The organism is Capnocytophaga sp. G1920, from assembly GCF_051417515.1.
Genome location: NZ_JBPRKH010000023.1, coordinates 1 through 47,713, shown reverse-complemented (window position 1 = coordinate 47,713; position 47,713 = coordinate 1). Strand labels below are relative to the sequence as shown.

The following is a 47,713-nucleotide window of genomic DNA, read 5'->3' as shown; positions in this document are numbered from 1 at the left end:
AATAAAATGTAAAAGTCTATGACACTGATAGAAATGTTATCTAGTATAGAGGATACTAGAAAAAGACGCGGTATCCGCCATAAAATGCCTAACTTCCTGATTATGTGCCTAACAGCAATAATGTCAGGTTATACTGGTTATCGAGAAATAGGCCGTTTCCTCAAAGAAAACCAATGGGAGTTTAAAAAGTATCTAACTTTCTGTAAAGTACCTACATATGGCTCTATTAGAAGGATATTTATGGAAATTGATTTTGATGATTTTGCCCAAAAATTCAATCAGTGGACTGCCCAATTTTTACCAATGTGTCAAGGTGAAACACTTGCTGTTGATGGAAAGGCTATTGCAGGAACTATTAAAGACACTCAAAATAACTATCAGAATTTTGTTTCATTGATAAGTGTTTTTGCTTCACAAAGAGGCATTGTATTAGCTTGTGATAAATTAGAGAACAAAAAAGAATCTGAAATTTATACCGTTCAAAGACTCTTACAAGCCTTAGACATTCAAGGTGAAATAATCACTTTAGATGCCTTACATTGTCAAAAAAACTCTTGAAACTATTATAAAGTCAAAAAATGACTACATAGTACAAGTAAAAGGTAATCAAAAAAAGCTTTTTGAGCAAATAAAAGCAAATGTTGCTACAAAAAAGTATTTAATGCACACTTACCAAGAGTGTTCTTTGCTAAGAGGTCGTGATGAATTGCGTATTACCAAAGTTTATAAAAATTTAGAGGGTATTTCTCCTGAATGGTTTGGTATAAAGCGAATTATAGAAACAACACGTTATGTCAAAACAAAGAAAGGTCAGACAATAGAGATAGTTTACCATATTAGCAGTGTAGCTAAGAATAAGGCTGATTTCTTTGCTAATCACATACGTTCTCATTGGGGTATAGAAAATCGTTTGCACTGGGTGAAAGATGTACAAATGAAAGAGGACAAGAGTAAGACTAAATCAGGTAATGCTCCTGAGAATCTTTCAATAATGAGAAATATATCAATTAACCTATTTCGTCTTAATGGAAAAGACTCTATCAAGTCAGCTATGGAATGGAGTATCATTAATTTCAAAGAACTTATGAATTTAATATATTATAAATCAAACATTTGTAACTCTATGTAACAGCCCTGCTCAGTGAGGGGGAATGTGGTGACGAATGACGGAGGTAATGTGAGGTTATAACGGCGACGGGACAGTCGTAGCACGGCTGGTAAATTAATTAACAAATTTATGTGAGGCATACAGGCGTTTTATTAATAGTAGATTAGCAGATGAGAAGTGACAAAAATAATATAAATAGCGTATAATTCTTTCGTAGATAGCATATTTTTCTTACTTTTGCACCAAAATCTTAAAAACAGATATAGAATGACAGACACTCAACTCACTCCCGAACAATATGAACTTTTCAAAAATGCTGAAAAGCGCCTCAAACAGAAACGATTGTTATATCTTCACTTTTTTGCCTTCGTGTTAGGCTCTATCTTTTTTGTAGTTGCCAATAAGGTATTAGACTACGGAGCAACCTATAATTGGTATTTATGGGCGATACTCTTATGGCTTTTCATCTGGCTGTGGCACGCTATGAATGTATTTGTATTGCATCGCTTCTTAGGAAAGGAATGGCAAGAAAAACAACGCGAACAACTGATAGCTGCCCAACAGAAGAAACTCATAAAGATGGAAGCCGCAGTAGAAAAAGAGCTTGCTACACAAAAGGAACAAGCAAAACGTGAATTGGCAGCTGAACAGGCTGAGAAAGATAACGAGCAAACCAATACGTCGTCTACAAACTTTTAACTGTTCACTTTTCACTATTCACTAAATATGATAACTCTTATAGCTGCTGTTGCCGAGAATAACGCTATTGGCAAAGGTGACCAACTGTTATGGCATTTGCCTGAAGATTTTAAGCATTTCAAACGCCTCACGACGGAACACTGCATTATAATGGGGCGGAAGACTTTCGAGACTTTCCCCAAGCCTTTGCCTAACCGTATACATATTGTTATTACGCACCAGAAAGGGTATTCAAAAGAGGGTGCTGTGGTGGTTTCTTCAGTTGAAGAGGCGATAGAAAAGGCTTTGGCAATAGACCCTAACCCTTACGTGATAGGCGGTGGAGAAATCTATGCGCAAGCCCTCCCCTTTGCCGATGTGATAGAACTCACACGGGTACATCACACTTTTGCCGAAGCTGATGTATTCTTTCCTGAGTTTAACCGTGAAGAATGGGAGTTAGTAGCCTCTGAGCGTTTTGAAAAAGACGAACGGCACGCTTATGGGTTTACTTTTGAAAGATACGTTGTAACACGGTCGTAGCACGACAGGTAGCCGTAATACGGCGGGCAGTTGTAGCACGATAGGCAATTTTATAGTGATTATAATATACCAATACTGGTTGTGAAATAGAAAATATTACGCGTAGAAGCGAGTTATAAATAGAATAAAGATGAAAAAATGGATTGGCTCCTTTGTCTTATGGCTAATGGGGTGGAAGATAGAATTGCAAGGTGATTTGAAAACCTTAAACCGCTGTGTGTTAGTAGTAGCACCACATACTACTAATTGGGAGTTTGTTTTGGGTATCTTGGCTTATTGGAAGATGGAAAAACCGATTAAACTCATTATAAAAGATGCGCATACTAAAGCGTGGTACGGCTGGTTAGTGCGCAAGTTAGGAGGGATTGGCATCGACCGTTCACAGCGAAATCACTTGATAGAACTTGTTACTGAACTCTTTAAGAAAGAAGACTTTAGCTTAGTAGTAACCCCCGAGGGCACGCGTTCTAAGGTGAACAAGTGGCGTATGGGCTTCTATCATATGGCTCTTTCTGCGCAAGTACCCATAGTTTTAGGTGCTGGTGACTTCAAGAAGAAAATGATATACATCGGGAAGACCATTAGCATAGAAGACTTACAAACGCTCCCACAAGAGCAAATAATGGAGGAAATACAGAACTTTTATAAGGATATTACTCCTAAATACCCCGAGCAGTGGAACCCTAAGATTTATTGATGTGAAAGCAGTCGTTATAAGGAATTGAATAATATAAAAAGTCAGCTATAATAGCTGACTTTTTATATTATTGTATCATTTCCCAAAGTTTGTCTTTCAGTTGCTGAATTCCTTTGCCCGATACCGACGAGATAAACAAGAAGGGCGTATCGCCTAATCCTGTGGCTACTTCTTGCCGAATGGCTTCGGTGAGCTCGTCGTCTAACATATCCGATTTTGAAATGGCTATGAGGCGGTCTTTGTCTAATAGTTCAGGGTTGTATTCTTTGAGTTCGTTTAACAAGATGTGGTATTCGGCTATGATATCCTTGCTGTCGGCGGGAATGAGGAATAGCAATACCGAGTTGCGCTCTATATGTCGCAAGAAGTAATGCCCTAAGCCTTTACCCTCGGCAGCTCCCTCTATAATCCCAGGTATATCGGCTACTACAAACGATTGGTAATCGCGGTTTTGCACAATACCCAAGTTGGGTTTGAGAGTTGTGAATGGATAATCGCCTATTTTTGGCTTAGCAGAAGTAATTACCGATAGCAATGTAGATTTGCCCGCATTGGGGAAGCCTACAAAACCTACATCGGCTAACACTTTTAACTCTAAAAGCAATTCGCGTTCTTCACCAGGGAGACCTGGTTGGGCGTAGCGCGGGGTTTGGTTGGTAGCTGTGCGGAAATGCCAGTTGCCTAACCCACCTTTGCCACCGCGCAAAGCGATGATTTCTTGTCCGTCTTCTGTAATTTCAAAGAGTACTTCTCCAGTTTCAGCATCTTTAACAATGGTTCCTAAGGGGACTTCCAAGGTGATATCTTTACCGTCGGCACCAAAACTACGGTTGGCTCCTCCGGCTTCTCCGTGTTCGGCACGGAAGTGTTGTTGGAACTTGAAGTGTATGAGCGTCCAAAGGTGCTTATTGCCACGCAAGATGATATGCCCTCCACGACCGCCATCGCCTCCATCAGGACCTCCTTTGGGTACGAACTTCTCGCGGTGTAGGTGCATAGAGCCTGCGCCTCCTTTGCCAGAGGCAGCGTATATCTTTACGTAGTCGGTGAAATTGCCTTCGGTCATTGGGGATTATTCAGCTTTAATTTTGTCAATGGTCTCAGAAAGGCGGGTAGTAATTTCTTCGATAGTACCTATACCATTAATCGTGTGATATTTACCTTGCGTTTGATAGAAAGTGATAAGAGGAGCTGTTTTTTCGTTATATTCAGTGAAACGGTTGCGTATTTTCTCTTCGTCTTGGTCATCAGTGCGACCGCTCACTTTACCGCGCTCTACCAATCGTTTGATGAGCACCTCGTCATCAGCTTCCAAAGCAAGAGTACCGTGAATGCGCATACCTTTACTTTCTAAGAAAGCATCAAGTGCCTCGGCTTGTGCAATAGTACGAGGGAAACCGTCGAAGATAAAGCCTTCGGCATTAGGGTTCTTTTCAACTTCCTCTTGTAGCATTTGTATAGTAACTTCATCGGGTACGAGGTCGCCTTTATCCATATACGATTGAGCGAGCTTGCCGAGTTTGGTTTCGTTCTTGATATTATGACGGAAAATATCACCGGTCGAGATGTGCACTAAGTTGTATTTGTCTTTCAAGAATGCAGCTTGGGTGCCTTTGCCAGCCCCTGGTTTGCCGAAAAGTACTAAATTTGTCATAGTTAATGAAGTGTTTAATTGATATACTTGGGGTAGGTTGCGCGCTATCTCATCGAAATCTAAGCCGTAGCCCACGATAAAGCGGTTAGGGATAGGTTTGCCTACATAGTCTATTTTGAGGCCTTTTTTGTAGGCATCGGGTTTGAAGAAGAGGGTAGCCACGCGGAAAGAGTTCACCTTTTTATCTTCGAAAATGCGGTAAATTTCTTCTAAAGTGTTGCCGGTATCAATAATGTCTTCCAAGATTACCACATCACGTCCTTCCACTGGGGTAGAAAGCCCTATGAGTTGGTGTATTTTTCCAGTAGACTGGGTACCTTTATAAGACGCCATTTTTACAAATGATATTTCACATTCGCCTTTGTAGTGCCTTAGGAAGTCGGCTGCAAACATAAAAGAACCGTTGAGTATGGCGATGAAAATAGGGCGTGATTCTTGCAAATCTTGATATACCTCACTTGCCATTCGTTCGGTAATTTGGTTGAGTTCCTCGGCAGATACGTAAGGCTCAAAAGTCTTATCGTGTAATTTTATCAGTTCCATTGTTTAGGTGTTATGTTTAGTCATTAGCTGTTAGAAATGTTTTAGAACTATATTCCAAGTTCATTTTTCATTTCTTTTTTTCTCTTTTTACTTTTTCAAATGATATCACATCTTCTAGTAGGTGTGCTTTAGGAATGGGGCTTCTCCAATTTGATTGATGTTATCCATTACAGTTGTTGGTTTGTCACTTAAAATAAAGTGCAAAAATAATCAATTTTAATGAATGAGCAAAATCTACTTCCCCTAAAGGGTCTTCGTCATATCTTCATCTACTACCAATATAAAATCAGCTTGACCATAAGCCTCTTTTGCTAATTTCGATAAGTCTACTTGTTCTGTCGTAGCAATAGTAATAACTTTTAGTTTTGGTTCTTCTCGCTTCAAAAACCAGTAAATTCCCTCATAAAAATCGCTGTGATATGTCCCGTTAAAATGCACAAAAACACTATTAGGCTTTCTGTTCTTTACAATAGCATCTGCCATCGTAGCATCTTTTACGGCTTGTGCTTTTATTATATTCTCCTTCCCTTTGTGATTGGGGAGCGACTCTGTCATCTTTTTATACTGTGATAAGTTCTCATCAAACACAATAGGTAGCGGGGCTATCCATCGCTTCTCAGCTTCTGGCAAGGTATCCAATGCTTTTAATCCTTTTTTGTTCACCAATCTCGCATACTTCCTCGGCACATTAGTAGCTATAAAAGGCAAATGATGTTCCTTCGCAAAATCCACCAAAGGCTTATAGTCGGTTTTGTAGTTCGTCCATAATCGTGCCAAAGTATCCAAAGCCTTTTCTGTAACTCCGCCTTTTAGATATTGGTTTACTATCTCTTGGTCATTGCGTTCTAACATCTCAGCTCCCAATATCAAGTTAACCTGAGGCTGTAATTCTTTCACCAATGCCAACTGCAACCAATGCGCAATCGGATTGTCGTGAAACTCTCCAAAAAGCACCACATCGCTCTCTTTGGCTTTTTTTACAACCTTCTCAAAACTGACTTTCTTTCCATTCTTATCAAATAACTGATATGCCTTCTTGTGTTGTGCATACAAAGATATTGTAAAAAACAAGACTATAATAAACGTCGCTTTCCTCATAATTTATACAAAAATAGATTGTCCTATATCTGTTAATATCAGCTCTTTGCCTTTTGCCTTAAAACTCCTCTTTGCTAAATCCTTATCATCTAACTTAATGAGGTTAAAAGTATCGTAATGATACCCCAACACCTTGTTGCATTTCACAAAGTCCGAAGCCATAATAGCATCTTCCACGTCCATTGTAAAGTTACCTCCAATGGGCAATATAGCTAAGTCCAACTTATAACGCACCGGTATGAGTTGCATATCAAAATACAAAGCCGTAGCCCCCGATACGTATACCGTCTTTTCCAAAGTTTTAATCACAAACCCACAAGCGCACCCGCCGGCAGTGCCATTTTCAAAGGTAGAAGAATGCAACGCTGGTACCATCTTCACCGACCCAAATGGGAAACTGTACAACCCTCCCAAGTCCATAGGGTGCGAATTTTCAATTCCCAAATTAAAAAAGTAATTAGAGATTTCAAAATTCGAAATGATTTGTGCTTTCGTGCGCTTAGCTATCTGCTCCACGTCCGATATATGGTCTTGTTGCGCCGAGGTTATCAAGATGTAATCAGCAGGAATCGTATTGATATCTATATGGCTTGCCAAAGGATTATTAGCAATAAATGGGTCTACAAGCAAATGTGTATCGCCTATTTTGATGCTCACACACGAGTGTCCGTAATAAGTTACCTCCATAGTTATTATGTTTTTTAGTGTATTTATTTAATATATATAACGTCCGTTACTATCTCCTTCTTTCGTTTAACTTTCCTTAAAATATATGTATCAAAATCCCCACAAAAAAGAGTACCGAAAGCAAAAAAGTACTCAGGGCTACTATCTTTAATTCTTTATCAAGCTGTTTGAGTTCCGTATTTCTTTTTACGGTGAGTAAATGTCCTATTAAAGGCAGAAAAGCAACTAAGTACAAAAGCTCCCAGCGCATTTGCAAACGCATCACCGAAAAGCCCAACATTGCCACCATCGCCAATATAACTAAATAATAATGATAATATTTAGCCATCGGAATTCCCATTTTCACTACCAATGTATGTTTGCCCGAACGCTTATCGTTCTCATAATCGCGCATATTGTTTAAGTTCAGCACTGCTACACTCAGCAAGCCAATAGCAATAGCGGGCAACCATATAACCTTATTCAAGCTCTCTGTGTATAAGAAATAACTGCCTACCACACTCACTAACCCAAAGAACACAAACACAAATAGGTCACCCCAACCCCGATATCCATAAGCCGATTGCCCCACAGTGTACTTGATAGCCGCTACCACACACAGCACTCCTAAAACAAAAAACACCGAGATATATAACAAATTTTCTCTTCCAAAAGCCGTATAAATAAGCACCGTAGCCGAAAGTAACGACAGTAAAGCAGTGATAAGTACAACCCTCTTCATCTGCCTACGCGTAACTCTCCCACTTTGCAAAGCTCTTGTAGGACCTATGCGGTGCTCATTGTCCGTGCCCTTTACCCCATCGCCATAATCATTGGCAAAGTTCGAAAGTACCTGAAACAAAATAGTGGTAAGCAGTGCCCAACCAAAAATCTCCCACCTAAAAGCGTAAGGGTCTTCGCGAAATGCCAAAGCACTCCCCGTGATAATCCCCGCAACCGATAAGGGTAAGGTGCGCAACCTCGCAGCTTTCAAAAGAGTTATGATATCCATAGAGCCTGCAAAATTACAAATACTAATGACAAATACAATAATATATTCTAATAATTCTTTTTGCTTTATACTTTTACTAAAAAATGATTTCAATATCCCTGCTCCAACTTTCAAAGCTCATAGAAGTTACTAAAAAAGATATTTATTCCGTTGTGAAGATAATTTTCAGAATGTTTTTCTGTAAAAATAGTGTTTATGTAGAAATGTACAGATGTAGCTATCGTCCAAGATTCGTCCAAGGTTTGTATAAGGTTTGTATAAGATACCTATAACAAGAACTTTTTTCTGTTTGGTTTCTCTATATTATAGCCTATCCGAATTTACACACCACACTTTGGCAAAGTTTTAAATTTTGCCAAAGTTGATTGTACTGATAACCAACTTCTTTTTCAGCATTCGTAGGGGAAAAGCTGGTGATAGCAGCGTATGTGAGGCTATTTGTCCCTCCAAAAAACAAGCCTTTTTATTGGTAATCTATTTTTGTTTGACTATAAAAACACTTGTATTAGCTTAATTCTATATCTTGATTTATCTTTTACCTTTTTAGCTCTTACTGCGTAAAATATATCAATTTCCTTCTATAAATGCTCAACAACTTCGATTTGGAGATAAACCCTACGTACTTACCGTCCTTCACTACGGGTAAGTTCCACGCACCAGTATGCTGAAACTTATCCATTACGGTGCTCATCTTGTCCTTGCCCATTTCTATAACAGCAGGTGGTTTTTGCATTAGTTCTACGGCAGGAATCTTGTCGTAATAGTTCGTTTCAAAAATCAAGTGCCGTATGTCGTCAAGCAGTATCACACCTTGTAGCGTACCTTTTTCGCGGTCAAGCACAGGGTAGATATTGCGGTTCGATTCGCGCACAGCATCGTACACCACCTCCCGAAGTTTCATATCGGTATATACGGGGGTGAAGTTGTGTTCCACCACTTGGTCAAAATCCATTAGGGTGAGTATCGATTGGTCTTTGTTCTGCGAGATGAGTTCTCCTTTTCTGCCTAATTCCATCGTATAAACAGAATATTTGTTAAAGTATTTCGCTACCGAAAACGATACCGCAGCAGTGAGCATCGCCGGTACTAACAGCGAATAACCTCCCGTTACCTCGGCGATGAGAAAAACAGCCGTAAGGGGTGCGTGCAATACCCCCGTCATCAGGGCAGTCATTCCCACCAAAGTGAAGTTCGGTAACTCTGCTTTATAGCCCAAAATAGGAAACTCGTTGATGATGCGCGCCAAGCAGTTCCCCATCACTCCCCCCATAAACAGCATAGGCGAGAAGATACCTCCTACCCCTCCCGCACCAAAAGTGAGCGAGGTGGCAATAACCTTTGCAAAGGTGAGGGTAGCCAAAAGTAGGATAATCACCCACGCATTCGATAAGTCCCAACCAAAAATATTACTACTCAGTGACAGTTCGGGGTGACCTTCTTTTAGGTGATTGATAATCTCGTGTCCTTCACCGTAAAGCGGTGGCATTATGTAGATAAGCAACCCCAAAAGAGCTCCGCCTACTACTATTTTTAGCCAAGGAGAAGTGAGTTTCTTAAAAGCAGCATTCATTTTCTCGTATACATAGGTAAAGTAAGCCGACATCAATCCGCCTACCACGCCTAAAAGAATATAAAAAGGAATACCTTGCAATGAAAAAGCTCGCGTGATGGTTATGGGTATCAATACTTCACTGCCAAAGAAGAAATACGAAGTGAATACCCCACAAAGGGAAGCGATAAACAGCGGTATAAGTGACGAGAGCGTCAAATCCAACCCAAAAACCTCAATAGCAAACAGTATCGCCGCAATAGGCACTTTAAAAATAGCTGCTAAAGCCGCCGCACAAGCACACGCCAAAAGCAACATCCGGTTAGATTGATTAATATGAAAAAACCTGCAAATATTGGAACTAATACCTGCCCCCGTTACCACCATCGGACCTTCTAACCCCACCGAACCTCCAAAACCAACGGTAATAGGTGCTGTGAGGATACTGCCATACGCCTGAAAACGCTTCATTATCCCTTTTTGGTGAGCTACTGCATAAAGAATCGAAGGAATTCCGTGATTCACATCGTGCCGTATCACGTATTTTTTTACCAAATACACAATGGCAAAGCCTAACATTGGGAGGATAAAGTAAAAACTATAAGTAATTGTCTGTGCGAGCTTGTCGTCCAACAACCACTGTATAAAATGCGTAAAACTGCGCATTGCCAAGGCTGCCAATCCCGTAGCAATACCTATTATTCCACTGAGAATAAGGATAAAACGCCTATCCGAAATATGCTTTACACGCCATATCAAAAGGCGTTTGAGAAGATGTTGCTGGTGATGGGTCGTCATTATGCTTTTCTTAAAAACGGTGCAAAAATACAAAACAAATCTCAATACACCAATTATTCTTCACCTTACCTTCTCCATAGGTTCAATTATTCTGCGTTTATTCTTCATCTGCCTATGTGGCTCGCACCGTCTTTTATCCCTCTTTCCTCCACTGATTCTTAATCTATTAGTCAGCGTAGAACCACTGTAGAACCACTGTAGAACCACTGTAGACCCACTGTAGAGCCACTGAAGCCCCACTCATCGTTCGCCTTATCTTCGCCTTTCCGTCGCCACATACTTTGCCAAAGTTGAAAATCACTCAAAAAACCTATCTTATCTTCACCATTAATCATTAACCACTAATCATTAATTCTCCTTTTTTGCTATTTCAAAAAAACTTTGTACTTTTGCACTTTACTAAAACAGAATAATTATGTCTTGGTTTAAAAGAACAGCAAAAGGAATACAAACCTCTACTGAGGAAAAGAAAGATATCCCCAAAGGATTATGGTTTAAATCACCCAGCGGTAACATCGTCGAACAGGACGAGTTAGCTTCCAATTTCTATGTAAGTCCCGACGATGGGTATCACGTGCGCATAGGTAGTAAAGAGTACTTCCAGATATTGTTTGATAACAACGAATTTCAAGAACTCGATGCCAATATGAGCTCTAAAGACCCTTTAGAATTTGTCGATACAAAACCCTATACCCAACGTTTGGAAGAAGCTACTCAAAAAACAAACTTAAAAGATGCCGTACGCACTGCCGTAGGAAGCTCTAAAGGTAAGTCTATTGTAATAGGCTGTATGGATTTCGCTTTCATCGGTGGTTCTATGGGGAGTGTAGTAGGTGAGAAGATTTGTCGTGCGATTGATTATGCTATCAAACACCGATTGCCTTTCTTGATGATTTCTAAATCAGGAGGCGCACGTATGATGGAAGCCGCTCTTTCACTAATGCAAATGGCTAAAACGTCTATTAAACTCGCTCAGTTAGACGAAGCCAAACTACCTTACATCTCGCTTTGTACCGACCCTACAACGGGAGGTATCACTGCATCGTTTGCGATGCTGGGCGACATCAACATAGCCGAACCAGGCGCTCTTATTGGTTTTGCAGGACCTCGTGTAGTGAAAGACACAACAGGGCAAGACCTCCCCGAAGATTTCCAAACAGCAGAGTTCTTACTCGAACACGGCTTCTTGGATTTTATCGTAAACCGCAAAGAGCTCAAAGACAAAGTGAATTTGTACATCGATTTGGTGATGAACCGCGCTGTGAGAGCTTAAAATATAGGCAACTCGCACCTTTGGCAAAGTTGAATCCTTAAAACCTAACAATGTGAACACACTTATATTAAATAAAAATATCGACTTTGAGCAGTATCAACAAATAGTTGATTACTTTGCTACCATAGGAATTGAGGTAACCAATCCTTACGAATATCCTTCTCTAATAACAAATGAGGATAAACAAGCTATTGCCTTAGCCCGTGAAGACGTCGAAAAAGGTAATTGGATAGACGGAAGAGAATTATTCGATAACATCAGAAAAAGATATGCGAGTAAGGTGGTCGGGTAAAGCTAAGACAGAGCTAGAAAACACTTTAGATTTCTGGAGTGAGAACAATAAATCTGACTCTTATTCTGAAAAGATAGCAATTGAAACTGAAAAAGTTCAGAAAGAAATAGAAGAAGACCCTTATTTTTTAGCTAAATACATAGAGGAAGATAATGTTTATCAGCGAATTTTCTTTAAAGGAAGATTTTTACTCTACTATGAAATTAAGGGAGATAGTGTAATAATTCTCAGATTCAGAAGTACTAAACAAAAACCCTTGTTTTAGTTCTTAGTATTGTAATAAAAACTAAAATAATATGAGTCAGTAGTTTCCTACTATTGCCTATACCCTAACGCCTATGGACTAAGTCCTATTGCCTAAATATGATTTCTTTCAAAGCACCGAGTAACATAGCCTTAGTAAAGTATTGGGGCAAGAAGGGAGAACAGCTCCCTGCAAACCCTTCTATCAGCTTTACACTCACGCATTGTTATACCGAAACTTCTATTGAATATGAACGTAGGAGTGAATCTTCTATTGCCTCAGGCGAACCCTTTTCATTCGATTTTAGCTTTGAAGGACAACCCAAACCTTCTTTTCACCCTAAAATCCATACTTTCTTCGAGCGGATTGTAGCTTACTTGCCTTTCTTAAAGGACTATCATTTTAGCATTGCCTCACATAATTCTTTCCCTCATAGCAGTGGCATTGCGTCTTCTGCAAGTGCAATGGCTGCCCTCTCAGTATGCTTAATGCAGATTTCTAAAGAGTTAGGAGAGATTTATACAGAAGAAGCTTTTTGGCAAAAAGCCTCTTTCTTGGCGCGCTTGGGTTCGGGTAGTGCCTGCCGAAGTGTGCAAGGCAGTATAGTAGTATGGGGCGAACACCCTGCCATTATAGGGAGTTCCGATGAATATGGTATACCCTATCCCCTCCCCGTTCACGAAGTTTTTCAAAATTATCAAGATACTATTTTGCTCATCGATAGAGGTCAGAAGCAAGTCAGCAGTACCGTAGGTCATAACCTAATGCACGGTCACCCTTTTGCTGAGGCGCGTTTTGCACAAGCCAATGAGAATATCAATAAACTTGTTAGAAGTTTTGCTTCCGGTGATGTAGAGCGTTTCATAGAAGTAGTGGAAAGTGAAGCTCTCACTCTGCACGCAATGATGCAAACCAGTATTCCATACTTTATTCTGATGCGCCCCAATACGTTAGAAGTGATTCAGCGCATATGGCAATACCGTAAAGAAACGAATATCCCGCTTTGTTTTACGCTCGATGCAGGGGCTAATGTACATCTGTTATACCCTAAAACTTCTACTACGGAAGTAAAATGGTTTATAGAAGAGGAATTAGCTCAATTTTGTGAAGGACGACAATATATTCACGACGAAGTAGCTACTTTTTAGCTCAATTTCTTCTTTGTTAGTTTTAGCCCTTTTTTTGATAATTCACATATTTGCTAATTGGCAAATTATTCCTACCTTTGCACAAATTTCTTAAACGAATGAACAAAACTGTTCTCATCACTGGTGCTACATCGGGCATAGGCAAAGAAACCGCCTTGCTACTTTCCTCCAAAGGCTTTTTGGTCTACGGAACAGCGCGCAATGTAGAAGGTAAAAACTTGCCTTTTCGTCTCTTGCCAATGGACGTGCGAAACGAAGCTTCTATCAAAGAAGCGGTACAGCAAATCCTCACCGAAGTAGGTCGCATCGATATACTCATCAATAATGCAGGTGTAGGTATTACGGGTGCCGTAGAAGAACTCCCTGCCGAGCAGTTGCACAACGTTTTCGCTACCAATCTCTATGGTGCTATAACTGTGATACAGCAAGTCCTCCCAGCAATGCGCTCTCAGGGAAGCGGACGTATCATCAACATTGCCTCTATTGCAGGCTATATGGGCTTGCCTTTTCGTGGGGCTTATTCAGCCAGCAAAGGCGCTCTCCTCCTGATGAGTGAAGCTCTACGTATGGAAGTTAAGTCTTTTGGTATAGAAGTCTGTACTATTTCCCCAGGCGATTATGCTACCGATATTGCTTCTCGTCGTTATCACACCCCTGTAAACGAAGGTTCTCCTTATGCCGAAGTCTATGAAAAACAACTCGATATAATGAACAAGCACGTCGATAGTGGTGGCGACCCCAAAGAAATGGCAGATAAAATACTGAAAGTCATCAATACCAAACACCCAAAAGTACATTACAAACAAGGTAGTTTCTTGCAGAAGTTCTCCATTGTCCTCAAACGACTCTTGCCGAGCAAATCCTACGAGAAAATGCTAATGAAACACTTTCAATTATAAATTAATAACATTATGAAATTTTTTATCGATACAGCGAATTTATCGCAAATTCAAGAAGCCCAAGATTTGGGTGTGTTAGACGGCGTAACCACTAATCCGTCGTTAATGGCAAAAGAAGGTATCACCGGCAAAGAGGCGATACTAAAACATTATACTGATATCTGCACTATCGTAGAAGGCGATGTTTCTGCCGAAGTAATCGCCACCGACTATGAGGGCATTGTGCGCGAAGGCGAAGAACTCGCCGCCCTTCACCCTCAAATCGTGGTAAAAGTACCGATGATAAAAGACGGTATCAAAGCCATTAAATATTTCACCGATAAGGGTATTCGTACCAACTGTACGTTGGTATTCTCAGCAGGTCAGGCGCTTTTGGCAGCCAAAGCAGGGGCTACTTACGTGTCGCCTTTCATCGGTAGACTCGACGATATCTCAACCGACGGTCTTTCGCTCATCGAGGACATACGTCTCATTTACGACAATTACAATTTCGAGACTCAAATCCTTGCTGCTTCTGTGCGCCATACAATGCACATCCTCGAATGTGCCAAAATAGGTGCCGATGTCATTACTGCACCGCTCAACGCCATCTTAGGGCTTCTCAAACACCCCCTTACCGACAGTGGCTTAGCACAGTTTTTAGCCGATTATAACAAAGGAAATAAATAATATGTCACACATTACACACCCCTATTTTGGTACACTCGATTCCAATGCAATAAAAGAAGACGTTGATGTAATTTGGGAGCAAGAAGTTACCTTTCAGGAGCTCAGTACTCCTGTCGAATTTCATCTTTGGGCTGCTAAAGATCAAGAAATCAGTATTGAAAGGTTAGATTTGTTTGAGCAATTCATCAAACATTTCCCCGAAAAAGACCAAGAAGCACGCCAGCAGTTAAAAGCTTACTTAGAAGAAGATAGTTACTATATGGACTTCCATATAGAAGAATTGGATTTAGAAGTAGGCAACGATATAAACTCCTTTGTTGCAGCGATGCAAACCCACCGCGTAGCTCTTTGGAATTGTTTAGACGAAGATATAGTAGTCGACTATATGATTGACCCCGAACAAAGCGACGAAATCCTTGCGGTACGTTTCAATATAGACGGCTCTTTTAATTCTATCGACTGGGAAAGCTAATTAGATTAACAACTATCTACAAATCAACTTAGCCAACGTTTCGAACTTTGGCTAAGTTTTTTATTTGCTCATTTGCTTATTAGTTTGTACTTTTGTCCCCTAACTACTATTCACCTAATATGAACTGGATAACTGTAAAAGAATACGAAGATATTACATATAAAAAATGTGACGGTGTAGCGCGTATCGCCTTCAACCGTCCCGAAGTGCGCAACGCTTTTCGCCCTAAAACTACTTCTGAACTCCTCGATGCCTTTAAAGATGCTTATGAAGATATCAACATAGGAGCCGTATTGCTCTCTGCCGAAGGACCTTCGCCTAAAGATGGCGTATGGAGTTTTTGTAGTGGTGGCGACCAAAAAGCACGTGGTCATCAGGGATATGTGGGTGACGATGGTTACCACCGCCTCAACATCCTCGAAGTGCAACGCCTCATCCGCTTTATGCCCAAAGTGGTGATTGCAGTAGTCCCCGGTTGGGCTGTTGGGGGCGGACACTCATTGCACGTAGTGTGTGATCTTACCCTCGCCAGCAAAGAACACGCTATTTTCAAACAAACCGATGCCGATGTAACGAGTTTTGATGCTGGTTATGGGTCGGCTTATCTCGCCAAAATGGTCGGACAGAAGAAAGCTCGCGAAATCTTCTTCTTGGGACGCAACTATTCTGCTCAAGAGGCTTTCGAGATGGGAATGGTAAATGCCGTAGTCCCTCACGACGAGCTCGAAGCTACCGCTTTTCAGTGGGCGCAAGAGATAATGGCTAAATCGCCTACCTCTATCAAAATGCTGAAATTCGCTATGAACCTCACCGATGACGGTATGGTTGGGCAACAAGTATTCGCTGGTGAAGCCACCCGTTTAGCATATATGACCGATGAAGCCAAAGAAGGACGCGATGCCTTTCTCGAAAAACGCAAACCTAACTTCGAAAAGAAATGGATTCCTTAACAATTTGCTAATTCTCATATTTGCTAATTCAAATATTATGACTGAAAAATTTATCTTAACAGAAGACGATCAAGGCAATAAAAATCCTATATTGCCAGAAGGAGTAAAAAACTACCTCATCGACATTGATGGTACGGTAGGCGAGGATATCCCCAATGAAGAACCCGAGCGAATGGCTACTGCCGAGGTATTTCCCGATGCCTTAGCACAAGTAAACAAATGGTATGACGAAGGTCACGTGATTTACTTTTTCACCTCACGTACCGAAGCACACCGTAAGGTTACTGAGCAATGGCTCAAAAAGCACGGCTTTAAGTATCACGGCATCATCTTTGGCAAACCCCGCGGAGGCAACTATCACTGGATAGACAATCACATCGTAAAAGCTACTCGCTATAAGGGCAAATTCACCGATTTTGTCCTCAAAGAAGAAACCGTAGAAGTATTTAACGATTAGTGCGAGCCGTCTTTCGCTGGCGCGAGCTTGTAGCTCGTGCCTATTCTGTCCAACTCGTCCTACAAATCTCTAATAACACCATAAAATGAAAGAAACTGTTAAAAACAAGATAAAAAAATGGTTACTTGAGATTGATCGTCAAGAAACCTTACCTAATGATATTGTTGCACTGAATTTCAACATCTCCGAACCTTACGAATTGGAGCTTATAGGCTCTTCTTGGTATGATGATGAAGACCCCGATTGGGCTTGCGAAGAAAATTTTGTGCCCGAAGACTGCTTTTTACCTTTAGATGAAATCTCTGGAGAGGTACATTGGGAACAAGCCCTCTCAATGATTACCGAAATCCTTAAAGAAATAGTAGCCGAGAACAGTATCAAACTTTTTAACGTACAACATATAGCCGTAGGTTTTGTAGATGGCGATTTAGAAATCGTAAAATAACCTACAGCATTTCGCTGGCGCGAGCTTGTAGCTCGTTCCAAATTACCAAATTACAGCCCGTGCGGCTCGCACCAAATTAGATTATTATGATTCCAACAATGGCAGAACTCTCAGCCCGCGGAGAAATCCCCGAAGTACTCTTCTGGGTAGGCTGTGCTGGTAGTTTTGACGACCGCGCCAAGCGCATTATCAAAGCCTTTGCTCACCTTTTGCAAAAAGCAGGGGTGCGTTTTGCCGTACTCGGCACCGAAGAGAGCTGTACCGGCGACCCTGCCAAGCGTGCAGGTAACGAATTTCTCTTCCAAATGCAAGCAATGACGAATATCAAAGTGCTGAACAGCTACCATATTACTAAGATAGTAACCGCTTGTCCGCACTGTTTCAACACTCTTAAAAACGAATACCCTGCCTTAGGCGGACACTATGAAGTCCTCCATCATACCGAATTGCTCAAAACTTTGGTGCAGGAAGGCCGACTTACCATTGAGGACGATGCTTTTAAAGGGAAACGCATCGTCTTTCACGACCCTTGTTATTTGGGCAGAGCCAACAAGGTGTACAATGCCCCGCGTGAACTCTTACAAAAACTCGATGCCGATTTGGTAGAGATGAAGAGTTGTAAGGCACGCGCTCTTTGTTGTGGAGCAGGAGGCGCTCAGATGTTCAAAGAAGCTGAAAAAGGCGATAAGGACATCAACGTATTGCGAACTGAACAAGCCCTTGAAGTGCGCCCCAATATCATCGCTACCGCTTGTCCGTTTTGTAACACTATGATGACCGATGGTATAAAGACAAAAAACAAAGAAACACAAGTAAAAGTATACGACATCGCAGAATTACTTGACAATAGTGAAAAATGAAGTTCCTTCTGCTCTATGAAATCCTTTACGTCCTACTGATAATCGCTATTTGTTTGCGCATCGTGTGGGACACCCGTTCGGTGAGTAAAGCCTTAGCGTACTTGCTCTTGGTTATCTTTGTGCCTATATTGGGAGCTATCTTTTACTTCTCATTTGGTATCAACTATCGCAAACATAAAATATACCACAAAAAACTTACTATTGACCAATCCTTTCGTCAGCGATTAGAACATATCTATCCGCAGATACGTGCCCATCTAAACTCGCTTGATACTGCCTTCATCACTCCCTATGAAAAGAGTTTACGCTTCCTCTCGAACATAGAAGAACGCCTGTCTATTATCCCTAACGAAGAGGTGAAGGTGATATGCAACGGCGAAAACCTCTTCCCTGAACTACTCGACGCCCTACGCGCAGCAAAGCACCATATTCATATAGAGTATTACATCTACGAGAATGACCACATAGGCAATGCCATTAAAAATATCCTTATTGAGAAAGTGCGGGCAGGGGTAGAAGTGCGCTTTATTTATGATGATTTCGGAAGTCAAGGTATTCGCAAGAATATAGTAAAAGAACTCTTAGCCAATGGTGTGCCTGCTTTCCCTTTTTACAAAATCAACTTTGTAAAACTCGCTAACCGTATGAACTACCGCAACCACCGCAAGATAGTGGTGGTGGACGGCTATACCGCTTTCGTGGGAGGCATCAACATCAGTGATAAGTATAACAACGATGAGCCTAATGCTCTCTATTGGCGGGATACTCACCTAAAAGTACGAGGTTACTCAGCTCACGTATTACAAGCGGTATTCTTACAAGATTGGAATTTTTGCAGTGAGGAAAACGTAGCTATCGATGCGCCTTACTTCCCCATAGTCACACAGCCCTACCCTACCGATTATTTTACACAAATCGTCTCTAGCGGTGCTGATTCTGACTTATCTAACATTCTCTTCGCTACCGTACAACTCATCTACGCTGCCAAGCGTGAAATCCTGATTACCACTCCTTATTTTATTCCCGACACTTCGCTACAAGAAGCCCTCATCATTGCGGCACTTAGTGGGGTAGAGGTGAAATTACTTGTACCAAAAGAAGGCGATTCGGTGTTTGTACATACTGCTAGCGAGTCGTTTTTTGAAGATTTGCTAAAAGCAGGAGTAGAAATCTACCGATACGAAAAAGGCTTTGTACACGCCAAGACTTTTGTGATAGACGGCGAAGTAGCCTCAGTAGGGACAGCTAACCTCGATGCACGCAGTTTCGACCTTAACTTTGAAGTGAATGCCTTAGTGTACAACAAAGAAGTTGCAGGTGATTTGCGCAGGATTTTCTATAAGGATCTGGAAGACGCAAGTTTGTTAAGGTTAGAAGCGTGGGAAAAGCGTAGTAAGTTCAAACAACTCATAGAACGTATCGTGCGGTTGTTTTCACCCTTCTTGTAAAACAAAAAAAGCTTCCTTATAGGAAGCCTTTTGTTGGTCTACTAGGACTCGAACCTAGAATAACAGAACCAAAATCTGCTGTGTTACCATTACACCATAGACCAATCACATTTCATTTTTGCGGTGCAAAGGTACTGCTATTTTTCTAATCTGCAAATTTTTTAATAGTTTTTTTACGAAAAATATATTAGAAACATATAAAATACTTTATAATTAAGCAGTTAATCACAATTCTCTTCTGATAGTATTCTATTTTTTAACAAGTAAAAGCTCTGAATCTTTTCCTTTCTTATCCCCTAATCTCAGTAACGCTCACTAAAAAGCCTCATTGCTGTGCAATGAGGCTTTTTTATAATATTTATCATTATTACCTATTAAAATAAAGTGTTAATATTAGAATTACTAATGAAGTAAAGAATCCTATAAGCCATTGTATAAAGATACGATTCATCTTAGCAAAACCGTCTTTCATTTCATTTTGTAAATCTGCTCTTAGCGCTACAATCTCAGTACGCAATTCGGCGATATCTTGTTTGTTTTCAGAGCGTAGCTCTGCAATATCTTGTTTGAGTTCTGAGCGTAACTCTGCAATATCTTGCTTGAGTTCTGAACGCAATTCGGCTATATCCATTCTTATTTCTGCTATTTCTTTATGAAATTCTGTTTTAGTTACTAAGTTATCAATATTTGCCTTTACACGTTCATCAGTAAATTTAGAAAGATAACTGGCTAACGCTGCAGCTCCTTCCTTACCTATTTTTTCACTTACGGTATCGTATAATTGTATGAGTTCAGTTGTCATAATTCTGTGTGTATTATTTTCGGGCAAAGATAATAATTTTTATCTACATAGCAAATACTAATTATCAATTCGCCACGTTTCTTCTACTTCCCAGTTGGCGCGGAGCTCTATAAGTTGTGGGAAATACCAGACTCGCTCGGGCTGGCGTTGTTCAAGGAAACTACCTGTGTCCCACTCTCGGTTAGCATTCTTGTCCTCTATCAGCCGTAAGCGGAACTTACTGGGGTTTACGTTCTCGAACACATATTGCTCTTGTGGTTTTTCAACATAAAGCTCTCTCACTACCTCGGTAGCTTTTTCGTTGGTGAGTTGCAAAATAACAGGGTATTGCAGGGTCTTCTCATCGGTGTTGAGGTGCAACTTAAAGATGGCTACTTCTTCGAGTTTTTTGGTGTGTAGGTTTACTTTTAGCGTATCGTTCGTATGTCCAAAAAAGTCGGTGAGCGCATTAGGGAGTGCTTCTATGCGGTAGGTCTCGTCGTTCTTTTTATCGAATAGCACATAGTATTCTAAGCGATTAGGGGCTAATTGCGTTTTAAACGGAACAGCTATCGCCGTAGAATCTTTGCCTGCGAACACTTTTAGCTTAGTGCTATCGGTCTTTACTATGGGAATATTACTCCTAAAACCAAAGTCTTTGTACATCGGCAAATCACCTGAAAAAAGGTTCTCTATCTGCAAACTGTCGTTCTTCATTTCCTTTATACGGACTTTAAACGTATCAATTTTTTTCTGTTTTGCTACTGTAAATACCAAAGAATCCTTCTGTTTAGGGCTATACCACAGGTTAAGCGTATCTTTCTTAGGGTCTTTGGAGACGATATACTTAAAATCTTTACTCACCGGTGATATGGGCTTGATGTTCACACTATCGGTTTTACCTTCGAAGCCAAACTGTATGTGGTTGCCCGCCACTTGTGTAGGACGGTGTGCTTTATAAGGAGGTACTTCTTTAAACAAGCGCAATTTGGGGTAGAACCCCTGTGGATTCCCCTTCAAATCGGCGACAGTGATAGGTTCTTCCATAAAGGCAATTTTGTCGTCTTTGGGATTGAACAGATAGTTCGCACTCTTCTCTTTCAGCGCAATGAGCTTGTATTTGCCTTCTTTAAGGTATTCGAGCACAAAGCTATCGAGGCTATCGAGCGTATTGGTGACGTAAGTAGGTTGCGTTTTGTACACGAGCGAATCGTTATACTGCTCATTATAAGGGTAGAGCATCACCGTTACAAAGTTATCGGGTTTAGGGGCAATGGCATCGGCAATATCACCTTCATACCAAAGCGAGTCAAGCGCATCGCCAGTGGAAAACACGTATTTAAAATCGGACAAAGGATTACCTTCGTTGTAATCCTGAATGCTATTGCCGAAGTTCAGCACGTAGGTAGTATTGGGTTTTAGGGTATCGATAATGTTTATTTCCAACCATTTCGAAGCTGAAGTAGGCGAAATAGTAGGGAAGGTTTTCATCGGGGGGGAGATGATAAGCTGTTTGCGCACGTCTTTGGTAACCACAAACTCATCGAACTGCAAACGTATTTTCTTGCCGTGGAACTTCATTGCTCCCGACCTTGGCACCGACTGCAAAAGGACAGGTGCGGTAGTATCTTTGGGACCTCCTGTGGGCGAACCACGACGGGCGCACTGCCACAGCAGTAAGGCGATGAATATAGTGAGCAATATGGGGAATCTATGTTTCATATAATAAGTTACAACGTAATTTTCGGCAAAAGTAGTAAATAATTAGTGAATTGGCAAATTCAGGAAATAGAGCATTGGCAAATCTATCCATTAATAAAAATGATAATACTTGTTAAATGCTTGCATTTTCTTCAGATTTAAGAGCTGAGTATCTTAAAACTTTTTAAAAACTATAAATATATAATAGTCAATATATTGTCTTTATTTTTATATTTTACTTTTTAGCTACTTTAACCGAAGGTAAGACGAACCTAAGGCGAATCTAAACCGAAGCTAAGGCGAAGGAAAGGCGTTAGAAAACTGAATATCAGATGGGTAAAAAAGGCTGAAATTTTTTGAACAAAATGCAGGTAAAAGTGGTTTTTTAACAAAAAAACCGCAAAGTATTTCATCTGCAAATTGTCTATTCTGTTAATTAGAAATTATTCTTACCTTGTTCCTCACAAGCTTTTCATTATTCAAACATTCAGTTTTACCTTTTAACTATGACGCTTTTGCCTTTAGAAAAACACTTTATTAAATATGTTTTTGATGAAACTGAACAAATAGCCAATCTCTGCTTATTAACGAGAAAAACCTCAAAAAGAAAGTGAGACTTGTAAGTAAAATTAGAGAGAAAATTATTTGTCGTTAGAAAAGTTCCACTAAAACCTGATAATTAAACCCTAACCTCTTTTCTTCAACATTCCTTTTAAAAAGCTGAACAACAAATAGAAGAATAACATTGGTACAATCAACTCACCAAATGATACCAAACTAATGGTAGCGTCCTTATTACATAAACTTTTAAGGAAATGATACAAGTTCTGTGGAAAGTTTAATATAGAATGTGGGTTTTTAAATAGTACGTAATACACAAACAGTACAATAAAACTATAGCTTACTAAACCGTAGACTAATAAGAGAAAATCTATTTTCGTCCACTGTACCTTTTTACCTTTGATCATTCTAAAAATATCACCTATTTTGCGGAAAGAGTGTTGCAAAAGGTTAGGTTTGTTAGTAATATCTGAGAGTATCCAATAGCCATCGCTTCTGAGAAATGGATTGAGGTTAAAAAAAGTATGTAAACAAACAATAATAGCAATGAGAGTCAGACTTATTTGTCCTAACAATAACCCTACTAATGAGAGCAAAGTACAGAAAATGATTTCAAAATACATTCCTGCACAATTTACTACCACCCGTTGCCATTTTTTGAGTCGCCATACATCAGTAACATCGGCAAAATAAACGGGAGTAAATAGGTAGAAACCACCGCCAATTCCTCCGTGTTCTGCTCCAAAATGGCTTGCTGCAGTAGCGTGCCCCAATTCGTGAAAAGTAACACTTATAGCCATTACCACCAAAAAGAAAATAACACTTTCTTGCACTTTAAAACTCTTATAGCCGTCTAAAAGTAAATAAAGCTCTGTACCTATCACCATTGCACAGACGAATAAGATAAGCCAAGCTATTTTCTTACGAAAAAGAAAATGTAGTGAAGGGGTGATTTTGGCAATAAAACGCTTGCTAAAAATGATAAAACTCAGTTTGAGATAGGAAGGTTTTTGATAAGGTTTTAGTTGTTCTTCTTCGCCTACTAAGAGTCCATACTTTGAGAGTTTGTCGTAAAAAAGAAAGTGCAGAGCGCTTACCGTAAGTTTCTTTTCAGATTGCTGGTTGTGTAGTTCACATATCTCTTGAAGAGAGCGCTCATTGTCTATGAGTGAAAGGAGGTTATAAGTGTCTTTATTGATTTTCAAATAATGCTTATGCAGAGTGTTACATAGAATAAACTCGTTATCACTGAGTTTATTGAAAGTAATAGAGGGATTAATATGTGGAATTTTGTTTTGCATTAGAAGCAAAGGGCTTTAAGAGCGTAAGCAGTAGTGAGTGTCTCGCTTTTATAAGGTTCGTACACTTTAGGTTTGATAAAGTTCATAGCTTCCCACCCTCCTGAGATATTTTGAGTAGCAAGCAATTGTTTTTGTAGGATTATAGCAGTTTCATCAGTGTTGAGCCCCACTGTTTTTAAAGTGAGTAAAGCCAATGCTATAGAAAGGGGTTCAGTAGGTATATGGGTTTTGATATAATTGACAGCACGCTGTATCTGTTTTGTATATTGCTCACCAAAGCATTGTAACAAGCGCACACAAACGTAGGTACCGTAATAATTGCCGTAATACCAACGACTCTCCCAATAACCTTCTTCTTTTTGTTGAGAGAATAAATAACTAATTCCTTTTTGGATAACAGACAAATAGGCTTTTGGGTCATAAAGATAGAGCGCATACAAGAAGTTAGCTACTACCTCCACATCGGGACCTGTCCCCCATTTGCTTTCGTTGAAATACTGTTGCTTTTGCTGTAGAGGTGTTAGGTTGTGCTTGGGGAGTATCCACGTTTCAATGCCCCCATTCGCACAACTTCTACTATTGATAGCCGTATCAATAGCTTTTTGACACTGCTTAGCAATCTCATCTTTTTTGCCAATATGAATAAAGAACTGCATTATTTGCGCCAAATCGTCAATATCAGGAGCTATTTCTTGTACGGTGGGGAAGTATTGCCAAGCACCTACTTCGGGATTGATACGCTCCATAAAGAAGTGGTATTCCTCCTCAAAGAAAGATGTAATGGGCAACTGGTATCTTTGAGCAATAGTGTACAAGCAATCGTCTAATAGTGCACGCTGAAAAGTATCGGAAGTATGTACCTGACAAGTATTTTCAAAGCCTTCGGCATTACCTAAGTACATAGTATGTTTCAGTTCAGCGTAATGCTGGCGGAAATCTTGCTCTATAAAATCCAAGCCTTTGTGTATGCTCTCTTCTTTTACTGCCGAAAAATTGAAAAAAGGGGCAATGTTTCGTTCTTTTTTAAGAGCAAGAGTAGTTTTTAGCACAGCCAAATAACCTTCGGTAGTTTCCAAATAGCTTTGGATAGTGCTAATCATCTGCTCAATAGTTTGCAACCACCCGCTGGGAATATTCAGCTCAGTTACTACAGCTTTTGCCTTTTCAAACTGCACAATAGCTTCTTTCAGCAAGTCTTGCCCCACGCCTTTTACAAACAAATATTTATGAAGAGTGTTAGGCTCGTGTTGTTCTCCTGTAAAATCTACCTTTTGTTGCAACTGATAGACCGCCCAATTGAATTGCCCACGGCGTACATCACGTGCAAAATCCTTTACATCGTCATAGAGCTGAAACCCTACTGAAAAATAGCGATGCGACAATAATAATTTTTCGTACACAACCTTGTTTTGAGTGTTGCTTTGTACCCAAAGGCTATCTATAGCTATTTTGCCAAAAGCCGACTTGTCATCTGCTAGGCTACTGTATTGTTCAAACGATACCTCAGAGGTAGTAAGCAGGCGCTTTTCGGTTTGTATAGCCTTAAAATACTCCGCTTTGCGCTGTTGCCATAGTTCCCAAAAAGACGATTTATAACCGTAAATACTTGTGAGAATTTTAATTGTTTCCTCTTGCAAGGCAAGCATTTCCACCAATGCTTTTGTATCGCCCTCATCTACTAAGGCGTCTAAACAAAGCACTGCATTGTAATAGGTATAACCGGCTTTGCAGAGCAAATGTAAGGTTTCAGCACTTACAGTAGGAAAATAAGCGTGAAACAACGCAGGGTAATGCTTGTAAAATTCTGGAGATTTCTCAGTAGTGGGCATTATGGTTATTGGTTTATAAAATCTTGTTCTTCTTTGGTAAGTAAAAACTTGGCTTCACCTTGTTTGTGAGGAGTAACGTATTCAAAGAAAGGTTTTTCTACGTCTATTCTGTCATTCTTTTTTATTTGTTCTTTTGTTACACCCGTACGCAAGAAAGATTGCTCTGTTTGAAGATTATCTCTTTTGTTATTATATTCAATACCTCCTTTAGCTTTTACATAAAGACTGCTAAACAATAGTTTGTTCTTATAATTACTGAAAGTAATATCTAAGGAAAAATTATCTGAGATAGATTTAAAGGGAATTTTGCTTTCCTTTGAAATACCTTCACTTACAGAATGTTTGGTATCATTAAAGATAATGCGTTTCACTGCATTAGTGTGATTATCAAAATAAATAACCGAATTAGTTAATTTAAGACTGAGCTCTTTTTTGATAACAATGTCTGCATTGAAAGTTACTTTGGTGTGATCAGCATTCTTCTCAACTTTTTTAATTTCAATATTCTCTCCATAATATTTTATGAAAGATAAATAGCTGTTAGGATAAAGAAATTGAAATAAATTTTTAGGGTCTAAAAAAGCTCCTTGCGTAGTTTCATTCTTATCATTCTTTATATGAGAATAATCAGTACTTTTGAGTGCAACAGCCAACTGTTTATCTAATGTTTCTTGTGGAATATATAGATATTGTTTAAACCACCAATCTAATTGCACTTGATAAAGCCGTGTAAGGGTGTCATTTCTTATAAACTTCTCTCGATAAGTACATTCTAATATTTTAGCATTAGTTTCATAGAACTTTTTATAATTATCTAATACGTATCCTACTTGTTTTTTTAAGTCAAAATTATAAATGACTACCTCATCAAGCACAATTTCTTCAGGAGTTAAATACAGAGTGCTAACAGAAGTGTCTTTATTTATAACTAATCTCTTTGTCGCATAACCTACACAACTTATAATTAAGCTATCTTGTAAGCTAAAATCTATTTTTGCCTTACCTTCTTCATTAGTAATTGTTCCTTTTTCAAGATTAGGTAAGTAAAGGTGTACATTACCAATAGGTTGTTTAGTTGTATTATCTAAAACACTTACAATTCTCTGTTGTGCAACAAGAAATTGACAAGAAACTAGTAGTAATATTGTTTTTAAGTATATTTTTAGTTTCATAGGATAATAAATTTAAAGATCAGAACAAACAGCGGGGCTTTCCCGCTGTTTGTTAAAGTTTCTTGTTAAAGGTTCCACTTGCCTCCTCCTTTAACATTCCAACCATCAGTTTCAGAATATCCACCAGAAATTTCTAGTGTGTCAGGAGCCCACCCCATTTCATAGCGTTTTTCAAGTTCCTCTACTTCAAACGCATTTACTAAAGCTTTTTCGTCAAGTTCACAAACTTGCTCTTTGTTGAATTTTGTTTCCATAACTATTTATATTTTAATACTGGAAAATCAAACCTTCTTTGGGTAAGGCATCGGTTACTTCCTTTTTACAGCGCAAAGATATAGAAAAAAAAAAAAAACGTGTCAATAGGTAAGTGCAATTTTAACAAAACTTTAACTATGCTAACATTATAAATCAATACGTTACAATCTTTGTACTACAATTCCTCCTTTAAACTGTTAATTTTCTTTGAGGTGATTGAGGTATTGAGAAGTGCTTTTTGCTTATTGAAGCTTTAAACAGTTAAAAATTAGAAATTACACGGTATTCTTTTTGGGTATTGGACAAGGTTATTGGTTTATAAAATCTTCTTCTTCTTTGGTAAGCATAAACTTGGCTTCACCTTGTTTGTGAGGGGTAACGTATTCGTGAAAAGATTTTTGAATATCTATTCTATCTTCTTTTTTAATATGTTTGTTCTGTACTCCTGTACGCAAAAAACTATGCTCCAAGAAGAGTTTGTCTCTTTTCCCTTTATATTCAATAGCTCCTATGAGTCTTACATAATAAGAACTAAACAGTAGTTTGCCTTTATAGTCAGTTAAAGTAAGTTCCAAGCGATAATTATCTGTAATAGACTTATAAGGCTTATTAGTTTTCTCAGAAACTTTATCCTTTATACCTTGATGTATGTCGTTAAAAATGACTTTTCTCACAGCATTGGTAATATTGTCAAACACCAATACCGATTTTTCAAGCTTTAGAATTAGTTTTTTATTGATTACAATATCAGCATTAAATGTTACTTTAGTAACATCTTTACTTTTCTCTACTTTTTTAATTTCAATATTTTCACCAAACTGATTTATAAATGACAAATAAGTATTCAGAAAAAGATACATAAACATTGGGGTTCTTTCTAAGTGAACAGAACGAGCCGCGACTTCATCTTCACTTAACATTTTAGAGTAGTCAGTATTTTTAAGGTGTATTTGTACATTTTTATTTAATGGTTCTTTAGGCTGATATACATAATTCTTACTCCACCAATCTAACTGCACTTGGTAGAGCCTTGTTAAGGTATCATTTCTTATAAATTTCTCTCGATAGGTACATTCTAATATCTTAGCCTTAGTATCATACAGCTTAAAGTAATTATCTAAAACATACTTCACTTTCTTCTTCAAATCAAAATTATACAGTACTACTTCATCAAGTTGTATTTCCTGAGGATTGAGATAAATCGTTGCTTTAGCAAAGGTTTTATCTGTAAAAATCTTTTTAGTTGCATAGCCTATATGGCTTAGGGTAAGGGTGTCGTTCTCCACCGCAATGCGCAGTTTGCCTTCCTCATTGGTAATAGTACCGTTGAGAGAGTGTGTGTAATAGGCTTCAACGTTGGGGATAGTTTGTTTTGTAGAGGCATCAAGCAGGGTAAGCTCAGCTACTTGGGCGGGTAAGGCAGTAGTTGTGAACAATAGGATAAAGAATAGTGTTTTCATATTGTTATGTTTTTACATTACTTTAAAAATTAGAGATTACACGATATTCTTTCTGGTTATGAGCTTTATTGATAAAGTTACGCATTTCATTGGTAAGAGGCAATTGGTTTTGAGTCTCCCAAAATTCTTTGTTATAAGGCACCTCTAATTTAAACAGTTCTTTTTTACCATTTACATTAGCTTTAAAAGTACTAAGGTCTGAAAAAGGGTGAGTAACAATGAGCTCGAAACTTACATCATATACTATTCTTTCTTCGCCTACATATCCTTCTACTTTTGCGTTAACTATGGCATTGGCTATAAAATACTTGCCTTTTTTAGCATCTTTCTCAAGCTTATTTTTACAATAATAATCAATAGTTCTATACTTTATAAAAGGCTTTTTAGTATAGGGTATTTTATGAATAGTTTTAGGGTTGGTTTTATAAATACGTTCTTTAATAGCATAATCATTAGTATTGATGATAAAATATCCTATTGATTTTTGATAATCATCTTCGCTTTTAGGTGTATATTCTATCTTCTGATGTTGTTCATCTACAGTTTTAGGTCGTGAAAAATGATAGTTTTCTTGATTTAAAAATAGAATATTGCTCCACCATTGAAAAACATCATTTAAGGAAGGGATATTAAAATCGTCTGCTCGCATACCTTTCTTTTCTATACCAAATTTACGCATATTTAGCAATTGAAAGGAGAAATTCTTCTTGGCTCCTAATAATTTATCGCGTTTGATACGCCCACTGAAATCCTCTATTTTTACGAGTTCTCCATTACGTTTGAGGATACAACGCAAAAAGAAATCTTCAACAAAAGGTTCCATAGGATAATTGGTAGTGGCGTGATTATAGGCTTCTTGTATAATGTTTTTGTTAGAAAGGGTTACTTCATCTAACTGAAAAGGTTTTGGGGTAAGGTACAAGGTGTCTTTTGTACGACTGAGGGCTTTGAAAGTAGTTTTGAGAGTTTCATAACCTAACATTTTTATAGTTACGCTGTCATTGGCAGAATAGAATACAAAGTGCCCGTCGTCATTGGTAACGGTATAGTCGCTGGCATTATGAATTGTAGCAGCCCGTAAAGGGGCTTTGGTATCTTTATCTGCAAGATACTTTGAGGTAGTGTGCTGTGCCACTACGCATTGACTACAAATCAAAGCTATACATACAACTGCTTTCATATGAATTATTTTATTATATTTTTGCGCCAAAGGTAGTAATAATTAGTAAATAATATACTCTTGCACGACAAGCTTTTGCTAAAGATTTTCCCGAGTTTCTCAAAACCCAAAATCATAAACTGCCTACCGTACTACGGTTGCCCGTGTGGCTGACACTGCCTATCGTACTACGATCTACGGCTTAAACAAGAAAAAAGCTCCTCTTATAGGAGCTTTTTCTGAAAGAACTTTCAAACACAAATACAATGTAAAATCTAACTAATATGTGAATTCTATTGTTTTTACTTCTTTACCGTTTTCCTTTACAGTAGCTTTAAGAGGATATTCAGTTTTAAAGTAACTATAAGTGGTTTCTTGCTCGTAACTACGTCCTGTTGCACCAGAATCCTTTACCGTTTTCTTGGTAATGTTATTTCTAGCGTATTGTTCATCTAAGAATACTTCGGGGTGAGTAGCTCTATAAGACAAATGCAAAAACCAAGGATTGGTTCTACCATCATACTGGTAGGTTGTTACCGAAGTCTTATTACCTGCCGTGTGAGTGTGTTCTCTTACCGTTTCGTTGTAGTTCAACACATAAGTATCTGTAGCAGTAGTGGTAGCGGTACTCTTCACTCCACTCGTTTCAGTGTATTCGCTTGTTACAGCCTTTATCTCATTGAGTACTTCACGATTGTAGACTACCACTGTATACTTAGTTACATTAGCCGATAACTTTTCACTTTTAGTATGTTTTTTTAACCTGCCACCATCATACTCATACTCATCTACGGTTGGTAAACTCTCTTTGCCTACCACAGTAGTTGTTTTCTTAAGCAAGCGTCCTCTTTCACTGCTATACTTATCATACACAACTTCCTCTTTTTTCACATTGCCTTCTGTGTAAACCGTTTTGATAGGAAAAGTCCCGTCATACGAAGTCTCGTACACTTTTTCTATAGTTCTACCGGTGCCATCTATCACTTTTATTGTGTGTTTGCGTACCAAGCCTAATGCGGTTTTCTCATATTCAAAAAGATTTTCAGTAGTTTGTGTTTGGGTACCTTGTGCAGGTAGGGTCGTCTCCACTATCTTATCTGCAAAATAGATAGGATCTGAAGGTGGTAAATCGTCGCCTTTATCACAAGCTGTGAATAAGCCAACTGTCGAAAGTAATAAAATAACTCTTTTCATTGTATATAATTATTTTGAAGATTATCTATGTTTGTAATGCTCGTACTTTCTAAAACCTGTGCGAGTCTTTCCAAGCCAAAGACTTATACGCTACTTTTAATATGTGTGCCGTGTTACACTCCTTATAAAATAACTATTGTGCTAAAACACTGCAAGACACACTTGTTTTCATCATATTTATACTAATTCTACTATCAAAAATCTTGCCATAAAGCACTTTTTCTCCTAAAAACAACCCCTTTTTAACATTTATTCGATATACCCCAAGCCTTCTTTCACCGTTTTTTAGTAATTCCTGCAATTTCTACCTCTTTTTACCTTTTAGTCACATACCCAACTGTGAGCCCTCACTGACTTTACCTTTCCTTTTACGCCTGTGCGACTCGCACCTTTTACTTAAGAATAGGCGCTTTCACCCCTTCTCCAAAGCAAATATCCCCCGTAAATACAACCGCTTCATCCCATAAACCTTCGTCGATAAACTGTTGTAGTGTATAAGCCCCCCCTTCCACAATCATACTTTGTAAATTCATTTCATACAGTTTAGCACAAATTTGTTCCAAAGGTTTATGCTTAAAATCTATCGTGAAAAAATCAGTGTGTATCATCTCCGGAACAGACGTCTCTTCAGTAAAAAACAAAGTAGTTGTACGGTCGTTCCATACCGCAAATTCCTTCGGACTACGTAACTTTGGGTCAATTATTATCCTCACAGGGTTGCGCCCATACCAGCTACGGCTGTCTAACGAAGGATTATCCGCCAATACCGTTCCTACTCCCACCACAATACCCTGTTCCTCAGTGCGCATTTGGTGTGCTGTCTGGCGCGCATAAACGTCGCTAATCCAGCGCGGAGCAACCTCCTCTTTATGCAGGGGAGCTATAAACCCATCACGCGTTTCAGCCCATTTCAGGATAATATAAGGGCGATGTTTTTTGTGAAAAGTAAAAAACCGCTTGTTCAGTTCCCTACATTCAGCCTCACACACCCCCACTGTCACCTCACACCCTGCATTGCGCAGTTTTTCAATCCCTTTGCCGTGCACTTTCGCAAAAGGGTCGGTAGTGCCAATCACTACCCGTCCTATCTTGTGAGCAATGATAAGGTCAGCACACGGAGGCGTTTTCCCAAAATGGCAACAGGGCTCTAAACTCACGTAAATCGTACTTTTCGGTAGCAGACTCTTATCCTTCACCGAGGTAATCGCCCGTACCTCAGCGTGTGCCTCACCCGCTTTCTGGTGCCACCCCTCCCCTATGATACGCCCTTCGTATACGATAACACTACCTACCATAGGGTTCGGATAGGTACTTCCTAAGCCATTATAAGCTAACTGAATGCACCTATGCATATACCACTCATCAATAGTTAATTCTGAGGTTGTCATAAGAAAAAAAATAACTTTTGGCGCAAAGATAATAAAATAACCGCTAAGTATAAAAACGATAAAATGTTTTATACAATTTTAACAATTCATAACCCTTTGAAAATGAACAATCTATATAGAATTTCTATACCAATCGTCCAAGATTCGTATAAGCTTCCTATAAGCTCTCTATAAGCTAACCCCACCCTCCTTACAGCCTTTTTTTACCAAAACTCCTCTCAACTCTCTTCCGAATCTCTTCGATATCTTCCGAACCCCTCAATCTTCCCCTATTTTCTAATTCTCTCATTTTCTAATTTGCTAATTTTCTCTGGCTGTCATCGCTTTTTCGTCTCGAACTTTGCCAAAGTTTAATTATGGTATTATTGGCATTATTGGCATTATTGGCATTTCCAGTATTAATGGCATTATGAGCGTTGTTATATTTATAACATCTCCAACTCCCTTTGTATAAAACCTCTTTTTATTTTTATAGAAGCAAAAATGCTCTTATTTTTGCACTTTAATTCAGGATATACAATAAATCAAAAGGTAAAAAGTGATGCACCCTGCACTTAACCAAAGTTTCAAACTTTGAGAATCTCAGAGCCTTTTCAAACAGATATCAAAAATAAATGAACTATGTCAGAAAATAAAAAATCCTTCGGTCAAACACTCAAAACTTTCTCACCCAACTTCTGGGTAGCAAGTTTTCTCCAACTGATGGAACGTTGGGGCTTCTACGGTATCTTTACCCTTCTCCCCTTGTATTTAGTAGCTTCAACTGACCAAGGCGGATTAGGTCTTTCGCATACCGAAAAAGGAAGTATTATAGGCAACGTAACCGCTATACAGTACTTTTTGCCACTCGTTTTTGGCGTGATAGCCGACCGTATAGGCTACAAACTCTCTTTAGTCATTTCTTGTACTATAATGGCGATAGGCTATTACCTAATGGGTGAAGTAAACACCTATTGGTCGATGTATATGATGTTCCTCTTTGCCGCCGTTGGAGGGGGTTTCTTCAAACCCGTTATCAACGGTACCGTTGCCCGCAATACCGATGAAAGCACCAGTACAATGGGCTTCGGTATCTTCTATATGATGGTGAACGTTGGGGGCTTCTTAGGTCCTGCAATGTCGTCTTACCTACGCACTACCCTCGGTTGGCGCATTATCTTTCTGCAAGCTGCGGTGGTAATGGTTATCAACCTGCTGGTAGTTTTATTCTTTTTCAAAGAACCTAAAATGGCACAACGCGACAGCAAACCTATCCTCACCGAAATCAAAGAATCCATAATGCATATTATAGAGGCACTCAAAGACCGTCGCCTTACCATATTGCTCATACTAATGGTCGGCTTTTGGACGATGTTTAACCAGCTGTTCTACACCCTGCCTAATTTTATCGAAGACTGGGTAGATTCCTCCAAAGTAAGTGCGTGGATTAACCATCATTTGCCTTTCTTAGGCACTATTCTCACCGAGAAAGGACAAGTAAAAGCCGAATGGTTCATCAATATCGATTCGTTTATGATTATCTTCTTTCAGGTAGTCGTATCCTATTTCGTAACCAAAATGACTCACGTAAGCGCAATGATTCGCGGTACGATTATCGGAACCATAGGGGTAACGCTTACTTTTATGTTCAATAATGTGTGGTTTACCATTATAGGCACTATGATTTTCTCCATAGGCGAAATGGCTGCTAGCCCTACGCTTTCAGCTTTTATCGCTCAAATCACCCCTAAGGGGAAGGAAGCCCTCTATCAAGGCACTTATTTCTTGCCTGTGGCGGTAGGTAATTATATTGCAGGGCTTATTTCTGGTGATTTATACGAAAAATGGTCTGATAAATATACTTTACTAAAAACCGAACTCACAAATAAAGCCATTACAATGCCCGAAAACCTCACTAAAAAGGAATATTTCGATTTGGCAAGTCAGAAGTTAGGTCTCAGTCAGTCTCAAATCACCGATTTGCTTTGGAATACTTATAACCCGAACAAAATGTGGTATCTTATTTGTGGAATAGGGGTCTTTGCTGCCCTATCACTATATGCCTATAACAAAATAATGGTAAGAAAAGAATCAATTTAATAAATCTAACTTTTTTCTTACTCTTACGTTAAACTCCGCTCTCGTTGCCTTTACCTCTCTGAGAAAGCCATCGAGAGCGGACTTTTTTTCGTCTTACCGTAGCCTTAGATTCGAATAACTGTCGAATAACCTCTTGATTTTTAGCCATATTTCACCTGCCATACCTTTTACCTTTTTCCTTATTTGTTAAATTGCTAATTACGCCGTACCTTTGCACCTTGAAATTAAAAGTTAAACTTAAAAACAAAACACTATGGATTTTTTAAAATTAGCACAAACCCGCTATACTACTAAACATTACAGCTCTCAGCGTGTGAGCGATGAGGATATCGCCAAACTCAAAGAGATATTACGCCTCGCTCCTTCATCTATCAATTCACAGCCTTGGCAATTCGTGTTCATAAGCGATGAGGCTACTAAGGAAGCATTCGCCAAAGCGTCGTTCATCAATGAAGAACGCGTGAAGCAAGCCAGCCATTTAGTGGTGTTTATGGCAAATAGTGCCTTGCCTTCATTTGAGAAAAAACTCGCTAAAGCTGCTACCGAAACAGGACTCAACTTCTATCATAAAGTGCAAAAACCCAAAGGTGATGTAGGACTCTATGCGTGGATAAACAACCAAGTGTACATCGCATTAGGATTTTTTCTCAGTGCGTGTGCTTCTATGGGCATCGATAGTACTCCTATGGAAGGTATTGTCAATACCGAATACGACAAGCTTCTGAATGAACCTCAATACACAACGCTCTTCGCGGTGGCGATAGGCTATCGCGACCCTGAGGACAGCAATCAGTTGCACTTGCGCCCAAAATCGCGCTTGCCGTTAGAAGAGGTAGTAAAGGATTTTAAATTATAATTAGAGTCGTAAACTTTGCCAAAGTTGAGGCTAACGCCTTTATTCATACTTCTTTGTTTGATTTGAATTGATTTGTAAGATTTCTAAGGCGACAGCCTTATCTCTAACACAAATATATGCAACAAAAACGCGACATACGCGCTCTTACTAAGGAGGAACTTCGCGCTTTCTTCGAGAGCAATAGCGATAAACCTTTCCGTGGCAACCAAGTATATGAATGGTTGTGGCAGAAAGGCGTGCATACTTTCGAGGAGATGACCTCACTGCCCAAAGCTACACGCGAGATGCTCAGCGAACATTTTAGCATCAACCATATCAAAGTAGATGTGATGCAGCGCAGTAACGATGGTACGATTAAAAACGCTGTGCGTTTGCACGACGGGTTATTAGTAGAGTCGGTGTTAATTCCTACCGATACTCGCACCACCGCTTGCGTATCCAGTCAGGTGGGGTGTAGTCTCAACTGTTCGTTTTGTGCCACTGCTCGCTTAAAACGTATGCGCAATCTCCTCCCCGATGAGATATTCGACCAAGTAAAGGTAATCGATGAGCAAAGTCGCGCTTTCTTTGGTCGTCCGCTCTCTAACATAGTATTTATGGGAATGGGCGAACCACTGATGAACTATAATAATGTATTGAAGGCAATCGACAAGATTACTTCGCCTGAGGGCTTAGGAATGTCGCCCAAACGCATTACGCTATCCACTTCGGGTATCCCCAAATTGATAAAAAAAATGGCTGATGATGAGGTAAAATTCAAATTAGCTGTATCTTTGCACTCGGCTATCAGTAGTGTACGCACGGGCATTATGCCTTTCAATGAGCAATTTCCACTGGAAGAACTACGCGAGGCTTTGGCATATTGGTATCAAAAAACCAAAAACCGTATTACTTATGAGTACGTAGTGTGGAAGGGTATCAACGACCAGAAGAAGGACGTAGAAGCACTGATAAAGTTCTGTAAGTTTGCCCCTTCTAAGGTAAACCTCATTGAGTACAACCCTATTGATGATGGGGATTTTCAACAAGCCGACCCTAAAGCGCTTGAACTTTACCAAACAATGCTTGAAGAGGCAGGTATCACCGTTACCGTTCGCCACTCCCGTGGTAAAGACATCGATGCCGCCTGCGGACAATTAGCAAATAAAAAGGCCTTAGGAATATTATCTTAAAACCTGTGGACTGAGGGCTAATGCCTATGGTCTGAAACCTATGAATGATATTAAAGACTTTAAAGATTTAATTGTTTGGCAAAAAGCAATGGATCTTGTAGTTGAAGTTTATAACTTAGTTAAGAAACTACCTAAAGAAGAACAATTTGCTTTAAGTGACCAAATGAGACGTGCTGTTATCTCTATTCCAAGTAATATTGCTGAAGGAAGAGGGAGATATTCAATTAAAGAATATGCTCATTTTTTATCTGTCGCCAAAGGTTCAAATGCTGAATTGGAAACACAATTATTGCTTTGTGTAAAAATTAATTATCTAAACAATTCAGATATTGAAAGAGCTTTTGGTTTAATAAAAGAAGTAGGAAAAATGCTTACTTCTTTACAAAAAAGTTTGACAATAAGTAATACGCAATAGTTATATTATCCTACCCCCCCCCTGTGGCCTAAGGCCTAATGCCTATGGCCTAAAAAAGAATGGAAGTATTTTTAATAAAAGCGGCTCAGCTGATTCTGAGTCTTTCAATTTTAGTAGTCCTACACGAATTAGGACATTTTATACCTGCTAAACTCTTCAAAACAAGAGTAGAAAAGTTTTTTCTTTTCTTCGATGTGAAGTTTGCCCTTTTTAAGAAGAAGATAGGCGAAACAGTATACGGCATTGGGTGGCTACCGTTGGGTGGCTACGTGAAGATTGCCGGTATGATTGATGAGAGTATGGACAAAGAGCAAATGGCGCAACCTCCACAACCGTGGGAGTTCCGTTCTAAACCTGCGTGGCAACGCCTTATCATTATGGTAGGTGGTGTAACGGTAAACCTGCTCTTGGGCTTCATTATCTACGCGATGATACTCTTCACTTGGGGGCAAGATCAGCTCAAACCCGAGGGTATTAAGGAAGGTTTTGCAGTAACCCGCACAATGCGTGCTTATGGGTTCCAGAACGGCGATATTGTAACCGCTATTAATGGCAAACCTTTAGAAAGCGTAGCCGATGTAAGTAAATATATCTTGTTGCGCAATACCAGTGAGCTTACCGTAAAAGGACAAGACGGAACTGTGCGTACTCTATCTCTCCCCGATTCTATTGGGAAGATGCTCTATTTACGAGGAGAAACGGCTCCTTTTAGTGTAAAAGTAAAACCTGTTATCGATACAGTAATAGTGGGAATGCCTGCCCAGAAATCAGGTTTACAAAAGGGCGATAAGCTGTTAAACATCAATGGGGAACCTATTTACTATTTCTCCGATGTAACGCCTGCTCTTGCAATGGCTCCTGAGAACACTCCTCTCACTTTTGCTATTGAGCGCAAAGGAACGCCAATGACTCTCAGCGTCCTGCCCGACAGCAATAAAAAAATAGGTATCAGCGGTATGCAAACCGAGGGAGAGGTACAATTTACCCATAAAACTTACAGTTTAGGAGAAGCCCTCAGTCACGGAATTGCATACGGTTACAATGTGCTACACGACTATGTAGCCCAGTTTAAATTTATCTTTACCAAGAAGGGAGCGAGTGAAGTAGGAGGCTTTGGCTCTATAGGAAAACTCTTCCCATCGTCTTGGAATTGGCTCGCTTTTTGGCATATCACAGCCTTCCTATCTATTGCCTTAGCCTTTATGAATATTTTACCTATCCCAGCCTTAGACGGCGGACACGTGGTATTTCTCCTCTACGAAATGGTAACGGGTAGAAAACCGAGTGAAAAAGTATTAGAACACGCCCAAATGGTAGGGTTTGCTATTTTAATAGCCCTTTTGCTATATGCTAATGGTAGCGACCTGTATAGAGCGATATTTAACAAGTAATTAGGTAAGACTTTGCCAAAGTTTCCTGCCCGTGTGGCTCGCACCTTTGGCAAAGTTGAAAAACTTATAGGCTAAATGAAACACATCTACTTCATCATATTATTCTTGAGTTTTGGAGCACTGCAAGCGCAGAGCCTTGAGAAAGTACGCGTTGCCTATACTACGGCTTCCGATAGCAAAGAGAATGCTGTAGCTTTTGTAGAGCTAATGGCTAATGCTCCTACTACCGATGTGGTGCTAAGTGCTTATAAAGGCGCGAGTAAGATGATATTAGCAAAATATGGAGGTAACCGTATTGCTCTGCTCAAAGAGGGCAAACCGCTGTTAGAAAACGCCCTCAAACAGCAACCTCAAAACGCTGAACTTCACCTGATACGCCTTAGTGTGCAAGAACACTTGCCCAAAGTAGTACCCTATCGCAACGACATCACTGCCGATAAGGATTTTATACTCGTACACTACGCTCAGCAAACTCGTGAACTACAAAAGTATATAGCAGGGTTTGTAAAGAAGTCGAAAGTGTTTAACGACGAAGAGAAAAAGAAAATGGGGCTATGAACTATTGCGTTTTAATTCCTACGTATAACAATGCTAAAACCCTCGCTCGTGTGATTGATGGGGTGTTGCGTTATACCTCTCATATTATTGTAGTGAATGATGGTGCAACCGATGCTACTCCCGATATACTCGCTTGTTACCCTGAACTCACTATTATTCATCTTCCTAAGAACAAAGGTAAAGGCAATGCCCTACGTATAGGGTTTGACAAAGCTCGCAATTTAAGCTACGACTATGCCCTTACCATCGACTCCGACGGACAACATTACCCCGAAGATATACCTGTATTTATAGCTACTATCGAAGCTGAAAGCGAACCTACTCTATTGGTAGGTAATAGGAATATGACCCAAGATGGCGTACCTAAGAAAAGTAGCTTCGGACATAAGTTTTCTAACTTCTGGTTTCACCTCGAAACGGGGGTCAATCTCCCCGATACACAATCGGGATATAGGTTATATCCTTTGCAGTACATTCCTAAGAAATATTACACCGAAAAGTTTGAGTTTGAGATAGAGATATTAGTGCGCAGTAGTTGGAATGGGGTACAACTGAAGAATGTACCTATACAAGTGTCGTACGACCCCGAAGAACGAGTTTCGCATTTTCGTCCTTTCCGCGATTTTATGCGTATCAGTGTGCTGAACAGTGTGCTGGTGCTCATTGCGCTTTTCTATATCAAACCGCGTAATTTCTTTAGAGATGCCAAAAAAAAGAGTCTCAAACGTTTTATTAAAGAAGATATATTAGAGAGCGACAGTAGCGATAGTGTGAAGGCAGGTTCGGTAGCATTAGGTGTATTCTTTGGCATTGCGCCTTTTTGGGGATTTCAAACCATACTTACTATTACTTTGGCTGTATTCTTCAATTTGAACAAAACTTTGGCTTTTATTTGCTCGAATGTGAGTATTCCCCCAATGATACCGGTGCTTATTTTCACTTCTCTTAAAATAGGTACTTTTTTTGTAGGGGGCACGATTCTTCCGCAAGGTGACCTCACCACAATGGAATACATCAAAAACAATTTGTTGCAATACTTAGTAGGGAGTTTTACTTTGGCAATTACTGCTTCATTTGTTTTAGGAATGCTTACCTATGGTTTATTAAAAATAAAAAGTAAAAAAGCTTAGATTATTAGACTTCCCTTTTTAATTCTCTCACTACTTCGAGTTCTCTTATTATTTCTTCTGAGGAATCTAACGTTACTAATCGCTGGCGATGTTCTTTAAAATTAGGAATCCCCTTGAAATAATTAGCATAATGCCTGCGCATTTCCAACACTCCTTGTCGTTCACCTTTCCATTCTACCGACCATAACAGATGGTTTTTAGCAGCTTCTACACGATCGGATATAGTAGGGGAGGGGAGAAGCTTTCCCGTTACAAAATAATGCTTTATTTCATTAAATATCCACGGATAACCAATGGCTGCACGACCTATCATTATACCGTCTACCCCGTAAGTATTGCGGTATTCTAAGGCTTTTTCAGGACTATCGATATCGCCATTACCGAAAATAGGAATATGGATACGAGGATTGTTCTTCACTTTGGCAATGTAGCTCCAATCGGAGTGACCTTTGTACATCTGGCTACGGGTACGGGCGTGAATGGTAAGCGCGCTGATACCTACATCTTGCAGACGTTCAACTACTTCTTCTATATTGATACTTTGCTCGTCCCAACCTAAACGCGTTTTTACAGTTACAGGTAGATGGGTACTATTTACGACTGCTTTGGTAAGGCGCACCATCAAATCGATATCTTTCAAAACCCCCGCTCCTGCGCCTTTGCTTACAACCTTCTTTACAGGACAACCAAAGTTGATGTCTACTAAATCGGGGTTTACAGTGGCAACGATTTTAGCTGAGAGCGCCATTGCTTCTTCATCACCCCCAAAAATTTGTATGCCTACGGGGCGTTCATAATCGAAAATATCTAACTTTTGACGGCTTTTAATGGCGTCGCGTATGAGTCCTTCGGAGGAGATAAACTCACTGTAAAGCATATCAGCTCCGTGCATTTTACAGAGGCGACGAAAGGGAGGATCGCTTACATCTTCCATAGGTGCAAGCAATAAAGGGAAATCTCCTAAATCTATGTTTCCTATTTTAGGCAATTTTTTTAATGATTAATTGTTAATGATTAATGGTTAGCGATTAATAATGAAGAAACCTCTTTCTGCCCTCTCTGTGAGGGGAATTAGAGATGCAAAAGCGATACTTCGGGCGAAATCTTACATATTGTTAAATGAATAAATATCCTATTCCCACCCCTACAAAATATTGAGGTTCTGCTTGCCAAAGGGTACGCCCTCCGCTGAGGTCTATTTGAAAATTAGGTTTTAGGAGGTAGGCAAATCCTGCATTGATATTGTGCTCAGGAGCACGCATTCCATTATAGGAAGCGTAATACTCAACAAAGCTCCATAGCTTGTTGTTGGGAGCATAATTGACCTGAGCAGTAACATCTAAATTCTTAAATTGTTCAGAGCTACGAGCACTATAAGCTAATGAAAGCTGGTCGGTAAGAGAGCTTTCGAAAGCTAAACAAGCGTCGAAAGTATAAGTCTTAGCGTCTGTTTTGCTGTATTGCCCATAACCGATGAGTCCCACTGAGGGGATATAGCGCTGTTCCGATTCGTATAAACGCTGTTTTATGCTGAAGGTAGTACTGCTAAAATCGGGGGTACGGAGGTCGAAATCGGCTTCTAAGCGGAGTTCGGTGTTTGTGATGAGTCCGTAGCGTAACATTAGGTTATCACTGCTTTCTTCTTTGCTGAAAACTAAACCATTTTCTATCTGAAACTGACCTTTGGGCAGGGTATATACCCCTTCACTTTGGTCGGGGCGATCGGTGTTGAGGTTTCCATCGTTTTGAGCAACTGCTAATGAGGTGCAACATAAGGCTATTGTAGCCAATAGTAAATTGAGTTTATTCATCTATCTTTTCGTATAAAAAGTTATTAAAAGGAAAGCGAGTGATGTGTATCTCCTTTACCTTTTCGTACACCACCTCACGGAATTCTTCGAGATTATTTTTATTGAGTGCCGAAATGAAGAGTACATCGCGCCCCATTCGTTGCATCCAAGTTTGTTTCCATTCATCAAGAGTGAAGTGTTTTTTAGTGCGCTCGGTAGCCAAATCGTCTTCGGCTATTTCTTCATTGGTATACGCATCAATCTTGTTGAATACCATAATGGTGGGCTTATCGGCGCTGTGAATTTCGGCTAATATTTGGTTTACTGATTGGATATGCTCCTCGAAGTTGGGGTGTGAAATATCGACTACGTGCAAGAGCAAATCGGCTTCACGTACCTCGTCGAGGGTACTTTTAAACGACTCGATGAGCTGGGTAGGCAGTTTGCGAATGAACCCTACGGTATCGCTGAGCAAGAACGGTAGGTTCTCAATCACAACCTTGCGCACGGTGGTATCGAGGGTGGCAAATAGCTTGTTTTCGGCAAAGACTTCGCTTTTGCTTATCACGTTCATTAGGGTTGATTTGCCTACATTGGTATAGCCGATGAGCGCCACACGCACTAATGCTCCGCGATTACTGCGTTGAGTTGCCATTTGCTTATCGATAGCGGTGAGTTTCTTTTTGAGCAGGGCAATACGGTCGCGCACGATACGGCGGTCGGTTTCGATTTCGGTTTCACCAGGACCACGCATACCGATACCGCCTCGCTGACGTTCGAGGTGCGTCCATAATCCCGTAAGGCGCGGTAAGAGGTATTCGTATTGTGCCAATTCGACTTGTGTACGCGAATAGCTGGTTTGTGCACGCTGAGCAAAGATATCGAGAATAAGCCCTGTGCGGTCTAATATCTTTGCTTTGAGAATACGCTCGATATTCTTCTGTTGAGCAGGGGTGAGTTCATCGTCGAAGATGACAGTACCTACCTCATTTTCTTCAACAAATTGCTGTACTTCTTCCATCTTACCGGTGCCGATGAAGGTTTTAGGGTTAGGCACATCAAGCTTTTGGGTGAAGCGTTTGAGCACTTCACCCCCAGCTGTGTAAGTAAGAAATTCGAGTTCGTCTAAATATTCCTTAGATTTTTCTTCGGTTTGTGTTTGATTGATAATTCCTACAAGTACTACTTTCTCGTAGGTAAGATTGATTTGTTCTAACATTCGTTAATCCCATTTGTGGCGAGTGGAAATAGCGTGTTTGCCACTTCCGGTAAAGAACAAAGCTAAAGCACCGAAAAGGAATAGTCCAGGGAGTTCAGGAGCCCAACCACCGTGAGCCGTAACTGCGGTAATTTGACCTCCATACGCCAAAAAGAGCGTACTAATTCCGCCGAGTACCATTATAAGAGCAGCTAAACGGGTTCGGAAGCCTAATACAATCATTATAGGAGCGATGATTTCGCTAAGATATACCCCATAGGCAATGAAGGTGGGAAGACCTTTGGCTACTAAGGTACTTTGAACATATCCAAAGGCATCGGCGTGTAGTAATTTGTTGATGCCGTGAGGAAGCATAAGCAAGCCTATGGTAAGGCGGAGGACGAGGAGTCCAAAATCTTTGTTTTTCATTTTATAAAAGGGTTTTTAAGTTTACGGGGGCAAAGATAGAGAATAATTAGCAAATTAGCAAGTTCGTAGCACAACAGGCAGAGAAAATTAGCAAATTAGAAAATGAGAGAATTAGAAAATAGAGGAAGATTGAGAGGTTCGGAAGGAAACGAAAAAGTTCGGAAGAGAGTTGAGAGGGGTTTTGATGAAAAAAGGCTATAAGGAGGGTGGGGTTAGCTTATAGAGAGCTTATAGGAAGCTTATACGAATCTTGGACGATTGGTATAGAAAGGGTATATAAGTTATTGATTTATACTGCAATACAGCAAGGCTAAAAATGTTAAAAACGGGGTTTCGAGGCGAAAGAAAGAGGAAGAGGTGATAGGCCTTAGGGCATAGACACTAGGGGATAACCTCCTCCTTTACACATACTCCGCTCTCGCGGTGCACATACCCAGCTGTCGCTGGCTACCTCAATGAGGGGGAATGTGGCGAGTCGTTTATTTGGTAAGCCCCCGAACCCCCGAAGGGGGGCAAGCTGGAAAAGGTGACAAACCTCTCTCCTTACACATACTCCGCTCTCGCAGACTTCCGTTCAAAGAGGGAATGTGGTAACGGAAAAGAGAAGAAATGACGATTGACGAATGATGAATGACGGAGGTAATGTGAGGTTATAGCGCGATGGGCGGGTGGAAAATTAGAGATTGTCTGATAATTGAAAAAAAATTACTACTTTTGCCGAACTTTTCACAGACGAATAATAGCAAAATTAAACACTATGCGAACTCTTGTTATAGGCGATATACACGGTGCTTTACGCGCTTTGGTGCAGGTGCTTGAAAGGGCTGATATACAAGCTGATGACTACCTTATTTTCCTTGGTGATTACGCTGATGGTTGGAGTGAGACTCCTGAGGTGATGGATTTTCTCATCGGATACCAAAAGAAACAGCGTTGTTTGTTCCTCAGAGGGAATCACGATGCGCTTTGCCGTGAGTTTCTTTTAGGAAAAGAGATGGATACTCTTTGGCGTTTGCACGGAGGAAAAGCTACTGAAAAGGCTTATCGGAATGTTTCGGCAGAGCGCAAAAAGGCTCATATTGATTTTATAAACTTGCTTGAAAATTACTACTTGGATAGCAAAAATAGGCTTTTTCTTCACGCGGGATTTACTAATTTGCGGGGGATTGCTCACGAGCATTTCGAACAGATGTACTATTGGGATAGAACGCTTTGGGAACTTGCTTGTAGCGTTAGTCTTCCTAAAACGGATAAGTACTATCCTAACCGTTTGAAACTCTATAATGAAATTTATATAGGACATACACCTACCACGCGCTTGGGCACTGATAAACCTCTTATTTTCAATGGGGTAGCAAATGTAGATACAGGAGCGGGCTTCAAAGGACGCCTTACGGTTATGGATATTGAAACGAAGGAATATTGGCAGAGTGAGCCTGTTTATAAACTGTATCCAGAAGAACAAGGACGCAATCAATAAAATATTAAAAAATGAAGAAGTTTATTATATACCTACTGTTGTTACTGCCGATGTGTGGTGTAGCACAAGAACAATTGCAAAATGAAAGTGCTATTTTTAAAGCTATTGAAGCGAAATTTAAGCTAGACAGACGTCAGTTGTATTGGGCACTTTATACGGAGCGAGGGCTAAAAGAAGATACGATACATAGGCTCGTGGTTTTTCCTTTAAAGAAAAGAAGTAAGGACAAGATGCTTTATGATGCTTATGTTGTTTTGTACAATCTTCAGAAACAGATGATAGATAACTACTACATAGGTGAAGGTGAATGGGAAGACAGTGATAGAGGGCGCTTACAGGGTTTGGAAGTGGCATCTCAGACGCCTCTGTTGGGGAAGAAAGCAATTGCTTATCAGGTGAGGGTGTTTTTCTCGAATGCCGATGGAAATAAGCCTATGGGCTCAGAGGTGCTCACCTATTTCATTACTAAAGGGAAGAAGTTGCAAAAAGTGTTAAGCACTGATATATTTTCTTATACGGCTGATATTTCGGGGGGAGGAACTGCAAAAACTCCTTGTGAGGGAGAAAAAAAAGAGATGAGTAGTAAATTGCATATTTCAGAGCATAAGCTGCGAGGTTTCTATACCATAGAGGAGACACGTGTTACTAAGTATATAAAAATAGAGCGTGATGCGGAAGGATTTTGCACTGAAAGGGTGGTTGATAGTAAAGAAGATGTAATACAGATGCAATACAAAAAAGGGAAATATCAACCACAATAATTGCTATAACGATGAAAAAAACGGTGAGTTTTATAGGGCAAATAAAGAAATATTGAAAATTTATAAAGTTAGTAATCAATTAGTTGTATAAATATTTAAAATTTTCTTAAAAAAAACTCTCAAAAAATTTGCTAGTTTGAAAAAACGCCGTACCTTTGCACCCGCAAATGAGACGATAAGGCACATTTGTAGGGGGTATAGCATACGCCTAAAAGAAAAGAAACAACACGTACATTGACATAATGTTGTACAGCACAAAGAAGATTTAAAGAATTGAGTGAAACCTGAAGTCAATAACTTGAAGATCGGTTAGAAGATATAAAAGAATTTAACGATGAAGAGTTTGATCCTGGCTCAGGATGAACGCTAGCGGCAGGCCTAACACATGCAAGTCGAGGGGGAAGTTACTTTCGGGTAACAGAGACCGGCGTACGGGTGCGTAACGCGTATACAATCTGCCTTTCACTGGGGGATAGCCCGAAGAAATTTGGATTAATACCCCATAGTATAGTAGTGTGGCATCACACAACTATTAAAGCCTTGGTGGTGAAAGATGAGTATGCGTTCTATTAGCTAGTTGGAGAGGTAACGGCTCCCCAAGGCGATGATAGATAGGGGTTCTGAGAGGGATGTCCCCCACACTGGTACTGAGATACGGACCAGACTCCTACGGGAGGCAGCAGTGAGGAATATTGGACAATGGTCGGAAGACTGATCCAGCCATGCCGCGTGCAGGATGAAGGTCTTATGGATTGTAAACTGCTTTTGTAAGGGAAGAATAAGGACTACGTGTAGTTTGATGACGGTACCTTACGAATAAGCATCGGCTAACTCCGTGCCAGCAGCCGCGGTAATACGGAGGATGCGAGCGTTATCCGGAATCATTGGGTTTAAAGGGTCTGTAGGCGGGCTAATAAGTCAGAGGTGAAAGCGCTCAGCTCAACTGAGCAACTGCCTTTGAAACTGTTGGTCTTGAATGGTTGTGAAGTAGTTGGAATGTGTAGTGTAGCGGTGAAATGCTTAGATATTACACAGAACACCGATAGCGAAGGCATATTACTAACAATTAATTGACGCTGATGGACGAAAGCGTGGGGAGCGAACAGGATTAGATACCCTGGTAGTCCACGCTGTAAACGATGGATACTAGCTGTTTGGTTTAAGGATTGAGTGGCTAAGCGAAAGTGATAAGTATCCCACCTGGGGAGTACGTTCGCAAGAATGAAACTCAAAGGAATTGACGGGGGCCCGCACAAGCGGTGGAGCATGTGGTTTAATTCGATGATACGCGAGGAACCTTACCAAGGTTTAAATGGGGACTGACAGGGGTAGAGATACCTTTTTCTTCGGACAGTTTTCAAGGTGCTGCATGGTTGTCGTCAGCTCGTGCCGTGAGGTGTCAGGTTAAGTCCTATAACGAGCGCAACCCCTGCCATTAGTTGCTAACGAGTAGAGTCGAGCCCTCTAATGGGACTGCCGGTGCAAACCGAGAGGAAGGTGGGGATGACGTCAAATCATCACGGCCCTTACATCTTGGGCTACACACGTGCTACAATGGCCGTTACAGAGAGCAGCCACTGCGTGAGCAGGCGCGAATCTATAAAGACGGTCACAGTTCGGATCGGAGTCTGCAACTCGACTCCGTGAAGCTGGAATCGCTAGTAATCGGATATCAGCCATGATCCGGTGAATACGTTCCCGGGCCTTGTACACACCGCCCGTCAAGCCATGGAAGCTGGGAGTACCTGAAGACGGTTACCGCGAGGAGCTGTTTAGGGTAAAACTAGTGACTGGGGCTAAGTCGTAACAAGGTAGCCGTACCGGAAGGTGTGGCTGGAACACCTCCTTTCTAGAGTACCGATTCATTGACGCATTAGGAATCAACAGATTCTTTAAATCTTGCTGGCAACAAAATAAAATTTGCAAATTTGCTAATTTACAAATTTGCTAATTGAATAAGCAGTCTCATAGCTCAGCTGGTTAGAGCGCTACACTGATAATGTAGAGGTCGGCAGTTCGAGTCTGCCTGGGACTACAAGCAAAAGAAGGAAATTTCTAGGAGCTGAAGAGAGACGAATAGCGTAAATCGTAATTCGTAATTCGTAACTCGTCATTAAGCACGGGGAATTAGCTCAGCTGGCTAGAGCACC

The 47,713-nt window shown here is 40.1% G+C and carries 45 protein-coding genes, 2 tRNA genes, 1 rRNA gene and 1 pseudogene; 27 read left to right on the top strand and 22 right to left on the bottom strand.

All coding sequences use genetic code 11. From position 1 onward, the window contains the following. Positions 1-18 precede the first annotated feature (18 nt). The 4 genes and pseudogenes from ACSQ7D_RS11350 to ACSQ7D_RS11335 all read left to right on the top strand — a co-directional run bounded on the left by ACSQ7D_RS11350 (position 19) and on the right by ACSQ7D_RS11335 (position 3,026). Positions 19-1,129, top strand: a pseudogene (locus ACSQ7D_RS11350) (ISAs1 family transposase). A gap of 246 nt (positions 1,130-1,375) precedes the next feature. Further along, the gene (locus ACSQ7D_RS11345; RefSeq protein WP_437136307.1) at positions 1,376-1,807 is read left to right on the top strand and encodes a 2TM domain-containing protein; all 432 of its coding nucleotides are present in this window, start codon (positions 1,376-1,378) and stop codon (positions 1,805-1,807) included. Positions 1,808-1,834: 27 nt separating this feature from the next. Beyond that, complete coding sequence (locus ACSQ7D_RS11340; RefSeq protein WP_437136306.1) at positions 1,835-2,329, top strand: dihydrofolate reductase; 495 nt, start codon at positions 1,835-1,837, stop codon at positions 2,327-2,329. Positions 2,330-2,459: 130 nt separating this feature from the next. Beyond that, complete coding sequence (locus ACSQ7D_RS11335) at positions 2,460-3,026, top strand: 1-acyl-sn-glycerol-3-phosphate acyltransferase (RefSeq protein ID WP_437136305.1); 567 nt, start codon at positions 2,460-2,462, stop codon at positions 3,024-3,026. Positions 3,027-3,093: 67 nt separating this feature from the next. Here ACSQ7D_RS11335 and obgE read toward each other — a convergent pair whose 3' ends face one another. The 7 genes from obgE to ACSQ7D_RS11300 form a co-directional block, all read right to left on the bottom strand. Beyond that, positions 3,094-4,092, bottom strand: a complete 999-nt coding sequence (gene obgE, locus ACSQ7D_RS11330; RefSeq protein ID WP_002673805.1) for a GTPase ObgE — start codon at positions 4,090-4,092, stop codon at positions 3,094-3,096. A gap of 6 nt (positions 4,093-4,098) precedes the next feature. Continuing rightward, entirely contained in the window at positions 4,099-5,223 is a 1,125-nt protein-coding gene (locus ACSQ7D_RS11325; protein WP_437136304.1) for an adenylate kinase, read from the bottom strand. 243 nt (positions 5,224-5,466) lie between these two features. After that, positions 5,467-6,321 carry a ChaN family lipoprotein gene (locus tag ACSQ7D_RS11320; protein ID WP_264853085.1) on the bottom strand — a complete coding sequence of 285 codons (855 nt, stop codon included), beginning with the start codon at positions 6,319-6,321 and terminating at the stop codon, positions 5,467-5,469. Positions 6,322-6,324: 3 nt separating this feature from the next. After that, the gene (locus tag ACSQ7D_RS11315) at positions 6,325-7,008 is read right to left on the bottom strand and encodes a metal-dependent hydrolase (protein WP_002673809.1); all 684 of its coding nucleotides are present in this window, start codon (positions 7,006-7,008) and stop codon (positions 6,325-6,327) included. Between the two features lie 76 nt (positions 7,009-7,084). Continuing rightward, positions 7,085-8,113 carry a 1,4-dihydroxy-2-naphthoate octaprenyltransferase gene (gene menA, locus ACSQ7D_RS11310; RefSeq protein ID WP_437136303.1) on the bottom strand — a complete coding sequence of 343 codons (1,029 nt, stop codon included), beginning with the start codon at positions 8,111-8,113 and terminating at the stop codon, positions 7,085-7,087. Between the two features lie 436 nt (positions 8,114-8,549). Beyond that, positions 8,550-10,346 (bottom strand): chloride channel protein, encoded by a 1,797-nt coding sequence (locus ACSQ7D_RS11305; protein ID WP_437136302.1) that lies wholly within the window; start codon positions 10,344-10,346, stop codon positions 8,550-8,552. A gap of 170 nt (positions 10,347-10,516) precedes the next feature. Further along, a complete protein-coding gene (locus ACSQ7D_RS11300; protein ID WP_437136301.1) occupies positions 10,517-10,681 on the bottom strand; it encodes a hypothetical protein in 165 nt (54 codons plus the stop codon). An 80-nt stretch (positions 10,682-10,761) separates the two neighbouring features. On the opposite strand from ACSQ7D_RS11300, the gene accD reads away from it, so the two are divergent. The 12 genes from accD to cls all read left to right on the top strand — a co-directional run bounded on the left by accD (position 10,762) and on the right by cls (position 19,503). Continuing rightward, entirely contained in the window at positions 10,762-11,619 is an 858-nt protein-coding gene (gene accD, locus ACSQ7D_RS11295; RefSeq protein ID WP_009410329.1) for an acetyl-CoA carboxylase, carboxyltransferase subunit beta, read from the top strand. A gap of 52 nt (positions 11,620-11,671) precedes the next feature. Beyond that, positions 11,672-11,911 carry a hypothetical protein gene (locus ACSQ7D_RS11290; RefSeq protein ID WP_002673820.1) on the top strand — a complete coding sequence of 80 codons (240 nt, stop codon included), beginning with the start codon at positions 11,672-11,674 and terminating at the stop codon, positions 11,909-11,911. Further along, positions 11,889-12,176: a type II toxin-antitoxin system RelE/ParE family toxin gene (locus ACSQ7D_RS11285; protein WP_009417180.1), complete on the top strand. Its 288-nt coding sequence runs from the start codon at positions 11,889-11,891 to the stop codon at positions 12,174-12,176. The genes ACSQ7D_RS11290 and ACSQ7D_RS11285 overlap by 23 nt, the downstream gene beginning before the upstream one ends. 98 nt (positions 12,177-12,274) lie before the next feature. Continuing rightward, positions 12,275-13,303 carry a diphosphomevalonate/mevalonate 3,5-bisphosphate decarboxylase family protein gene (locus ACSQ7D_RS11280; RefSeq protein WP_437136300.1) on the top strand — a complete coding sequence of 343 codons (1,029 nt, stop codon included), beginning with the start codon at positions 12,275-12,277 and terminating at the stop codon, positions 13,301-13,303. Between the two features lie 98 nt (positions 13,304-13,401). Then, a complete protein-coding gene (locus ACSQ7D_RS11275) occupies positions 13,402-14,202 on the top strand; it encodes an SDR family oxidoreductase (RefSeq protein WP_437136299.1) in 801 nt (266 codons plus the stop codon). Between the two features lie 12 nt (positions 14,203-14,214). Then, a complete protein-coding gene (fsa, locus tag ACSQ7D_RS11270; protein ID WP_437136298.1) occupies positions 14,215-14,871 on the top strand; it encodes a fructose-6-phosphate aldolase in 657 nt (218 codons plus the stop codon). Between the two features lies 1 nt (position 14,872). Continuing rightward, positions 14,873-15,343 carry a DUF2004 domain-containing protein gene (locus tag ACSQ7D_RS11265; RefSeq protein WP_315011181.1) on the top strand — a complete coding sequence of 157 codons (471 nt, stop codon included), beginning with the start codon at positions 14,873-14,875 and terminating at the stop codon, positions 15,341-15,343. 119 nt (positions 15,344-15,462) lie between these two features. Continuing rightward, the gene (locus ACSQ7D_RS11260) at positions 15,463-16,293 is read left to right on the top strand and encodes a 1,4-dihydroxy-2-naphthoyl-CoA synthase (protein ID WP_264860131.1); all 831 of its coding nucleotides are present in this window, start codon (positions 15,463-15,465) and stop codon (positions 16,291-16,293) included. 37 nt (positions 16,294-16,330) lie between these two features. Beyond that, complete coding sequence (locus tag ACSQ7D_RS11255) at positions 16,331-16,750, top strand: LNS2 domain-containing protein (protein WP_437136297.1); 420 nt, start codon at positions 16,331-16,333, stop codon at positions 16,748-16,750. 85 nt (positions 16,751-16,835) lie between these two features. Continuing rightward, on the top strand, positions 16,836-17,195 hold the full coding sequence (locus ACSQ7D_RS11250) for a hypothetical protein (RefSeq protein ID WP_437136296.1): 360 nt from the start codon (positions 16,836-16,838) through the stop codon (positions 17,193-17,195). Positions 17,196-17,281: 86 nt separating this feature from the next. Next, the gene (locus tag ACSQ7D_RS11245) at positions 17,282-18,055 is read left to right on the top strand and encodes a (Fe-S)-binding protein (protein ID WP_437136295.1); all 774 of its coding nucleotides are present in this window, start codon (positions 17,282-17,284) and stop codon (positions 18,053-18,055) included. Beyond that, positions 18,052-19,503 carry a cardiolipin synthase gene (gene cls / locus ACSQ7D_RS11240; RefSeq protein ID WP_437136294.1) on the top strand — a complete coding sequence of 484 codons (1,452 nt, stop codon included), beginning with the start codon at positions 18,052-18,054 and terminating at the stop codon, positions 19,501-19,503. Before ACSQ7D_RS11245 ends, cls begins: the two co-directional genes overlap by 4 nt. 33 nt (positions 19,504-19,536) lie before the next feature. On the opposite strand, the gene ACSQ7D_RS11235 is transcribed toward cls, so the two are convergent. From ACSQ7D_RS11235 to ribD, 11 genes are all read right to left on the bottom strand, one after another. Next, positions 19,537-19,607 (bottom strand) — tRNA-Gln (locus ACSQ7D_RS11235). Between the two features lie 263 nt (positions 19,608-19,870). Beyond that, on the bottom strand, positions 19,871-20,305 hold the full coding sequence (locus tag ACSQ7D_RS11230) for a hypothetical protein (RefSeq protein WP_437136293.1): 435 nt from the start codon (positions 20,303-20,305) through the stop codon (positions 19,871-19,873). 57 nt (positions 20,306-20,362) lie between these two features. Further along, complete coding sequence (locus tag ACSQ7D_RS11225) at positions 20,363-22,006, bottom strand: Ig-like domain-containing protein (protein ID WP_437136292.1); 1,644 nt, start codon at positions 22,004-22,006, stop codon at positions 20,363-20,365. A 665-nt stretch (positions 22,007-22,671) separates the two neighbouring features. Then, on the bottom strand, positions 22,672-23,847 hold the full coding sequence (locus ACSQ7D_RS11220) for a M50 family metallopeptidase (RefSeq protein ID WP_009421519.1): 1,176 nt from the start codon (positions 23,845-23,847) through the stop codon (positions 22,672-22,674). Beyond that, the gene (locus ACSQ7D_RS11215) at positions 23,847-25,676 is read right to left on the bottom strand and encodes a prenyltransferase/squalene oxidase repeat-containing protein (protein WP_437136291.1); all 1,830 of its coding nucleotides are present in this window, start codon (positions 25,674-25,676) and stop codon (positions 23,847-23,849) included. Before ACSQ7D_RS11215 ends, ACSQ7D_RS11220 begins: the two co-directional genes overlap by 1 nt. Before the next feature lie 5 nt (positions 25,677-25,681). Continuing rightward, a complete protein-coding gene (locus ACSQ7D_RS11210; RefSeq protein ID WP_437136290.1) occupies positions 25,682-26,848 on the bottom strand; it encodes a carboxypeptidase-like regulatory domain-containing protein in 1,167 nt (388 codons plus the stop codon). A 65-nt stretch (positions 26,849-26,913) separates the two neighbouring features. Continuing rightward, positions 26,914-27,102 (bottom strand): hypothetical protein, encoded by a 189-nt coding sequence (locus ACSQ7D_RS11205; RefSeq protein ID WP_314785017.1) that lies wholly within the window; start codon positions 27,100-27,102, stop codon positions 26,914-26,916. Between the two features lie 309 nt (positions 27,103-27,411). After that, complete coding sequence (locus ACSQ7D_RS11200) at positions 27,412-28,563, bottom strand: carboxypeptidase-like regulatory domain-containing protein (RefSeq protein ID WP_437136289.1); 1,152 nt, start codon at positions 28,561-28,563, stop codon at positions 27,412-27,414. A gap of 22 nt (positions 28,564-28,585) precedes the next feature. After that, positions 28,586-29,743 carry a hypothetical protein gene (locus ACSQ7D_RS11195; RefSeq protein ID WP_437136288.1) on the bottom strand — a complete coding sequence of 386 codons (1,158 nt, stop codon included), beginning with the start codon at positions 29,741-29,743 and terminating at the stop codon, positions 28,586-28,588. A gap of 258 nt (positions 29,744-30,001) precedes the next feature. Then, positions 30,002-30,916, bottom strand: coding sequence for a hypothetical protein (locus tag ACSQ7D_RS11190; RefSeq protein WP_437136287.1), 915 nt, complete (start codon positions 30,914-30,916; stop codon positions 30,002-30,004). A gap of 392 nt (positions 30,917-31,308) precedes the next feature. Continuing rightward, on the bottom strand, positions 31,309-32,304 hold the full coding sequence (gene ribD / locus ACSQ7D_RS11185; protein WP_437136286.1) for a bifunctional diaminohydroxyphosphoribosylaminopyrimidine deaminase/5-amino-6-(5-phosphoribosylamino)uracil reductase RibD: 996 nt from the start codon (positions 32,302-32,304) through the stop codon (positions 31,309-31,311). Positions 32,305-32,925: 621 nt separating this feature from the next. Between ribD and ACSQ7D_RS11180 the strand changes: the two genes are divergently transcribed. The 7 genes from ACSQ7D_RS11180 to ACSQ7D_RS11150 all read left to right on the top strand — a co-directional run bounded on the left by ACSQ7D_RS11180 (position 32,926) and on the right by ACSQ7D_RS11150 (position 39,905). Next, on the top strand, positions 32,926-34,383 hold the full coding sequence (locus ACSQ7D_RS11180; protein WP_264855756.1) for an MFS transporter: 1,458 nt from the start codon (positions 32,926-32,928) through the stop codon (positions 34,381-34,383). Positions 34,384-34,636: 253 nt separating this feature from the next. Beyond that, complete coding sequence (locus tag ACSQ7D_RS11175; RefSeq protein ID WP_264855757.1) at positions 34,637-35,239, top strand: nitroreductase family protein; 603 nt, start codon at positions 34,637-34,639, stop codon at positions 35,237-35,239. A 116-nt stretch (positions 35,240-35,355) separates the two neighbouring features. After that, entirely contained in the window at positions 35,356-36,411 is a 1,056-nt protein-coding gene (gene rlmN, locus ACSQ7D_RS11170; protein WP_437136285.1) for a 23S rRNA (adenine(2503)-C(2))-methyltransferase RlmN, read from the top strand. Positions 36,412-36,451: 40 nt separating this feature from the next. Beyond that, positions 36,452-36,826, top strand: coding sequence for a four helix bundle protein (locus ACSQ7D_RS11165; protein WP_308766842.1), 375 nt, complete (start codon positions 36,452-36,454; stop codon positions 36,824-36,826). Between the two features lie 59 nt (positions 36,827-36,885). Next, entirely contained in the window at positions 36,886-38,217 is a 1,332-nt protein-coding gene (gene rseP / locus ACSQ7D_RS11160) for an RIP metalloprotease RseP (protein WP_437136284.1), read from the top strand. 75 nt (positions 38,218-38,292) lie between these two features. Next, positions 38,293-38,775: a hypothetical protein gene (locus tag ACSQ7D_RS11155; RefSeq protein ID WP_437136283.1), complete on the top strand. Its 483-nt coding sequence runs from the start codon at positions 38,293-38,295 to the stop codon at positions 38,773-38,775. Beyond that, entirely contained in the window at positions 38,772-39,905 is a 1,134-nt protein-coding gene (locus ACSQ7D_RS11150) for a DUF2062 domain-containing protein (RefSeq protein ID WP_437136282.1), read from the top strand. Before ACSQ7D_RS11155 ends, ACSQ7D_RS11150 begins: the two co-directional genes overlap by 4 nt. A gap of 4 nt (positions 39,906-39,909) precedes the next feature. On the opposite strand, the gene dusB is transcribed toward ACSQ7D_RS11150, so the two are convergent. The 4 genes from dusB to ACSQ7D_RS11130 form a co-directional block, all read right to left on the bottom strand. After that, positions 39,910-40,893: a tRNA dihydrouridine synthase DusB gene (gene dusB, locus ACSQ7D_RS11145; protein WP_437136281.1), complete on the bottom strand. Its 984-nt coding sequence runs from the start codon at positions 40,891-40,893 to the stop codon at positions 39,910-39,912. 127 nt (positions 40,894-41,020) lie between these two features. Continuing rightward, the gene (locus tag ACSQ7D_RS11140) at positions 41,021-41,716 is read right to left on the bottom strand and encodes a transporter (RefSeq protein WP_437136280.1); all 696 of its coding nucleotides are present in this window, start codon (positions 41,714-41,716) and stop codon (positions 41,021-41,023) included. After that, positions 41,709-42,914, bottom strand: coding sequence for a GTPase HflX (hflX, locus tag ACSQ7D_RS11135; protein WP_009418906.1), 1,206 nt, complete (start codon positions 42,912-42,914; stop codon positions 41,709-41,711). The genes ACSQ7D_RS11140 and hflX overlap by 8 nt, the downstream gene beginning before the upstream one ends. 3 nt (positions 42,915-42,917) lie before the next feature. Next, complete coding sequence (locus ACSQ7D_RS11130; protein ID WP_002673772.1) at positions 42,918-43,322, bottom strand: DoxX family protein; 405 nt, start codon at positions 43,320-43,322, stop codon at positions 42,918-42,920. Positions 43,323-44,079: 757 nt separating this feature from the next. On the opposite strand from ACSQ7D_RS11130, the gene ACSQ7D_RS11125 reads away from it, so the two are divergent. The 4 genes from ACSQ7D_RS11125 to ACSQ7D_RS11110 all read left to right on the top strand — a co-directional run bounded on the left by ACSQ7D_RS11125 (position 44,080) and on the right by ACSQ7D_RS11110 (position 47,598). Next, a complete protein-coding gene (locus ACSQ7D_RS11125; protein ID WP_437136279.1) occupies positions 44,080-44,802 on the top strand; it encodes a metallophosphoesterase in 723 nt (240 codons plus the stop codon). Between the two features lie 11 nt (positions 44,803-44,813). Next, the gene (locus ACSQ7D_RS11120; RefSeq protein WP_437136278.1) at positions 44,814-45,563 is read left to right on the top strand and encodes a hypothetical protein; all 750 of its coding nucleotides are present in this window, start codon (positions 44,814-44,816) and stop codon (positions 45,561-45,563) included. 331 nt (positions 45,564-45,894) lie between these two features. After that, positions 45,895-47,412: ribosomal RNA gene (locus ACSQ7D_RS11115) — 16S ribosomal RNA — on the top strand. 112 nt (positions 47,413-47,524) lie between these two features. Beyond that, a tRNA-Ile gene (locus tag ACSQ7D_RS11110) sits at positions 47,525-47,598 on the top strand. Positions 47,599-47,713: the final 115 nt, after the last annotated feature.

What these genes read in the sequence shown, in the direction of transcription:
- ACSQ7D_RS11335 (WP_437136305.1), top strand. Translation starts at nt 2,460, where the DNA reads ATGAAAAAATGGATTGGCTCCTTTGTCTTATGGCTAATGGGGTGGAAG.
- ACSQ7D_RS11340 (WP_437136306.1), top strand. Translation starts at nt 1,835, where the DNA reads ATGATAACTCTTATAGCTGCTGTTGCCGAGAATAACGCTATTGGCAAA.
- ACSQ7D_RS11315 (WP_002673809.1), bottom strand. Translation starts at nt 7,008, where the DNA reads ATGGAGGTAACTTATTACGGACACTCGTGTGTGAGCATCAAAATAGGC.
- ACSQ7D_RS11285 (WP_009417180.1), top strand. Translation starts at nt 11,889, where the DNA reads ATGCGAGTAAGGTGGTCGGGTAAAGCTAAGACAGAGCTAGAAAACACT.
- ACSQ7D_RS11280 (WP_437136300.1), top strand. Translation starts at nt 12,275, where the DNA reads ATGATTTCTTTCAAAGCACCGAGTAACATAGCCTTAGTAAAGTATTGG.
- ACSQ7D_RS11200 (WP_437136289.1), bottom strand. Translation starts at nt 28,563, where the DNA reads ATGAAAACACTATTCTTTATCCTATTGTTCACAACTACTGCCTTACCC.
- ACSQ7D_RS11205 (WP_314785017.1), bottom strand. Translation starts at nt 27,102, where the DNA reads ATGGAAACAAAATTCAACAAAGAGCAAGTTTGTGAACTTGACGAAAAA.
- ACSQ7D_RS11150 (WP_437136282.1), top strand. Translation starts at nt 38,772, where the DNA reads ATGAACTATTGCGTTTTAATTCCTACGTATAACAATGCTAAAACCCTC.
- ACSQ7D_RS11345 (WP_437136307.1), top strand. Translation starts at nt 1,376, where the DNA reads ATGACAGACACTCAACTCACTCCCGAACAATATGAACTTTTCAAAAAT.
- ACSQ7D_RS11305 (WP_437136302.1), bottom strand. Translation starts at nt 10,346, where the DNA reads ATGACGACCCATCACCAGCAACATCTTCTCAAACGCCTTTTGATATGG.
- ACSQ7D_RS11230 (WP_437136293.1), bottom strand. Translation starts at nt 20,305, where the DNA reads ATGACAACTGAACTCATACAATTATACGATACCGTAAGTGAAAAAATA.
- obgE (WP_002673805.1), bottom strand. Translation starts at nt 4,092, where the DNA reads ATGACCGAAGGCAATTTCACCGACTACGTAAAGATATACGCTGCCTCT.
- ACSQ7D_RS11155 (WP_437136283.1), top strand. Translation starts at nt 38,293, where the DNA reads ATGAAACACATCTACTTCATCATATTATTCTTGAGTTTTGGAGCACTG.
- ACSQ7D_RS11300 (WP_437136301.1), bottom strand. Translation starts at nt 10,681, where the DNA reads ATGATTAATGGTGAAGATAAGATAGGTTTTTTGAGTGATTTTCAACTT.
- accD (WP_009410329.1), top strand. Translation starts at nt 10,762, where the DNA reads ATGTCTTGGTTTAAAAGAACAGCAAAAGGAATACAAACCTCTACTGAG.
- ribD (WP_437136286.1), bottom strand. Translation starts at nt 32,304, where the DNA reads ATGACAACCTCAGAATTAACTATTGATGAGTGGTATATGCATAGGTGC.
- fsa (WP_437136298.1), top strand. Translation starts at nt 14,215, where the DNA reads ATGAAATTTTTTATCGATACAGCGAATTTATCGCAAATTCAAGAAGCC.
- ACSQ7D_RS11210 (WP_437136290.1), bottom strand. Translation starts at nt 26,848, where the DNA reads ATGAAACTAAAAATATACTTAAAAACAATATTACTACTAGTTTCTTGT.
- ACSQ7D_RS11260 (WP_264860131.1), top strand. Translation starts at nt 15,463, where the DNA reads ATGAACTGGATAACTGTAAAAGAATACGAAGATATTACATATAAAAAA.
- ACSQ7D_RS11220 (WP_009421519.1), bottom strand. Translation starts at nt 23,847, where the DNA reads ATGCAAAACAAAATTCCACATATTAATCCCTCTATTACTTTCAATAAA.
- ACSQ7D_RS11120 (WP_437136278.1), top strand. Translation starts at nt 44,814, where the DNA reads ATGAAGAAGTTTATTATATACCTACTGTTGTTACTGCCGATGTGTGGT.
- ACSQ7D_RS11255 (WP_437136297.1), top strand. Translation starts at nt 16,331, where the DNA reads ATGACTGAAAAATTTATCTTAACAGAAGACGATCAAGGCAATAAAAAT.
- ACSQ7D_RS11245 (WP_437136295.1), top strand. Translation starts at nt 17,282, where the DNA reads ATGATTCCAACAATGGCAGAACTCTCAGCCCGCGGAGAAATCCCCGAA.
- ACSQ7D_RS11215 (WP_437136291.1), bottom strand. Translation starts at nt 25,676, where the DNA reads ATGCCCACTACTGAGAAATCTCCAGAATTTTACAAGCATTACCCTGCG.
- ACSQ7D_RS11195 (WP_437136288.1), bottom strand. Translation starts at nt 29,743, where the DNA reads ATGAAAGCAGTTGTATGTATAGCTTTGATTTGTAGTCAATGCGTAGTG.
- ACSQ7D_RS11190 (WP_437136287.1), bottom strand. Translation starts at nt 30,916, where the DNA reads ATGAAAAGAGTTATTTTATTACTTTCGACAGTTGGCTTATTCACAGCT.
- rseP (WP_437136284.1), top strand. Translation starts at nt 36,886, where the DNA reads ATGGAAGTATTTTTAATAAAAGCGGCTCAGCTGATTCTGAGTCTTTCA.
- ACSQ7D_RS11140 (WP_437136280.1), bottom strand. Translation starts at nt 41,716, where the DNA reads ATGAATAAACTCAATTTACTATTGGCTACAATAGCCTTATGTTGCACC.
- ACSQ7D_RS11250 (WP_437136296.1), top strand. Translation starts at nt 16,836, where the DNA reads ATGAAAGAAACTGTTAAAAACAAGATAAAAAAATGGTTACTTGAGATT.
- ACSQ7D_RS11180 (WP_264855756.1), top strand. Translation starts at nt 32,926, where the DNA reads ATGTCAGAAAATAAAAAATCCTTCGGTCAAACACTCAAAACTTTCTCA.
- ACSQ7D_RS11275 (WP_437136299.1), top strand. Translation starts at nt 13,402, where the DNA reads ATGAACAAAACTGTTCTCATCACTGGTGCTACATCGGGCATAGGCAAA.
- ACSQ7D_RS11130 (WP_002673772.1), bottom strand. Translation starts at nt 43,322, where the DNA reads ATGAAAAACAAAGATTTTGGACTCCTCGTCCTCCGCCTTACCATAGGC.
- cls (WP_437136294.1), top strand. Translation starts at nt 18,052, where the DNA reads ATGAAGTTCCTTCTGCTCTATGAAATCCTTTACGTCCTACTGATAATC.
- ACSQ7D_RS11325 (WP_437136304.1), bottom strand. Translation starts at nt 5,223, where the DNA reads ATGGAACTGATAAAATTACACGATAAGACTTTTGAGCCTTACGTATCT.
- ACSQ7D_RS11265 (WP_315011181.1), top strand. Translation starts at nt 14,873, where the DNA reads ATGTCACACATTACACACCCCTATTTTGGTACACTCGATTCCAATGCA.
- ACSQ7D_RS11165 (WP_308766842.1), top strand. Translation starts at nt 36,452, where the DNA reads ATGAATGATATTAAAGACTTTAAAGATTTAATTGTTTGGCAAAAAGCA.
- ACSQ7D_RS11225 (WP_437136292.1), bottom strand. Translation starts at nt 22,006, where the DNA reads ATGAAACATAGATTCCCCATATTGCTCACTATATTCATCGCCTTACTG.
- ACSQ7D_RS11175 (WP_264855757.1), top strand. Translation starts at nt 34,637, where the DNA reads ATGGATTTTTTAAAATTAGCACAAACCCGCTATACTACTAAACATTAC.
- rlmN (WP_437136285.1), top strand. Translation starts at nt 35,356, where the DNA reads ATGCAACAAAAACGCGACATACGCGCTCTTACTAAGGAGGAACTTCGC.
- ACSQ7D_RS11320 (WP_264853085.1), bottom strand. Translation starts at nt 6,321, where the DNA reads ATGAGGAAAGCGACGTTTATTATAGTCTTGTTTTTTACAATATCTTTG.
- hflX (WP_009418906.1), bottom strand. Translation starts at nt 42,914, where the DNA reads ATGTTAGAACAAATCAATCTTACCTACGAGAAAGTAGTACTTGTAGGA.
- ACSQ7D_RS11125 (WP_437136279.1), top strand. Translation starts at nt 44,080, where the DNA reads ATGCGAACTCTTGTTATAGGCGATATACACGGTGCTTTACGCGCTTTG.